Source organism: Buttiauxella agrestis ATCC 33320, from assembly GCF_000735355.1.
Taxonomy (GTDB): Bacteria; Pseudomonadota; Gammaproteobacteria; order Enterobacterales; family Enterobacteriaceae; genus Buttiauxella; species Buttiauxella agrestis.
This window is the reverse complement of record NZ_JMPI01000053.1, coordinates 1-46,562: the sequence shown is the minus strand read 5'-3', so window position 1 is coordinate 46,562 and position 46,562 is coordinate 1. Positions and strand designations below refer to the sequence as shown.

The following is a 46,562-nucleotide window of genomic DNA, read 5'->3' as shown; positions in this document are numbered from 1 at the left end:
AAGGCGACATTTTTTCCGCCAAGGGAGACCTGCGCCGGGAACGCATTGCGGGCGATTAAATCGTAGAGCGTGGAGCGGGACAGCCTGCACTGATGAATGACTTCGGGGAGGCGTAAAAAACGCTCCTGATTCGGGGCAGAAACTGGCGGCAGATGCGCGGCTGGCGCGGAAGATGGTGCGGAAAAAGCGGTGTGCATAAAGCTACCTCATAACAGTCCATAGAGATCCGGTCGTGTCCGTCCGGCTTCGGGTAGCTCTCTATTTTGTGAATATTTTCCCTCAATGCAACAAGGTGAATTTGTATGAGGCACAGAACAAGGAGTCTGTTTTTTAAGCGAAATTACTTTTTTAGGTACTGTAGGCAACAGGAAGCAACTGGAAGAGCAATAACTTAGATTTGCAATTATTATCAGCAATTAATAAAAGAAAATTAATAGCTTAAAACATCCAATAAAAGCACAAAGTGATTTTGGTCGGGTGAACAGTGGTGAACAGACGGTGAACAGTCAGACCTCGATTGTTCACCCTCTAATTTACTGTATTACTTATCTTTTTTTTAAAGGTGAACAGAGTGAATAGTTAATAGTAAAAAATAATAAAAGAGGGGGGTATTCCTGAGACCTTTCCTCTGGCAAGCCGGTTTTCAGCTCTTCTTGTGCCATATCTGATACATCCGGTGTGGCTCACTGATGTTGTGCCATCACAGGCAGAATGACGTCAGGTTGAAAAAACGGAGAACTCAATGATGAAAACTGACTCACTCAACACAGCAACCAAAGCCACCACTAGCGCGCAGGATGGAAAAACGCAGAACGGCGTCAAAAATGCGCTGAATACGCTGAACGGACAGGAAAGCCAGGTTCTCACTGCCGCACTGACCCGCGACCTGAAATCCTTCGGCGAGGCGAAATCCCGACATACCGCAAACATGCTTGAGCTTAATGAGATTGGCACCGCCATCAGCCGCAGCGAGAAGGAGCGACAGGTCGCACTGGAAGAAAGTGAGGAAGCAGAACACAGCTGGCGCAGCCGGTTCCGTGCCCTCAAAGGTGCCATTACACCGGAAATGAAAAACGAGCACAGCCAGCGGATTGCTAATCGCGAGCTGGCGGAGGAGTTCACCGCGCTGATTGGCGAACTGGAAACAGATAAAACCCGCGCCATGCTCAGTGCCTGCGCATCAGGCAAGGCCTATGTCGAGGCACACCGTACCGCTTTTAGCACCTATGCCAACAATGAATGGAATGCGGCAATTAAAGACCTGAGTCCAGCCCTGATCCGGGCATTCTGCCTGCGCCTGCGCGAGCTGGAAATTCAGGGGAATGAGGCACCGAAAAGAACGCTGGTACAGGAGCTGGGCGATCGCATTCTCAGCCAGAGCCAGCTCCACAGTTTCAGCATGGAAAATGAACCCGTGCTTTCTCAGCTTGGCCTGTACCGTCCTGCGCTGACCGGCGTCGATATGAATCTTTACGACAGCCCCATCAAACGGTCGATGATAGCCAGAGAGCTGGCAGAGAAAGCAGACAAAAAACAGGAGGGCTGATCATGATGCACTGCCCGTTTTGTAGAAATTCGGCGCATTCACGCACAAGCCGTTATCTGTCTGACAGCGTCAAACATCGCTACTACCAGTGCCAGAATGTGCTTTGTTCAGCAACGTTCCGCTCAATGGAGTCCGTTGAGTCGATTATCCGCCAGCCAGTAGCCGGTGATGAACCGGCTGATGAATTTATCCAGGGTGAAATGGATAAAGCACCGAAACAGCGACCGTCAGCAACACAATGACCAGCCGGGGATGAATCCATGAGCGACACACCATTACAGCAGGCCTTTGCCGTGTGTCAGGCGAATAAAACCGCCTGGCAGAATAAAAAAGATGAACTGAAAGCGGCAGAGACTGCGCTGGATGAACAGCTTGCACCGGGACATCCCCGGAACGCAGAGCGGATTACTTATCTGAGTGAATATATCGACGTTAAACAGTGGGAAATCACCTGTGCGGCGGGGCGTTATATTCGCTCGCATGAAGCGGTACAGCACACCAGTATTTGTCATTCACTCAATGCATTTATGAAGCAAAACGGGGCAGCACTGGTCAGTACGCTGGCACCGGAATTAATGGGGATTAATCAGCTTCCGGCGGCAATCCGCGAGCTGGCCATACGGCGAGCGACGCATTACGTCGGGGAAGCCCTGCGGGATTATCTGGCGACCGGCCCGGAAATTCATTACACAGCGGAAAACAGCGACATTTTGACAGCCATCGGATTCAGGCCTGATAAGGCTTCGCGGGCTGATACTCAGCAGAAATATACACCGGCACAAAACCATGTTTACGCGCACCGGCAGACAGAACTGAGCCAGCAACCACCCGCATAAAATCGACTTGAAAACACCGCCATTTAATTCAATTAAACCATGCATTACGGTGCATGGTTTTGCATGTAAAACCCCGTATTTTTCACACCTTATCACCCCAGAGCTGGCGCGGCTCCGGGGTGTTCATGCACCTGCATTAAAACCCACCCATGAAGCGGGCAGGCGTGGCGGGGATAGCATTGCGCGCTGAGGAATTTATTTATTGCATCTGAGCATTTTGTAACGATGCGTATGACCTCTTTGTAATTGCCTATGAAATGATGGTTATTGGTTTCCTATAAGAACTGGACCTTTATAAAATTCACCTGTTCTATTTTCCACTTTAAAGTATTCGTATATTCTCTGTGGTTTCTCTGAAAATAATTCATCTTTCGTGATAATAAATACGGGTATGTTTATTTCTATGTTTTTTAAATAATCTACAGTCTCTTTAATCATTATGTCATCCTTACTAAGGAGGCAGGATAGAATAATAAAGTTACATTTTATTATTTTAGCAGTGTTCAGTAACTCATCTATTTGTTTGTTACTAAAAGGACTATGAGATTTGCATTCACATAACCCAAGTTTTTTACCAATCTTAACAAAAACATCTATGTCTGATATTAACCGACCACTTTCAAATATTTCATAATTTGTTTCATAGTTGAAATGACTATAACCTTGCTTATTGATGTAATTTATTAAAAGAAGTGTGGATAATTGCCCCTGGTCTACAGCTCTAGAGACTAATTGGTTTAATTTGTAATGATCGTTTTGAATTTTGCCATCAATAAATATAGGTATGTGAATGGAGTTACCGCATTCAACACAGTAATTTGTTCTTTGGAATGATTCAAGAGGAAACCAAAGCATTGCAGAGCAATGATTGCATTTGAAGTGTTTTCCTCTTAATAGTATTTTGGAGTTATTAAGAATTTGTAGTTTTTCATGATAAAGGTTATGCGGATCTGATTTCCCTGTTAATTTTGAAGATATATTTTCCATTGTTAATACTGTTGATGGAAGTGATATCTCACCTCGATCTTTCAGAGTGCCAATATATGATATTAATTCATCCTGTGATGAATGGTTTTCAATTTCAGGAAAAGCCTTTTTAACAAGTCTTTCTGTCCGCGTATGAGGTGTTAATGATATTAATAATTCGAATATTCTCTCATCGCTAAGTAAGTAAGTGTTATTAATTCCTCCGATAAGTTGGATTAGTTGCTCAAGGATGAATGTTTTAGGTGTTTGTTCGATTGTTAGGTTATAATGCAAAAAATGCGACTTTAGCAGGTCTTTAAATAATGGCAACTTAAAAGACTCTGTAATACCCGAGGTTTTGTAGGGGTTAAAATGTTTGAAGTATTTTGATAATCCCTTATTAGATAAACGGGTGAAATATTGTGGGAAAGTTGCTTGGTCAATTAAATTGTCGGTGAAAAGTGTACCTAGAAAATGCTGTTTTGGATATGATAATTCGGATGGCCCCCTAATTTCAAATATAAACCCACCGCCAAAACCGATGTCTGAGAATGTTTTCTCATTTGGATGAGTTAAGGCTTGAACTTGCGAGGTGCCTGTAAGGTATTGATCATGCTCAAAACTAATCCAACGTTCTTTTTCACCAGGAAAATAGTATCTATCTGCAATGATGCATTCGTTATCAGGAAATTTAGCGACCACATCGGATTTATCTTTTTCATCATTAAAGACCAGTATTGTATTTTCATTGATAATGTCATTATTATCATCTAAAAAATCAATAGGAATCCATGCTAAACGTTCGAGGTTATAACTGTTTCTAGTATTCCAAAAATAAATGATGAAATTTAAGTTTGTAGGCTGGGATATGAATAAATATTGCTTCCCTTTCTCATTGAAGTATCTTTTGTTATTATAACTCTGCTCATATATTGTTGAGGATGTGTATGCGGAACCAATGTTGTTTGTCAGGTTAAGATATTTTAAATTACCATCAAAAAGAATCGATTTGATAATATTTGCATTTTCAATGCAGGAAAAAGATACATCTTGAAAAATAGACGTAATTCTTTTGAGTCGAACATAATTTTTTCTATCCAATACACCAAAATTCATTGCGTATAAAAGAGATTTAGAACTGAATTCTATTTTTGAAGATGCATACACTTTTTTGGGGATTAGAGATGGATCTTTAGTAGCTAGATAAGGAGTGCCAGTAAATGTAAATAATGGGGAGCAAAAATCATGTAAATTATAGTTCTTTGATGAGGAGTTGTACGTGATTGTATTAAAATGCTCTGAAAGTTTATTATCATCCAAGGTGGAGTAGTTAAGAATCACATCAGGATCATAACGATTGACAAATTCTTTATTTATTTCTGAGAATAATTTCTCATCTACTTGCAGTATTATATTTAAAATCCCATCAATATCGTGCATTAAGGAATTGAATATTGTTATAAAAGTTGTCTTATCATCACTATTGATAATAAATAGTTTCCGAATGGGACGTACTTTAGTTGTAACGAATGAATCATACATTGAAATGTACCTTGTGGATTATTCTGTATTATTTATTCAATAAAGTGCGGACGTTTTTTCCCCACCAATCCATTAACTCTATTCTTTGCACTAAATAAGTTGAGCGATTATATGCTCTTCTAACTTCATTTTTATCTGAATGTGCCAGAGCTGCTTCAATCACATCAGCGTTAAAACCCGCTTCGTTCATGGCTGTACTTGCAATTGAGCGCAGCCCATGTGCGACTAACTTTCCACCATATCCGATGCGTTTTATAGCAGCATTAGCCGTTTGGCTATTCATTGCTTGCTTTGGATCATTCCTGCTCGGGAAAACATGTTCTCGGTGAGAGCTAATAGGCTTCATTACCTCCAGAATCTCTAATGCCTGAGGAGATAAAGGAACAACGTGCTCGCGTTTGCCCTTCATTCGTTCTGCTGGAATAGTCCACAGCTTGGTATCGAGATCGATTTCTTCCCATCTAGTACCGGAAGCCTCCGCAGGGCGCACAAGTGTCAGGAGCTGCCATTCAATCAAACAACGAGTCGAAACCGAAAGGTTAGACATCACTAGTGAGCGCATGAGGTTTGGAAGTTCTTCCGGTCGTAAGGTTGGCATGTTTTGCTTTTTAGGCCGCTCAAAAGCCATACCAACACCGGATGCCGGGTTTGAATCAATCAAACCGGTGTTAACCGCATATATCATTATTTCATTGACGCGCTGTACCAAACGGCGAACTGTCTCAAGTGCTCCACGCGCTTTGATGGGTTCAAGTGCTTCAACTAACGTTCTGGCTTTGATTTCCTGAACAGGGATCTCACCAATGGCTGGGAACACGTCTTTATCCAGAGAACGCCAAATATCCTTCGCGTAATCTGCTGTGACGCTTTTGCTTTTGAGCTGGAACCAGTTAGCGGCCACGGTGGAGAAAATACTGTCGAGGGCAATTTGCTGCTGTTCCTCTGTGACCTCTGCTTGAACCTGTGGGTCGATGCCTTTGGCTAACAATGAAAGATATTCAGCTCGTAATGCTCGGGCATCCGCAAGTGAAAGGGCAGGGAAGGAACCTAAACCAACCATCGTTCTTTTTTTGGTGGTCGGTCTTTGATACCGAAAACGCCATAGCTTTTTTCCGGTCGTCTTAACGATAAGGAATAAACCTTCGCCGTCATGAAGCGTCAGCTCTTTCTCGCCTGCTTTTGCTCGTAGAACTTCGGTGTTAGTGAGGGGGCGCGTTGTCCGTGCCATATGGCCGCTCCTTCGTGAATTGGTATACGTTTTTAGGCCTACATCTTACCGTATACCTAAACGTATACCAATTATCACTGGATTCAGGCGGATCTTCTCGGATGGTTGCGGACATATAACAGATACAAAAAAGCCCGCAAGGCTTACGCTGTGCGGGCTTTCAGGACTTCCTCGGACGACTCTGGTAATCGTTGAGGGAGAATTTTGGTGGAGCTGGGGGGAGTTGAACCCCCGTCCGAAATTACTACGCCGTCGGTACTACATGCTTAGTCTATCTTTACATTCGCCGGGCAACTGCGGGTAGACACGCCATTACCAAACTATCCTGATTAGTTTTAATGCTTCAACCACAGGCAAGGTATCCACACGATCTCTTTTGGGTTTGACTTCTCTTTGATCCCCGTCTTAAGAGCGGAAGCTAGGGAGAGAAGGCTCTTAGCAGGTTATTAAGCTGCTAGGGCGTAGTTTTCGTCGTTTGCGACTATTTTTTTGCGGCTTTTTACGAGGCAAACCGCCCCTCGGCATGCACCTTGGGTTTCGCGAATCCCGTCGAATCCAGAATCAGCCCCACAAGTGTTTTTTAAGTATAACAGAGTTGTAGCGCCACTTACCACCCCTCATCTGCGCTAACGTTCACGCAGCGCTTCGCGGGCGCGGTTAAACGGTTTTATCAGGTAATCGACGATGGTTTTTTGCCCGGTTTTAATGTCTACGGTGGCGACCATCCCCGGCGATATCGAAAAATGATGCCCGACTTTATTCACCAGATAGTCCTGATGGGTGCGGATAAATACCCGGTAATAAACGATTTCTGGCTTAACTTTGTCCTGAATGGTGTCCGGCGAAATGGTTTCAACTTCGCCTTCCAGCCCGCCATAAATGGCGTAATCGTAGGCGGTGACTTTCACCAGCGCACGCTGGCCGGGGTGGATAAACGCAATGTCGCGCGGGGATAGACGAGCTTCAATCAGTAAATGGTCATCTACAGGTACGATTTCCATCATTTCCCCGTTGGGTGGGATAACGCCGCCGATGGTGGTCACCTGGATATTTTTCACGATGCCGCGCATTGGCGAGCGTACGGTCATGCGGCTCACGGAGTCTTCACGGCCTTTGATAATGGCCGATAACATATCGACTTCAGCGTTCGCTTTGGAAAGTGCCTCGCGTGCCTGGACGTAATATTGCGAGCGCAGGTCGGTGATTTTGAGTTGCAGATCGCTTTTTTGCCGCTGTAAACGCAGCACTTCGACGTTACTCGCCGCACCGCTTTTCGCCAGCCGTTGCGTTATCGCCAGTTCCTTGTTCACCGAAACCAGCGCATCTTGTATGTCGGATGCGGAGTCGTTGAGCTGTGCACGGCGGCTTTTATACAGGCGCGTTTCGGAGGCGATAAGTTCCGGCCAGGCTTTGAGCGAATCGGGGAAAACCAGCGGCGAATCGTTCACTTCCGCGTTAAGCCGCACGCTGGAGGCCAGGGACGCACGGTAACGCGCAGCACTTTCGCCCACGTTTGATTCCGAACGGGTTGGGTCGAGGCGCGCCACGATTTGCCCGGCTTCAACTTTGTCGCCTTCGTGGACCAACACTTCGGTGACGATGCCGCCATCCATCGACTGAAGCACCTGTTCGCGAGAACTCGGCACCACTTTCCCGGTGCCGGTCGAGACTTCATCGAGTGTGCCAAACCACGCCCACACGCCGAGCAAAATAAACAGCAGCACGCTGATGATGATGATACGGCTGGCACCGGAAAACTCGCGCTCGCGCTGAATATCCGGGTCGTCCATGGCGACGTCACGCTGATTGGTTTTCATTTTTCCACTCCCGCCCATTTGGCTGTACGGTGGCGCGGCTGTTGTTACTGTTACTGAGCGCCTGAGCTTTTGGTGCATCCATCACCAGTTGGCCTTCCTTGAGAACCAGCACGCGCTCGACCAGTTCAAGCATCGGTACGCGGTGAGTGGCGACAATCAATGTGCGATGCCCAAGCCAAAGACCCAGGCGCTGAATGAACTCGCGTTCGGTGTGGTCGTCGAGCGAGGCCGTCGGTTCATCGAGCAGCACAATATTGGGCGAGCGTAACAGCATTCTGGCGAGCAAAATCGACTGGCGTTGCCCACCGGATAAACCGGTTCCGCCTTCCATAATGGCGTGGTCGAGTCCTTTTGGCAGACTCTTAACAAAGTTGCCCGCACCGCTGATTTCCAGCACCTCGAAGATATTTTCGTCGCTGGCATTCGGTGCGCCAAGCGTGAGGTTTTCGCGCAGCGTGCCGTAAAACAGACGGGCGTTCTGGCTCATAAAGCCGATATTGCGGCGCAAATCCGCCATATCAATTTGCGTCATGCTCAGGTTGTCGAGCCGCGCATCACCGCTGATTAAATCGACGCCGCCCGCTAACGCCTGCAATAGCGTGGATTTCCCCGCGCCGTTGCGCCCTAAAACTGCCACGCGCTCGCCTTGCTGGATCTCGAGGCGAGTAATGCGTAAAGGGATGCGCTGGTCTTCGTTGTGGTAACGAAACTGCGCGTTTTCAAACAGATAATGGCCGTGAAAAATATCCTGATGCACCAGGCTTTCGTCGCGCTGGGTTTCCACCGGCAACTGCATAATGCTGTCCAGTCCCTGTTTCGCGGCTTTGACCTGCTGCCAGCGAGCCAGCACGCCGCACAGGTTTGCCATCGGGGCAATCATTCTTGAGGCTAACATTGAGGCGGCAACCATTGCACCGGTGGTCATATCGCCTTCGATGACCAGCGGTGCGCCGAAGAGAATCACCGCCGCATACACCAGGCTTTGCACCGTCATTCCCCAGCTAATCAGCCCTTGCGAAAGCTGGCGGGTGCGCAGGCCAGATTCCGCCGTAATGCGAATGTAGCTGTTCCATTGTTGCAGGAAACGGTTCTCCGCCTGCATCAGTTTGATGTCTTCCAGCCCTTGAACACTCTCCACTAATACCGCATTACGCAGCGTCGCTTCGTGAGCTGACTGGTTGGCGAGCATCGCCAGTTTTTTCTGTAGCAGGATGCCCGGCAGCACCATCAGTACGGCGGCGACCGGCGCAATCCACGCCAGTTGCGGGGCAATAATCGCCAGTACGATGATGAACATAAAGAAGAACGGCAAATCGACGATCGTCGAGATCGTTGATGAGGTGATCATTTCTCGGATCTGTTCGAGTTCGCGAAGCTGGGAAATAAAGCTGCCGGTGGAGCGGGGGATGGCGCTGTTGCGCAGGCGCAGCGCGTGACTGAATACGCGATCGGAAACACGCATATCCGCCCGTTTGCCGAGCACATCCATAATATGACCACGCGCCACGCGCAGCACAAAACCAAATATCACCGCCAGCAACACGCCGGAAGCCAGCACATACAGCGTGGGGTACGACTGTGCGGGGATCACGCGGTCATAAACCTGCATCGAGAAAAGGATGCCGGAAAGCGACAGCACATTGATGAGGAAAGCCGCCAGCATCACCGGGCCGTAAGGGCGCAGATCCTGCATCACCAGCTCTTTTAGCCAGTCTGGGCTAAAGCGTGAGATATACGCATCCACGCGGCTGTCTTTAAGCGCCGACAGCGGGCGAAGTGCGGCTACAAAACGGATTTCCGGCAGCAGCGTTGCGAGCGATACCCGGTTGGTCTGGCGTTCGCCGTCAATAACGCAAATTTCAACCGTATCCTCGCCGTCGAAATGTTCGATGACCGCCAGTTGCCCGTTGTTCAGGCTCGCCGCAAGAGGCAACCGCCATTTGCCAATCGCCAGTTCCGGGGCGCTCATCATATGAAATGAAAGCCCCGCCTGGCGCGATAACTGTGTGAGTGCCGAGAGCATGTTTTTGTCTTTAAACCACGGGGCGTTTGCCTGGATGGTGCCGGGAGAGCAGGCGACGCGATAATGCGCGGCGACGTGGCTAATCAACTGCGCCCAGTGGCTTAGCGCATGTTCAGTCAGGTGTTCATCAACAGGAGGCGGTGTTTGGCTCATGGCTGGATCTCCAGTGACTGGATGGTGCGGTGCTCCAGGCCAAATGCGTTGCGTAAGCGGCCAGAGTTATACAAACAGTTGAGCTGCAATTGATGAAGTTGGCTGAGGATTTGTAGCTGCGCGAAACGGGCCTGAAAAACTTCCTGTTCCGCGTTGAGTACGTCGAGCAACGGGCGTGAACCTAAATCCAGATATTGCTGTTGATAGAGTTCGCGGGTGCGTTCGCTCAATTGTTCCTGGCGTTGCAGCACCTGAACCGCGCCCATCAGCCCGAGTGCCTGGCTGCGCGATTCCATCAGTTTCTGGCGAATGTCGAGGCGGGTGCGTTGTACTCCAGATTGTGCCGCTTCCACCGCGTGGCTGGCCGCATTGCGACGCGCCGTTAAGCCGCCGCCCTGGTAAAGCGGCATTTCGACTTTGATAAACGCGGAATATTGGGTGCGATCCAGCACTTCGTGGCTGGCGTATTTGTCATTCAGATAGTGCTGAACCTGCGGCTCCAGCGAGATGGTTGGCGTCATCTGCGCGTTGGCGTAATCAAGATTGGCCTGGGCGACACTGGCCTGCGCCCACGAGGCGAGAACCGCAGGGACTAAGCGGTCATCCGGTTTGGCGATGTCACAGCTTTTTGCTAGCTTATCAGGGAACTCGTTGCTGATACCGTTGAGGTTGTTCCAGCCCAGCCAGCTCGTTAATGTGGCCTGGGCGCTGTCGAGATTGGACTGATATTGAATGAGTTGTGAACGAGCAGATTCAATACGCGCATTGGTTTGCACCACGTCCGACATTGACGTGGCCCCTTCATCGTTGCGCTTCTCGGTTAATTTCCCAATCGCGCTCAGGGCATCTAATTGATCTTTGGCGATATCAACCATTTGTTGCCACATCTGCACCTGAATCATGGCATTAGCGGTGTCGTGGCCGACATTGTCGATGCTCACCAGCACGTTTGCTTGCTCTTGTGCCACGCCTGCGCTTTCGGCTCGTACCTGGCTTGAGACTTTGCCGAAGTCATAAAGCATCTGCGAAACGGACAACACCAGCGAGGGGCTAAAACCGCTGTCGGTGTAACCGTTGCTGTAGCCGTTATTCATGCCCGCCGTGACTTGCGGATAGTATTTTGATTTTGCGACGTTGACCTGTTCAGATTGCCCGGCCAGTTTGCCGATGGCTTCGTGAATGCTCGGATGCCAGGTAACGGCGCGGTTGACCGCATCATTGAGAGTCAGCGTTCCCGGCGCGGGGGCGTCCAACGGTAAGCTGGTGGAGCCATCAAGTGCCGGTAGTTGTTGCTCAGAGAGTTCCTGAGTACTGATAAATTGTGGTGTGTCATCGGCATGCGCCTGGGCTATACACAGGCTGCATGCCAGCCACAGTGCAAACGGCTGTAATTTTCCCATAGTCAGTCCCTTTTAAAAGTCACTACGTTCTAATTGGTATGGCTTGCCTGCTTTTGTCGGATGACGCTGCGCTTATCCGACCTACATTTTGATTTTGTCGGATGACGCTGCGCTTATCCGACCTACATTTTGGTTTTGTCGGGTGAAGCTGCGCTTATCCGACCTACATTTTTGATTTTGTAGGGGGGATAAGCGTTAGCGTCATCCACCATTTACGCCATTCAGGTAATAATATGGTGTTGCTGTACCAGCTCATCGAGCGTGGTCTGAACATTCTCCAGAGTGACGAGTGGGGTTACGTTGTGAGTCGTGCCGGTGCCGTCGCGGTCGATGGAAATCACCGTGTTATTGCCGCTGGTGGTGACGTTCAGGTAGTTGGCGATGTTGGAGCTTGCCGGGTTCCAGCCCACTAACAAATCGTGGATGTCTATTTTATCGCCCTGAGCCAGCGAGAAGTTTTTCCAGGTATCTGCGCCATTGCCGCCCGTGGCGTTGGCGTTATTGAGCAGGTCATAAACCAGCGTGTCGCCATAAGCCGAGCCGGTTATCACATCGCTTAACGCGGTGCTGACGAATTGCGGGTTCATATTGATGGTTAATGTCGCGCTGTCGGAATGACCGTTCTGGTCGTTCAGCGTGTAGGTGAATGTCTCCCTGGTTGTGATCGACGCCGGGTTAATCCCGTTATTGAGCGTGTAGGTATACGCCCCGTCGATGCCAATTTGCAGCGTGCCGTAATGCCCCTGAATAGTGGCGGAGGCGCTGCTGTTAGTGAGCGGATCAAGCGTTGCGGTGCTGCCGTTAAAGCCGGTAATGCTCAGTAGCGTGTGCACGGTGCCTAACTGATCAATCGCGCCTGAGGAGTCCGTTCCATCGTACAAGTTGCCGTGAACGGTGCTGCCGCCTTGCGTTAAATAATTATCCAGATCAATGGTGGTGCCGGTGACGGTTGGGGTGATGCTGATTTGGCCCAGCCCCAGCGGCCCCATACTTCCGGTGTAGTTCAGGGTGTAGGTACCGGCCGCAAGATCCAATCCCGTCAAATCAATATTCGCTACGCCACCGAGCAGCAGGCCGCCGCTGAATGAGTCGCTTTTGATTACCGTTCCTGCCTGATTGGTGATATTCCAGCTTACGTTTAATCCACCGAGTGAAAGCAGTGAATTCACGGTGAAATGCAGAACCGGATTGTGCAAAACGTCATTCGCACCGACGACAAATGTCCCACTGCCGCTTTTGCTGGTTGACGAAAGCAATGCGGCGTTCCAGACCGCCGAACCCACCGTGGTATCGGAGTAATTCGCGGTGGTTTGCGCGGTGCTAACCGCCATTGCCGTGCTGACGTCGTCAATGGCATTCACCGGGGTCGGTGTGGCAGTGACATTTAACGACGCGGTATCGGTGTCGCCATTTGGCGCGGTCACGGTATAGATGAAACTATCCGGCGTTTTGATGCTGTCAGCACCCACACCCACATTCAGTTTGTAGGTGTAGTTGCCGTTGGCATCAATCGTCAGCGTGCCGTATTCGCCAACAATGGTGGTGGTTCCGCTGGCTGCGACAGCAACGCCGTTGACCTGCGTGATGTGGCTATTCACCGGAGCCACATCGTCTGCCAGCACATTACCCGTCGTCGAAGCGGTAACGCTTTCCACCGCATAAGTATGATCCTGCAAAATGTTCAGCGTGTAGCCCGTTAGCACGGTGACGCCGCTTGCATTATTGAGCAGGAACAGGTACTCGCCGCCCGGCAGCGTTAACGTTAATTGCCCTGAAGTCCCGCCCAGCAACGGCGCGGTCAGCCAGGTATTCACCACTTTATATTGCTCAAACTGCTGGGTGACATCGTTGAATTTGTAGATGTACAGATCGAAGGTTGACAGCAATGCCACACCGCCTACGCTTGCCTGCAACGTCATGGTGCGCGTCGAACCGTCATCAACATCAAAGATTATCGGGTTCGACATGTTCGCCAGCACATCGAGATTCAACACATTCCCAAGCCCTACGCCGACTACCGAGAAGCCATTTTGCGATGACGCCCCGTGGTTGACCGCTTCAACGTCGGTGTTGTAGGTCAGCGACGCGGTGTTATCCGTTGCGGTAACGGTGTTCGCCGGAGCGCCATTACCCAGCGTCACGACCAGTTGCGCCGAATTGCTCACGCCGTTGAAGGTGATGGTGTAGGTGAAGTTTTCTGTATGCCCAAGAACCGTGGCGGACGTGTTGGTCAGAGTGTAGGTATAACTGCCGTCCTGGTTGATATGCAGCACGCCATACTGGCCCTGAATATCAGCCCCGCCCGCACCAATCTGGGTGGTAACGCCCTGCGCATTGGTGACGGAACTCACCACCGTTCCTGCCGGAGCGGTATCTGAACTGCCAGTCGGGCCTGCGTCGGTAATCACGTTACCCGGATGCGTGGTGCCGCTGGTGATCGTTCCCGCACTGGTTTGCACCACGGAAACGTCGAGGTTGGTCAGCGAACCTGTCGCCAGCAGGCTGGTGTTGTAACTCAGAACACGGTACGAACCCTCCGGCAGCCCGGTGATATTCATCGTCACGCCGCTGGCACCCAACGTTAGCAGGTTGGCAAACTGCGGCATCGACGAGTCGATAATGGTGCTCCATGTTCCGGTATTTGCATCGTATTTCTGAACCGCCACTTCCAGCGTATTGAGCAAGGAGATCACCACTCCCGTGGCGGAGGCATCAATGGTGATATTGCCGCTGCCACCCGCGGCGATATTAAAGCCAACCTGCGCGGTGTCATTGCCGAGAACTGACGCCACATTACCCAGTGCGCCGACCAGCAATACGCCGTAGTCGCTGGCATGCGAAGTTGTCACTTGCGCGTCGGTGGTTAACGCCAGGTTCACCACGTTGTCGTCTGCCGCCAGTGGCAGAACCGGCGCAGTCGCCGTAATGGACGGCGAGGTGTTCCCCGCCGCATCGGTGGCTTTGACGGAAAGCACTTCCCCGCTAATTTCACGTGTCGGTAGCGTCAGGCTGTAACTGCCCCCGGCGTTGGCGGTGGTGGTGACGGTTGCGCCGCCAGGCAATGTAATGGTCACAGTGCTGTTGGCTTCGGCGGTGCCGCTGATGGTTGTGCCATCGGCGCTGATGGAGGCTGTTGGTGCCAGCGGTGCGATGGTATCCACAACGACCGTTGCCGGAGTGGAGAAGCCGCCGGTGCCGTTGACGTTGGTGGCCGTCGCGGTAAAGGCATGGGAGCCTTCACTCAACGCGCCCGTTGGCGTATAGCTCCAGACCCCGCCGACTCCCGCAACAGTGGTGCCCATCAGCACGCCATTGTTGTAGACGTTGACAGTCGCTCCGACATCCGCGATGCCGTTGATGGTTGGCGTGGCATCGTTAGTGCTTTGCCCGTTGGCGACATTCCCGGTGACTGCGGCGAAGTCATCCACCACGCTGGTGATGACCGGCACGCCAGGCAGCGCCGTTGAAGGTGCGGTCACGCTGGCGGCGTTACCTGTGTTGCCCGCCGCATCCTGAGCATAGGCTTGTAAGACTTGCGAGTTGGTTTGTGCCGGAGAAATGGCGACGGTGAACGCGCCTGTGCCGTCCGCCGTTGCGGTGCCGAGCACCGTTCCGCCGCTGGTAATCGTCACGGTGCTGCCCGCTTCGGCAGTTCCCGTGACGCTCGTCCCGGTTGCGTTAACCGCCAGTCCGGTCGGCAACGCAGGCGGTGTGACATCGACGACAATCGCCGCTGGCTGCGAAAGGGCGCTGATGTTACCCGCTAAATCGGTAGCGGTGACGGTGAAGGAGTGCGGCCCTTCAGAAAGCAGTTGTCCCGCAGGCGGCGTATACGTCCAGGTGCCGTCTGGTAATGCGGTGACTGTGGCGATTGGCGTCGTTCCACCGTTGTCATAAATGTTCACGGTGGCATTGGCTTCCGCCGTGCCGTTAAGCGTTGGCAATCTGTCGTTGGTCGCCTGGTTATTGGCGAGTGAACCGTTGGACACGCCACCCGCAACATCATCGACAATCGAAGTGATAATCGGGACAGTCGGCGCGGTGGTATCAACCACAATGGCAAAGCCCGCGCTGGTGGGGCTGACGTTACCCGCCGCATCCGTTGAGGTGAGCGTAAAGGTATGCAGACCTGTCGCCAGCGGCGTGGTCGGGGTGAATGTCCAGTTGCCGCCAACAGGAACCGTCACGGTGCCAATTTGTGTTGCGCCGTCAAAGATGGCAAGCGTGCTGCCTGCTTCTGCCGTGCCGTTAAGCGTAGGCCGCGCATCGTTGGTGACTTGCCCGTTGCCCAGCGAACCTACTGCGCCGCCAGCCACATCGTCCACTACCGTGGTGAGCGTTGGCGTGGCCGGTGCAAAGCTGTCGATATTCAGCGTAAAGGTGCCTGATACTGCCCCCAGGTTGCCTGCCGCATCGGTAGAGGTGGCGGTGAACACATGCGTCCCTTCGCCCAAATCGCCAGAAGGAGTGAAGCTCCAGGTGCCGTTCGGCAAGGCGGTGACGGTGCCGATAGGTGTGGTGCCGCCGTTGTCGTAAATATTCACCGTGGAGTTGGCTTCAGCCGTACCACTGAGCAACGGCTGTTTGTCGTTGGTGGTTTGCCCGCTGACTAACGGCCCCGTAACCGGGCCGACATCATCGAATGCCTGAATCACGATTGGGGACGTTGGGGCGGCAGTGTCCACCACAATATTGAAGGCTGGCGACAACGCGCTGATATTGCCCGCCGCATCGGTGGCGGTGACGGTAAACGCGTGATTACCGTTACCCAACGGTGCGCCTGCTGGTGGCGTAAAGTTCCACACGCCGCCCGTTGCAGTCACGGTGCCAATCAATGCGCCGTTATCGTAAATATTGACGCTTGAACCGGCTTCGGCGGTGCCGCTTAGCGCCGGGCGAGTGTCGTCCGTCACCTGGTTATTAGCCAAATCACCGGTGGCTGAACCCGCATCGTCAGAAACCGTGGTGATGGCTGGTGCAGTTGGTGCAGCTAAATCGATCACCACGTTAAAGCCTGCTGATGGCGCACTGACGTTTCCGGTGGCATCCGTGGCGGTAACGGTCAAATTATGCGACCCGCTGGTGAGCGGTGTGCCTGGCGTAAAGCTCCACGTTCCGCCAGCACCCACGGTGGTCGTGCCCAGCACCTGGTTGCCGTCAGAAACCGTAATGGTCGCGCCCACTTCCCCTGAGCCGGTAATCACCGGACGCGTTTCGTTGGTTGGCACGCCGCTGGTGATTGGCCCAATGTTTGGCACGGTGTTGTCGGTGACGGTCACAATCAACGGGGCGATTGGTGCCACCGAGTCGATGACGACCGTAAAGACACCGGATGGATTGCTGACGTTTCCGGCGGCGTCTGTGGCGGTTACGGTCAGGTTGTGGCTGCCCTGGCCAAGAGCGGTAGTCGGATCCAATGACCACTCACCTGCACCGTTCGCCGTCGTGGTGCCAATAATCGTATTGCCATCTTTGAGCGTGATAATGGCGTTGGCTTCGCTGGTGCCGCTCAATGTTGGCAACGTATCCTTGGTCGCTTGCCCGCTGGTTAACGTTAGATCGGTTCCCGTTTGTGTCTGGTCATCAACCACCAACGTGATCGCCGGAAGTATCGGCGCGCTGGTATCGACCACCGCAGTAAAGGTAGTCGCCGGGCTCACGTTCCCCGCCGCGTCGGTGGTGGTGAGTGTGAGCGGGTGGCTGCCTTCGGTCAGCGCTGGATTTGGTGTCCATGTCCAGTTACCGGATATACCGACAGGAATCGTCGCAACCACCGTACCGTTATCGCTAATAATCAGCGTGGTATTGGGTTCAACGGTTCCGCTAAAGGTTGGCGTGTTGTCGTTGGTTGGTTGACCAGAAACCACCGCTCCTGGCGTGGTGGTGTCATCCGTCACGCTGCTAATCACTGGTGCAAGTGGCGCGGTGGTATCCACGTTTAATGAAAAACCTGCAGACGGTACGCTGACGTTCCCGGCGGCATCGGTTGAGGTGACGGTTATCGGATGTGAGCCATTGCCCAAATCCACCGTCGGCGTAAAGGTCCAGGTGCCCCCAGCGCCTACTACGGCGGTGCCGATTGACGAGCCGTTATCAAGGATGGTGATTGTCGAGCCTGCTTCCCCGCTGCCGGTAAGGGTTGGGCGCGGATCGTTGGTGGCTTGCCCGCTACTGACATTGCCTGTTATCGGTGCCACATCGTCAGTAACAGATGTGATAACTGGAATCGTCGGTGCGGCTGTATCTACGATGACAGTAAAGGCCGGCGACTGGCCGCTGGTCTCAAGGAGTGTGCTCTGGCTGACGGCAAAGGTATGCGAGCCTTGGGCCAGCGCTGCTGGGATCTGGTAGCTCCATGTGCCTGAAAGAGTGGCAGTCACAGTGGCAACTTCTGCACCATCCACAAAGATATGAACGGTTGCGAGAGATGCAGCGTTTGAGCCATTCAGTGTCGGCGTGGTGTCGTTGGTTGTTTTTCCATTGGCGATATCTCCGGTAATTGTTCCCGCGTCATCCACAACATGGTCAATGGTTGGAGGTTGAAGGGTGAGTGAGAGAGTTGTATCAAAGCCTGCTGATGGGCTTTGGTTTCCTGCAATATCCTGCGCTATCGCTATCAGCGATGTGCCAGGTAACTGGGCAGGCGACAGAGTGATAGCCCATTTCCCATCGGCATCAGCGATGCCACGGCCCAGCTCCGTTGTACTGTTTCTGATGATGACAGTACTGCCAACTTCGGCAGTGCCGCTGACAACTGTGCCATCAGGGACTAAAACAGTCGGCGCGGCTGGCGGAGCTGTATCCACCGTAATCAAAATTGGCGCAGATGGCCCAACCGAGTTACCCGCCGGATCGGTTGCGCCAATCGTAAGCGAATGCCCGTTTTCTGCCAGCTCAGGCAACGTCACGCTCCAGGTACCATTCGCGCCAACGGTTGTTGTCGCAATGGGCGTGGCTCCGCCGTTGTCATAAATATTAATCGTGCTGCCAACGGTGCCAGTGCCGTTGAAGGTCGGGGTTTTGTCGTCGGTAACGCTGCCACTCGTTAGCGGAGTTTGAATGACGCCTTCGTTATCAACAATTTCTGTCACCACCGGAGCGGTGAGCGGCGTGTTATCAACGGTCAACGTAAAGTTTGCCGACGGGCTGCCGACGTTCCCCGCCGGATCGGTTGCGGTGGCGGTCAGATTCAGCGTGCCGTTCGGCAACGCGGTAGCAGGCGTAATCGTCCACACACCACCTGTGACGAGAGCGGTGCCAAGCACGGTGCTGCCGTTGTACAGCGTGATGGTATCGCCATTGATTCCAGTGCCGTGGAAGGTCGGCGTATTGTCATCGGTGACGCCATTGGTCAGCAATGTTTGTTGCAGCGCACCGACGTTATCGTCCGCGGAATCAATGGTTGGCGCAGCAGGCGGCTCGGTATCGAGGGTGAAGTTAATGGTGCCTGAGGCCGGGCTTTTGTTACCCGCTGCATCGCTTTCGGTCACGCTTACCGAATGGTCTGGCGTGGTGAATGGCGTACCCGGCGTAAAGCTCCAGGTGCCATCTGCCAGGACGGTCGTGGTGCCAATAGGATCGCCATTATCGAGGATCGTGATGGTATCGCCCGCCGTTCCCGTGCCGGAGAAGGTCGGTGTGGTGTCGTTGGTGCTGCCGTTATTGGCGATGGTTCCAAGCCCTGGGGACACATCGTCAGTCACGGTTGGAATGCCCGGTGTGGCTGGGATCGAGGAGTCCACGGTTAACGTAAAGCCAGCCGATGGAAGGCCGACGTTACCTACCGGATCGGTTGCCACGGCGGTGAGCGTATGAGCGCCTTCAGTCAACGCCGTCGTTGGGGTAAATGTCCAGTTTCCGCCAGCCGGAACGGTAATCGTGCCAATAGGCGTGGTGCCGCCATTATCGTAAATCCTGATGGTGGCCCCCACTTCCCCGGTTCCTGAAAGCGTTGGAGTCCCGTTTTGTATGCTGCCGCCGCTGACCAGTGTGGCGTTGGCACCGCCGACTTCACCCACGGCGTTCACAATCAACGGTGCAGCCGGAGGCGTGGTGTCTATCGTCAGATTAAAGTTGGCCGCAGGGCTGGCGTTGCCCGCCGCATCGGTAGCCACCGCGGTAAGTGCGTGCGCTCCCTCCGTCAGAGGTTGCGCTGGCGTGATACTCCATTGGCCATCTATTCCGATGGTGAATGAGCCGATGGCTGTTGCGCCATCGTAAAGCGTGATGGTTGAGCCTGGCGCCCCGGTGCCGTTGAATTGCGGACGGGTATCATCGGTGGAAGAATTGTTGCCAAGCGGGGCGGTTACGCTGCCGATATCATCCACCGCGCCAGTAATGACCGGGGTTGCTGGCGGCGTGGTGTCTACCGTAATCACAAACTCGGTAGACGGAGCAATGACGTTACCCGCAGAGTCTGAAGCCGTGACCGTAAAGCGATGCTCGCTTTCGCTAAGTGCGGTGGTCAGCGTGTAACTCCAGGTGCCGGAGGCATCGACAGTAAACGTCGTCAGCGTCGTTGTGCCGTCGAGCGTCAGAGTCACCGTCGAGCCCGGTTCACCGGTGCCCTGGAGGGTTGGGGTCGTGTCGTTAGTGACGCCATTATTCGGCACGGAACCGGTAATTGTTCCAACATCATCACTCACTAAAGTGATTGCCGGAGCGAGCGGGGCGACGGAGTCGACACTCAGGCTAAACGATGCGGCTGGGCTTATGTTGTTATCGGCATCGGTCGCGGTGACCGTCAGGTTATGCAGCCCTTGCCCCAGCGCAGTCGTCGGCGTGAAACTCCAGATGCCGCCAGGGTCAGCGGTAACAGTGCCGATTGGCGTGGTCCCGCCGTTGTCATAGATGTTGATTGTTGCACCTGGTTCGGCGGTGCCTTGCAGCGTCGGTTTATTGTCGTTGGTAGTATCGCCGTTGTTCAGATTGCCTGTGATATTGGCAGCATCGTCAACCACAGCGCCGATCATCGGAACCGCTGGTGGCGTGGAGTCGGGGGCATCAACCGGCGCTTCTGGCCCGGTGTTCCCGGCTTTATCCGTGGCGGTGACTTCCAGCGTTTCGCCGTTGGTTTGTGCAGGCGTTATGGTGACGCTAAAGCTGCCGTCATCCCCGGCTTTTCCATCACCCAGCGGGTTGCCGCTACTGTCGCTAACCGTCACGGTACTGCCGGGTTCGGCGTTACCGGTGACCACAGTTCCTTCGTCGTTAACCGCCAGATTGGTCGGGGCGCCAGGGTCGGTGGTGTCCTGGGCCAGTACGCCGGTATTCGGGCCTTCGTTACCTGCCGCATCTGTGGCGCTGACCAACAGCGCTTCGCCGTTAGTTTGTGCGGTTGTTAGCGGAGTGACGTCAAATGCGCCATTGATATCCGCCGTGCCCGTTCCCAACACCACGCCATTCCCGTCGGTGACGGTAATAATGCTGCCGGCTTCCGCCGTGCCGGTGACATGCAGACCATCGGTGGACACTTGTAATCCGGTTGGGGCGGCGGGGGGAGTGGTGTCAATCGTAAAGGCGAAACCTGCGGAAGGTTGGCTGACGTTGCCCGCTTCATCCGTTGCGGTTAGGGTTAAATTATGGCTGCCATTTCCCAGCGGCGCAGTTGGGGTATAACTCCAGTTGCCACTTCCATCTACGGCGATAGTTCCAATCTCAATGCCATTATCTTTAAGAGTCAGCGTGGTGTTGGGTTCCGCTAACCCTTTGAGAGAAGGAAGGTCTTGGTTCGTTTCGCGGTTGGCCAGGATAGGAGTCTGCTGTGTACCGTTATCGCTAAAGACGCTTGTGATGGACGGAAGTGCAGGTGCCGTGGCGTCTATCTGAATTTCAAAACTTGCCGACGGTGACACACTGGAATTACCCGCCGCATCAGTGGCGATGACGGTGAAAATATGGTTTCCATCGCTCAGATTTGAACCCGGTGTGAAACTCCATTCCCCGTTGTTATTGACAAGCGCCGTGCCAATCGAAACGCCATTATCGAAAATGGTTACCGTATTGCCGATTTCAGCGCTGCCGTTCAGCGTTGGGCGAGGATCGTTGCTAAGCTGACCATTCGTCAGGTTGCCGGTTGTTGGTGCGGCGTCGTCTACGACGCTAGAAATCAGGGGAGTGGAGGGCGGGGGGGAGTCAAAATAGGTGAACTCGGCCTCGTCACCCATATTCCCCAGTGGGTCGATGGCAACCGCGACCAGCGTTTCACCCGCGGTTTGTGCCGGAGAAATGTTGACGGAGAATGCTCCAGTGATGGCATCCGCGGTCCCTTCGCCAATTTCGTTACCGTCGGCGTCCCTGATAATCACCGTGCAGCCCGCTTCGGCGATGCCTGTGACTCTTGCTCCATCATCAGACACATCGAGATTTTCGGGGGCGGCTGGCCCCTGGCTATCAATAGTGACGGTATAGCTGCCGGATGGGTCACTTTCACCTTTTTCATTGGTGGCGGTGGCGGTGAAATTATGCGCTCCATCATCGAGGGGAGTGTCTGGTGTAAAGCTCCAGTTGCCGCTGGCATCAGCGACTACGGTGCCAATTTGCTGACCGTTGTCGAAAATACGCACAGTGGAGTTTGCAAGGGCGACGCCTTCTATTGTCGGAGTATTATCGTTCGTCGATTGTCCGTCCAAAACCAGGCCGGTTGTCGGGTCAGCGTCATCATTTACAGCGGTTACAATGGGTTCGACAGGATCGGGAATTAGCGGGGCGGTGACTGTGGCATCAGGGCCAGTGTTTCCTGCGGGATCGGTGGCGTGAGCCGTGAGATCTTCGCCGTTAATTTGCGGATTGGTCAGTGGAATGGTGAAACTTCCATCGCTGCCCGCTATGCCGGTTCCGATAATCTGGCCTGCGCTATCGGTAATGGTCACGGTACTGCCAGGTTCTGCGCTGCCGGTAATAGTTTTACCGTCAGCCGAGACGTTCAGATTTGTCGGTGCTGCGGGTGGGGTGGTGTCAGCCGCTGGCGGTGGAGGGTTTGGTGAACCAGGGCCACCGTTGCCGTTAGAGTTGTCGCTCCCGCCACCACCTCCGCCACCACCTCCGCCGCCTCCGCCAGCAGCAAGGGCAATCCCCCCAGCAACCGCGACTCCGCCCAGCACCCAGGGCCAAATCGCTCCGCCGCCATGGGATTCGGCACCCGTGGCGGCCATCAGCTCATCAATATTGGCGATGTGTTCGAAGTGAAAAGCTGAGTCGGTATCCTGCACCCACCACAGCGCGCCTTTGCTGTCTTCAAGAACTAATTGGTTGCCGCCTTGATCGGCAAACGCATAGAAATTTTTAACGGTAATCACTTCACCATCTCGCAGAGTGATAACCATATCCTGATTAGTGCGAGCAATACTGGCGATATCAGCACGCTCGGCCCTGAGTTCTACAATTGAGGGAGCATTCAGCGTGATTTCTGAGCTTTCAACATTATTCGTTACGCCAGTCAGTTTTGAGATGATTGATATTGAACGCATTATTATCACTCCATTCAATGTGAACGTAGGGGCTTTGACACAGCTGATGCACGCAAATAACTTCCCCTGAACAAAGTGTTAAAATGATTCCATTGATCTATAAATTTGAAGCGAGCGAATCCGGACATCAGAATGATGACGACTAGCATTATTGATAAATTAGGTTTTCTACCGGGTCACATATTTATATAAATGGAAACTTCATACTTTCTTATCATTTTATTTCAGGGTTATTGAAGATATAGACAGGAAAGTATGAAAGCGCAAATTAAGGATTGCTAAAGAAAATCTTTAGTATCTATGAACTATCATTTTGCCAAAACATGAGTTATCGGGACTAGATTTTCGGGATTTACCTGAAGGGTGGCTATACAGTTAGCGGTGGTTAAATTTGTATTCATTCAATGTGTTACAGGGTTTTTTTTGGGCTGGGGATATGATGACTAGAACAACTGAAGGCGCTTTTTTTATAAGGTTATTTCCCGATGGGAAAGTTGTTCATTTATCTGTTTGAGTTGAAATAGAGGTGAAAAATTTTGCTTTTATTAAGCAGGGTTTATCCAACGAAGCGGGTTGTTGCGGATAACACTGAATGTGTTTATGAGGGGTAGCACACAACTAATAAACGTGTGGAATATATTTTCCATAAATAACTTACCGAAACTAATTGTTCAGAATGATAATTTTATATTTAACTTATTTATAAAACATGAATATAAAATACATTACCGGTTCTTAGTAATAAGAACCGGTAATGATATCTGGAGGTTATAGAATAAGGGTTATCGACCGGCGTGTTTCATGATGCGAGCTTTATCCACCGCCCACTCTTTGTCTTTCAAATCTGTACGCTTGTCGTGCTGTTTCTTACCTTTTGCAACGCCGATTTTGACTTTACACCAGGCATTTTTCCAGTACATCGACAGAGCCACGACGGTATAACCATCACGGTTGATACGGCCGTAAAGATTGTCCAGTTCGCGCTGATTAAGCAGGAGTTTACGCGTGCGTGTAGGGTCGCAGACCACATGGCTTGAAGCCACATTTAGTGGGGTAAAGTTGGCACCGAACAAGTATGCTTCGCCGTCTTTCAAAATGACGTAGCTATCACCTATGTTGGCCTTCCCGGCACGTAGAGATTTTACTTCCCAGCCTTGTAGCACTAGCCCCGCTTCATACTCATCTTCGATAAAGTATTCATGGCGGGCGCGTTTGTTTTGCGCAATGGTGGCTGAACCTGGTTTGAATGCTTTTTTCTTTGTCATAGTGCTGCTCAGTATATGTAATCCAGGAGTTCAAATACACCCCGCTTCGCTGCGAGGATGAAGGCATATCTTAGCACGGCTCCAGGCTAAGAGTTTTTCTTTGCGTGATGATAAATGTTATTATTTGCCCGTTTTGTGACTCTCAGGAAATGCTATGCCTCAGATTACCCGTACTGCGCTAGTGCCTTACAGCGCGGAGCAGATGTATCAATTAGTGAACGACGTGAAATCCTATCCAGATTTTTTACCGGGTTGCACTGGCAGCCGGGTGCTTAACGCGTCGGCCGAACAGATGACGGCGGCTGTCGATGTTTCCAAAGCTGGGATCAGCAAAACTTTCACGACGCGTAACACCTTGACCAGCAATCAAAGTATTTTGATGCATCTTGTCGATGGGCCGTTTAAGTCATTAATGGGGGGCTGGAAGTTCACGCCATTAAGCGCTGAAGCATGCCGTATTGAGTTCCAACTTGATTTTGAATTTACCAACAAACTTATTGAGTTGGCGTTTGGGCGTATCTTCAAAGAGCTTGCGGGTAACATGGTTCAGGCGTTTACCGTGCGTGCGAAAGAGGTCTACAGTGTCGCCTGAAATTAAGGTCGAAGTGGTTTATGCGCTGCCTGAAAAGCAGTACTTGCTTAAAGTTCGGCTGGCGTACGGGAGTACCGTTGAGCAGGCGATTGCCGCATCGGGCATCCTTGAATTGCGTACCGATATTGATTTGACGAAGAATAAGGTTGGGATTTTTAGCCGACCGGTAAAACTGACCGACACGCTTAACGACGGAGATCGGGTGGAGATTTATCGGCCGCTCATTGCTGACCCGAAAGAGTTAAGACGCCAGCGCGCTGAAAAGGCTGCTCAGAAGTAGACAAATAAGTAGTCAAAACAGTAGCCAAAAAAAGGTGCCCATCGGCACCTTTTTTGTTGGTTATTCTTTTTCCAGCTTCGGTTTGTTGTCGATGTTGGTCAACACACCGCTGCTGTTGAAACTCAGAGTCAGTGTTTGCTGAGTTACGCCTTCATGCCCTGGTTGCTGGCGGAAGACATAGAACCAGGTACTTGTACCGAATGGATCGGTCATCATTGGCGTACCCAGAGCATACGCAACTTGTTGTTGAGTCATGCCAGTACGAATCTTTGACACATCGTTCTGTGTCAGGTAGTTCCCCTGGTTAATGTCGGGGCGGTAAACCACTCGCTCCAGAGTGGAACAGCCTGCGGTCAGCATAAGAAGAACCGCTGCGGCAGCAGTCAGCGTTTTACAGCGCATAGTGATTTGATTCCTTTTCGGGCCCGAGCAGCACATGGCTCATTCATAATATGCCGATGATAATAAACCTTTACGCAGTTTAAAACATTAAGGCGCTTAACTCTGACCCTGGTACGGCAAAAAAGTTGGCTTAAAACCTGCTCAATTAACAATATGCTAGCTGATTGGTGCTTTTTTGAACGATGAGGTTATGCCGCCAACAACTCTTTTGCGTTAGCCAGTGTATTACGGGTGACTTCGCTGCCACCAAGTAAACGAGCCAATTCTTGCAAGCGTGAGCGCTTATCAAGCGGCTGCATGTGAGTTTCTGTCATTTCACCGTCGGTTTCTTTACTGACAAAGAAGTGATGATGGCCACAGCCTGCAACTTGCGGCAGATGCGTGACGCACATAACCTGGGTTGATTCGCCGAGCTGGCGCAATAATTTACCCACCACTGCCGCTGTTGGGCCGCTGATACCGACATCCACTTCATCGAAAATCAGCGCTGGTGTTTCCATTTTACGTGCGGTGATCACTTGAATTGCCAGCGCAATACGTGAAAGCTCGCCACCCGAGGCCACTTTCGCCAGCGGTTGCAACGGCTGACCAGGGTTGGTGCTGACGCGGAAATCAATGCGGTCCGCACCTTCTGCTGTCAGGTGGTTTTCATTGAATTCAACGTCAATGGCGAGTTTGCCGTGAGGCATAGACAAAGAATGCATGCTTTCGGTGATCAGCTCACAAAGTTCAGCCGCGTAGTGCGCGCGACGCTGGTGTAACTCGCGTGCGGTGCTAAGCGCTTGCTGATGATGGATGGCTACCGCCTGCATCAGTTCATCCTGAGAGCTGGCCTGATCGTCTAACTGTTGAAGTTCTTCGAGCAATTGCTGATGAAAAGCGGGCAGCTCTTCCGGAGAAATATGGTGTTTGCGTGCCAGCGAGATTTGCCGCGAGATGCGCTGTTCCAGTTCGTACAAACGGTTCGGATCAAGATCGAGGCGGTCACAGTAGTGGCGTAGCTCGTCACTGGCTTCCGAAATCTGAATGTTAGCTTCTTCGAGCATATTTAATACGCCGGAGAGTTTGCTATCCATTCCCGCCAGTTCTTCCATCAAATGACGAACGGTATACAGCTGGCTTTGCAGGTTATTGTCTTCGCCATCAGCAAGGATCGCCAGCGCTTGCTGGCTGACGGAGATCAATTGCCCGCTGTTGGCCAGACGTTTGTACTCTTCGTCGATTTGCTCAAATTCACCTGCAATCGGTGAGAACTCATTGAGTTCTTTCAATTGATAATTCAGTAATTCGCTGCGGGATGCGCGTTCCTGAGCAAGTTGTTGGTGTTGTGCCAGAGTGCGGCAGCTTTGATGCCAGTCGCGATAGTTCTCTGCCATTTTCAAAAGCAGTGCGGATTCACCCGCATATCCATCCAGCAGATTTTTTTGATGCTCTGGTTTTAACAAAAGCTGGTGCGCATGTTGACCATGAATTTGAATCAGCATCTGGCCGAGGTCGCGCAATTGAGAAAGAGGAACCGCCGTGCCGTTAATAAAGCCACGTGAGCGGCCATCGCTGCTGATAACGCGGCGCAGCAAGCATTCACGACCATCATCAAGTTGATTTTCTTCTAGCCAACGCAGGGCGGCAGGGGTGTCTTTCAAAGAGAAGCGGGCGCAAAGATCAGCGCGGCTGGCACCCTGACGAACCATATCAGCTTCAGCGCGGCCGCCAAGACACAATCCTAAGGCATCAATAGCAATAGATTTACCGGCACCTGTTTCACCGGTAATGGCGGTCATGCCGTGATGAAAATCGATTTCCAGTTCACGAACGATTGCGAAGTTACTGATGGTGAGTTGTGCCAGCATAATAGCTTTCCTGTATGAAAAGACATGACTGTGTTTTCATACAGTATAAACTGGTTTTATATACAGTAAAGAACTAGTAGCACTTTTTAGAATAATTTTTTCGACCAGCCGAGTTTTGAGCTTAATGTATTGAAATAGCTGTAATCTTTAGGGTGAATGAGATTGAGGTGATAATCGCAGCGGCGAATTAAAACATCTTCCCCTTCCTGAATTGGCAGGGCAATCTGACTATCGCAACTGATTTCAAGGTCACTGCGCATATGCGAGAAACGCAGACGGATGGTACTGCTGCTGTTAATGACCAACGGGCGAGCAGAAAGCGTGTGCGGGAACATCGGCACCAGTGTGATGGCGTCCAGCGACGGGGTAAGAATAGGCCCGCCTGCCGAGAGTGAGTAGGCCGTTGAGCCAGTGGGGGTCGAAATTATTAGCCCATCGGAACGTTGTGAGAATGCGAAGACTTCATCGATATAGACTTCGAATTCAATCATATGGGCGACTTTGCCAGGGTGCAGAACCACTTCGTTGATAGCGGTGCTCAGGCGCGTCGGCGTGTCCTGCTGGCACACCTGTGCTTCGAGTAAGAAGCGGCGCTCGGCGATGTAATGCCCTTCGAGCACATCGGCCAGTTGTTGTTGCGCGTTGTCTGGGTCAAGGTCGGTCAGAAAACCGAGATTGCCACGGTTGATGCCGATGACTTTGATATCGTAACGGGCAAGTACACGCGCGGCACCTAGCATATTGCCGTCGCCACCGACCACGACCGCAAGATCAGCTTGTTGCCCGATTTCCGCCAGCGTGCCAGTTTTCACATTCTGGAGGTTAAGTTCCTGGGCGATTTGCTGCTCGACAATCACGTCGTAGCCTTTTTTGCATAGCCAGCGATACAGCATTTCATGCGTGGTGAGGGCTGTAGGGTGACGTGGATGCCCGACAATACCAATGCAGTTGAAATGTTTGTTCATTATGCTGAAGGTCCTTATGCGCAGATATGCCGTCTTATTATGACAATATGTCACGTTCCCTTGAATCCCGGAAACTGATCCCCATAATAAGCGAACCAGCGAGATGAATGCTAAAAACGCGGAGAAATTCATGAGTAGTAAAGATCAGAAAACACCAGACGAGCAAGTCTCGGACGAAATTGCAATGGAAAGCCACGAAGAAGTCGAGGCCGTAGAGGGTGCCGAAGTGGTTGATCCGCGCGATGAACAAATTGCCGATTTAACAGCGCAACTGGAAGAAGTTCAGCAGCGCGAGCGTGACAGCGTGTTACGCAATAAAGCGGAAATGGAAAACCTCCGTCGCCGTACCGAACTCGATATTGAGAAGGCGCACAAGTTCGCTCTGGACAAATTTGTCAACGAGCTGCTGCCGGTTATCGACAGCCTGGATCGCGCTCTGGAAGTGGCAGACAAATCCAACACCGATTTAGCCGCTATGATTGAAGGCATTGAATTAACTCAGAAATCAATGCTGGATGTGGTGCGTAAATTTGGTGTGGAAGTGGTTGGCGAGACCAATGTTCCGTTCAACCCGGATGTCCATCAGGCGATTGCAATGGTTGAGTCCGAAGATGTTGCACCAAACCATGTGCTGATGGTGATGCAAAAGGGTTACACCCTTAATGGCCGCACACTGCGCGCAGCAATGGTTTCTGTGGCTAAAGCCAAAGCGTAATTCGCACTATTGCTTTAAATAAAAAGCCAGCCTTCGCGGCTGGCTTTTTTGTGTCTGCTACAAAAGCGATTTACTCTTGAACACTCTCGCGAAGCGGCGTAACTGGGGTCACGCGGACTTGCTTAATCATGTTGTCCTGCACATCGAGAATATCAATATCGTAGTGGCTTAAGCGCACGCGCGTTTCAACAGCCGGAATCTCTTGCAGCTCTTCGAGCAACATACCGTTGATGGTGCGTGCTTCATCTTCCGGTAACGTCCAGTTGAACGCTTTGTTGATTTCACGCACGTTCGCACTGCCTTCGATAATCACGGAGCCATCGTTTTGCGGCATCACTTCTTCGGCGAGTGTTGGGGACATTGACGTGGTGAAGTCGCCGACAATCTCTTCAAGAATATCTTCGACCGTGACTAATCCCTGAATGTCGCCGTATTCATCAACAACCAGGCCGACCTTCTTCTTATTGCGCTGGAATTTTACCAGTTGCACGCTGAGCGGCGTGCCTTCCGGGACAAAGTAAATTTCATCGGATGCACGCAGCAAGGTTTCCTTGGTGAACTCCTGCTTTTCCGTCATTAAACGGTAGGCTTCACGCACTCGCAGCATGCTGATGGCGTCATCCAGCGTGTCGCGATACAGCACAATGCGCCCGTGAGGGGAGTGCGTCAGTTGGCGAACGATAGATTTCCAGTCGTCGTTGATATTGATACCGACGATTTCATTTCGCGGCACCATGATGTCGTCGACGCTCATTTTCTCAAGATCCAGAACCGAGAGCAGCATATCCTGGTTGCGACGGGAGATTTTTGTGTGTGACTCATGCACCAGGGTACGTAATTCGTCTTTGTTTAGCGCGCTACTGACGGTGCTGACGTTTTTGATACCCATCAGGCGCATCAACATACGCGTGATGATGTTTAGCAACCATACCAGGGGCATCATCAGGATTTGCAGCGGGCCGAGCAGGAAGCTGCTCGGGAAGGCGACTTTTTCTGGGTACAGCGCGGCGATAGTTTTTGGCAGCACCTCAGCAAAGACCAGAACCACGAAGGTGAGGATACCGGTTGCGATAGCAACGCCAGCATCACCGTATAAACGCATGCCGACGATTGTGCCAATGGCTGAGGCCAGAATGTTGACCAGGTTATTACCGATGAGCACCAGGCTAATCAGGCGGTCTGGCTTGCGAAGCAGTTTTTCGACCCGTTTAGCGGCGCGGTTGCCCTGTTTGGCTAGGTGGCGCAGCTTGTAACGGTTAAGCGTCATCATGCCGGTTTCAGAGCCGGAGAAGTACGCTGAAACGACTACCATGATGATCAGTGTGACAATCAACGTAGTCGTTGAGATCTGTTCCAAAAGGATTTCCTTTATAAAGACAACATTAGCCGACGAATTGTTGCAGGACGCGGCTACCAAAATAGGCGAGAGTCAGAATCGCTGCACCCGCGACGTTAAACCACACCACACGGCGGCCACGCCAACCTTCATGATAGTGTCCCCAAAGTAAAACGATGTAGACAAACCATGCGAGAATCGACAACACCGCTTTATCGACGTTTTCGAGACTGAAAAGATTTTTCAGATAAAACAGGCCGGTGCAGAGAGTTAGCGTCAGCAGGACCACGCCGACTTGGGTGATATGAAACATTTTGCGCTCAATGCTCATCAACGGCGGCATTTCAGCACGGAAGGCTAGTTTTTTATTTTTGAGCTGGTAGTCAATCCATGCCAGCTGTAGCGCGTAAAGTGCCGCAATAATCAGCGTGGCGTAGGCAAAGAGTGACAGACCAATATGCACCATCATACCCGGCGTTGTTTCCAGATGGGTGATGAATTCATTGGGCATAAAGGTGGCAAGCGCCAGATTGATGAGCGCAAATGCGTAAACAATTGGCAACAGTAGCCAACCGCGATTACGTGACGCAACGATGGTCATCACCGTGCAAATCATCAAACTGACGAGTGAGCCGACGTTAAGCAAGCTGAGGTTCTGCCCCCCGTCAGCGTTAAAAATACGTGCTTCAAGCGCCAGGCCGTGACTTACCAGCGCGATAACAGCAGAGATGATAGCGAAACGCCGCCATCCGCTGTTTTTTGTCAGCAGACTTGGGATAATCAGCGCGAGGCTGCTGGAATAGGCTACAAGCGCAAGGATTGCGAAAACAGGCATATAAAGTGTCGGTCAATTAGCCAGAGAAGAAAAAAAACCAGTATAACGTTACCTGCCGCCTGCTCCAACTCTAACCGTTGCATCACACCAAAGGCGGCTTCATGTTATAATCCGCCAAATTCTGTTTTGTGTCGCAAGCTGCGGCCCTAAGTTACCACGTTAGGCAAAAGACAATGTTTGATAATTTAACTGACCGTCTGTCGCGCACACTGCGCAATATCAGCGGCCGCGGGCGGCTGACTGAAGAGAATGTAAAAGAAACACTGCGCGAAGTGCGCATGGCATTGCTGGAAGCGGACGTTGCGCTGCCGGTGGTGCGTGACTTTATCAGCCGCGTAAAAGAAAAAGCGGTTGGCCATGAAGTTAACAAAAGCCTGACTCCGGGTCAGGAGTTCGTCAAAATCGTGCGCGCCGAACTGGTTGCGGCGATGGGCGACGAGAATGCCAGCCTGAATCTTGCAGCACAGCCGCCAGCCGTTGTGCTGATGGCGGGTCTGCAAGGTGCAGGTAAAACCACAAGCGTAGGTAAGTTAGGTAAATTCCTGCGTGAGAAGCACAAGAAAAAAGTGCTGGTGGTGTCTGCTGACGTTTATCGCCCCGCGGCGATCAAACAGTTGGAAACGCTGGCTGAACAAGTCGGTGTCGATTTCTTCCCGTCTGATGTTGGTCAAAAACCGGTCGATATCGTTAATGCTGCGCTGAAAGAAGCGAAGCTGAAATTCTTTGACGTGCTGCTGGTGGATACCGCCGGTCGTTTGCACGTTGATGAAGCGATGATGGACGAAATCAAACAGGTTCACGCTGCGATTAACCCAGTTGAAACTCTGTTTGTTGTCGACGCCATGACCGGCCAGGATGCGGCAAATACCGCAAAAGCTTTCAACGAAGCGTTGCCATTGACGGGGGTCGTACTGACCAAAGTCGACGGTGATGCACGCGGTGGTGCGGCTCTTTCCATTCGTCATATCACCGGCAAGCCGATTAAATTCCTCGGTGTGGGCGAAAAGACCGAAGCGCTGGAGCCTTTCCACCCGGATCGTATCGCTTCTCGTATTCTGGGGATGGGCGATGTTCTGTCGCTTATCGAAGATATTGAGAGCAAAGTTGACCGTGCTCAGGCGGAAAAACTTGCCACCAAACTCAAGAAGGGCGATGGGTTTGATCTCAACGACTTCCTTGACCAGCTCAAGCAAATGAAAAACATGGGCGGCATGGCGAGTATGATGAGCAAACTGCCAGGTATGGGGCAGTTGCCGGATAACGTTAAGTCGCAAATGGATGACAAAGTTCTGGTGCGTATGGAAGCGATTATTAATTCCATGACGCTCAAAGAGCGTGCGCAGCCAGAGATTATCAAAGGTTCACGTAAACGTCGTATCGCGATGGGTGCGGGTATGCAGGTGCAAGACGTCAACCGTCTGCTTAAGCAGTTCGACGACATGCAACGCATGATGAAAAAGATGAAGAAAGGCGGAATGGCGAAAATGATGCGCGGCATGAAAGGTATGATGCCGCCAGGTTTCCCAGGCCGTTAATTTCTGTAATTTTTGTTTTGCTTGTAAAACAAAAATTGATTTCCGCTCAGGAATGAGTACAATTTTCGGGCTTTTAATATGACACCAGGCTCCATCCCTCGATGGGGCCTGGTGTTTTATTCACTAAAGAGGATGTTATGGTAACTATTCGTTTAGCACGTCACGGCGCTAAAAAGCGTCCGTTCTACCAGGTTGTTGTTACTGACAGCCGTAATGCACGTAACGGTCGCTTCATTGAGCGCGTTGGTTTCTTCAACCCTATCGCTGGCGAAAAAGACGAGGCAACTCGCCTGGATCTGGATCGCATCGAGCATTGGGTTGGCCAAGGCGCAACCGTTTCTGATCGCGTATCTGCGCTGATCAAAGCAGCAAAAAAAGCAGCTTAATCTGTCACGGTGGTCATGATGAGCAATCAAATCTCCGCAAAGGCACCTGTTAACCCAATCGTATTGGGTAAGATGGGATCCTGCTACGGTATTCGAGGTTGGCTCAGAGTGTTTTCCTCCACCGAAGACGCCGATAGCATTTTTGACTATCAGCCCTGGTTTATCCAGAAGGCGGGTCAGTGGCAGCAAGTACAGCTGGAAAGCTGGAAGCACCACAATCAGGATCTGATCATCAAGCTGAAAGGCGTTGACGATCGGGATGCGGCGAATCTACTCACTAATTGCGAAATTGTGATTGATTCAGCGCAATTGCCAGGTCTCGAAGAGGGCGATTACTACTGGAAAGACCTTATGGGTTGCCAGGTGGTAACGACTCAGGGATATCAGCTCGGTAAAGTCATCGACATGATGGAAACCGGCTCAAATGACGTTCTCGTCATTAAGGCAAACCTGAAAGATGCGTTCGGTATCAAGGAGCGGCTGGTTCCGTTCCTCGATGGGCAGGTTATCAAGAAAGTCGATCTCGCTACTCAAACCATTGAAGTAGATTGGGATCCTGGTTTTTAAAACCTCCGGATAAACGGTAAAAGACGGCGTTATGGGGATTGGCTTGTGTTTATTGGTGTAGTTAGCCTGTTTCCAGAGATGTTTCGTGCAATTACCGATTTCGGGGTAACTGGCCGGGCAGTAAAAAATGGCCTGCTGAGCATCCAGAGCTGGAGTCCACGTGACTTCACTTATGACCGACACCGTACCGTGGACGATCGTCCTTACGGCGGCGGACCGGGTATGCTCATGATGGTAAATCCTTTGCGGGAAGCTATCCACGCAGCGAAAGCAGCGGCGGGGGAAGGTGCTAAGGTTATCTATCTGTCACCTCAGGGACGCAAGCTTGATCAAGAAGGCGTCTGTGAACTGGCAACAAATGAGAAGTTAATTCTGGTTTGTGGCCGTTACGAAGGGATAGATGAGCGTGTAATCCAAACCGAAATTGATGAAGAATGGTCAATCGGCGATTACGTTCTCAGTGGTGGTGAGTTACCAGCAATGGTATTGATTGACTCAGTTTCACGGTTTATTCCGGGAGTTTTGGGTCATCAGGCATCAGCAATCGAAGATTCGTTTGCCGATGGATTGCTGGACTGCCCACACTATACTCGTCCTGAAGTGTTAGAAGGCATGGAGGTTCCGCCAGTTTTGCTGTCGGGAAACCATGCAGATATTCGCCGTTGGCGCCTGAAACAGTCGCTGGGCCGTACCTGGCTTAGAAGACCTGAACTTCTGGAAAACCTGGCTCTGACTGAAGAGCAAGCAAGGTTGCTGGCGGAGTTCCAACGTGAACACGCAAATACAGCAACATAAACATGATGGGATGGCGTAAGCCCCCGATTATCAGTTTACCCAGGATAAGAGACAAAATTATGAGCAACATTATTAAGCAAATTGAACAAGAACAGATGAAACAGGATGTACCTTCATTCCGTCCGGGTGATTCCGTGGAAGTGAAAGTATGGGTCGTTGAAGGTTCTAAAAAACGTCTGCAGGCATTTGAGGGCGTGGTTATTGCAATCCGTAACCGCGGTCTGCACTCTGCATTCACTGTTCGTAAGATTTCCAACGGCGAAGGTGTTGAGCGTGTATTCCAGACTCACTCCCCAGTAATCGATAGCATTACTGTTAAACGTCGTGGTGCCGTTCGTAAAGCTAAACTGTACTACCTGCGTGAGCGCACTGGTAAGTCTGCTCGTATTAAAGAGCGTCTGACTAAGTAAGATTCGCTAACGCGACATCCATATAAAGGGCTGCCATTTGGCAGCCCTTTTTTTTGCTTAATGCATGAAAGAGTCCTGAAAGCCTTTACGACTCGCTTTTTCCCATTGCGCTTGCCGCTCGGCTACATCCGGAAGTGTTTCGCAGCTGGCTGGGAACGACTTTCCGCTTTCTCCCAGGATCTCTAAAAATTTAGGATCACAAATCCGCTCCTGGCCACCGGCATAACCTTTTAACCATTCCTCACGGTCAACATTTTCATCGTTATGCAAATGCGCAATGACAGGGTTGCTTCTTATGGGTTGTCCCGACATCGCATCATCCCAGCCAGCCTGATACCAGTCGGTGGGGGAGGGGGTTGGGGCATGGGTATAGGGGTCGACATAACAGCCAGTCAATAACAAGGCAGGAATCAGAGCTAAGTAACGCATTCGGGGATATCCATTTCAAAGGGTATTCTCTGAGCATAGAGTGGTTATGGTTCCCCATGACGTTATTTTTTAAAGAATGCTTGAATGCGCAGGAAACGGGCTTGTTTATGCAGGGTGTATATTTTTATTTACGATTATAATGTTTAAATGTGCCTTAAACGGCAATTATTTTGTTTGTGTAACGTATTGTTTACGTAAAATGGATTGCAATCTTTACTAAAGATGATAAGGTAGCTCCATCCTCACTGAGGAAACGACTATCGCAAACGAGCTAACAGGATCGCCATCATGCAAAAAGACGCGCTGAACAACGTTCATATTTCTGACGAACAGGTACTTATCACTCCGGACCAATTGAAAGCGGAATTCCCGCTGACTGCCGCTCAGGAAGCGCAGATTGAACAGTCCCGTCAGACGATTTCCAACATTATCGCTGGCCGCGATCCTCGTCTGTTGGTGGTGTGTGGACCTTGCTCAATCCACGATCCTGAAACCGCGATTGAATATGCTCGTCGTTTTAAAACACTGTCTGAACAAGTCAGCGATAGTCTGTACCTCGTGATGCGCGTCTATTTTGAAAAGCCACGTACTACTGTGGGCTGGAAAGGATTGATTAACGATCCTCATATGGACGGTTCGTTTGATGTTGAAGGTGGTTTGAAAATCGCACGTAACTTGCTGGTAGAGCTGGTCAGCATGGGCCTGCCGTTGGCGACCGAAGCGCTTGATCCAAACAGCCCGCAATACTTAGGCGATCTGTTCAGTTGGTCTGCAATCGGTGCGCGTACTACTGAATCTCAGACTCACCGTGAAATGGCGTCCGGCCTTTCTATGCCAGTTGGTTTCAAAAATGGTACTGATGGCAGCCTCGGTACTGCGATCAATGCGATGCGTGCCGCATCTATGCCGCACCGTTTCGTCGGCATCAACCAGGCGGGCCAGGTTTGCTTACTGCAAACTCAGGGAAATCCTGATGGCCACGTGATTTTACGCGGCGGCAAAGCGCCAAACTACAGCCCGGCAGATGTGGCGCAGTGTGAAAAAGAGATGGAGCAGGCGGGACTCCGCCCGGCCTTGATGATAGATTGCAGCCATGGCAACTCAAACAAAGACTACCGCCGCCAGCCGGGCGTCGCTGAATCAGCTGTCGCTCAAATCAAAGATGGCAATCGTTCTATTATTGGCCTGATGATTGAAAGTAACATCCACGAGGGAAATCAATCTTCAGAGCAACCTCGCAGTGAAATGAAATACGGTGTTTCTGTAACAGATGCATGCATCGATTGGGAAACGACAGAGACTTTACTGCGTGAGATTCATAAAGATCTGAACGGTACGCTTGCGGCGCGTCAGGCATAAGAGGTTTTACTATGGTGGCTGAATTGACCGCGCTACGCGATCAAATTGACGAAGTGGATAAGGCGTTGCTGGGGCTACTGGCACGCCGCCTGGAACTGGTAGCAGAAGTTGGCGAAGTCAAAAGCCAGTATGGTTTACCGATTTATGTCCCGGAACGTGAAGCTGCAATGTTGGCTTCACGCCGCAAAGAAGCTGAAGCTTTGGGAGTTCCACCTGATCTGATTGAAGATGTTCTGCGCCGCGTGATGCGAGAGTCTTACTCAAGCGAGAACGACAAAGGTTTCAAAACACTGTTTCCTGCGTTACGCCCGGTGGTTATCGTCGGTGGTGGCGGTCAGATGGGGCGCATGTTTGAAAAGATGCTCACTTTGTCAGGCTATCAGGTTCGTATTCTTGAAAAAGAAGACTGGGCTAAAGCGCCAGAGTTAATGGCTGATGCTGGTATGGTGATTGTGAGTGTTCCGATTCACATCACAGAACAGGTTATCGCTCAATTACCCCGGCTGCCTGATGACTGTATTCTGGTCGATCTCGCATCCGTGAAGAATGGCCCATTGCAAGCTATGTTGGCTGCACATCAGGGACCTGTGCTCGGTCTGCATCCTATGTTTGGCCCTGATAGCGGAAGCCTTGCGAAGCAAGTCGTGGTTTATTGTGATGGTCGCCAGCCGGAAGCGTACCAGTGGTTCCTGGAGCAGATTCAGGTTTGGGGGGCACGTTTACATCGCTCCACCGCAGTTGAACACGATCAGAATATGGCGTTTATTCAGGCGCTGCGCCACTTCGCAACCTTTGCCTATGGTTTTCATCTGGCTGAAGAGAATGTTCAGTTAGAGCAGTTGCTTGCGCTTTCATCGCCGATTTATCGTCTGGAACTGGCAATGGTAGGGCGCTTGTTCGCACAAGATCCGCAGCTTTACGCAGACATTATTATGTCTTCAGAAAGCAATCTGGATCTGATTAAGCGCTATTACAAACGTTTTGGTGAGGCCATAGGCTTACTAGAGCATGGCGATAAACAAGCATTTATCGACAGCTTCCGTAAGGTTGAACACTGGTTTGGTGATTACGCACAGCGCTTCCAGAGTGAAAGCCGCACTTTATTACGCCAGGCTAATGATAGCCGCCCGTAATTGTGAAATAGTTTTATAATTGAAAGCCATCGGGGCAACTCGTTGGCTTTTTTTATTGGCAAAAGGATAGAGAAATGGCACAGCCGCAGGTTCTGTTCGATTACACCGGTCACTTACCTGAATGCCCGACATGGAGTGCAGAAGAAAATTGCCTCTACTGGACAGACATTCTCGAAAATGAAATTCATCGCTATAACGTCGAAAGCAAAAAACACGATGTAATCCAATTTTCAGAGGAAGTCGGCTGTTTTGCTTTATGCGAAACGGGCGGTTTTATTGTTGCGCTGCGAAGTGGAATTTATCTCACGAATCGCACTGGGCTTATCACTCGTAAAGTTTGTGATAATCCCAATAATCCGGCTTTGGCTCGTTTTAATGATGGTGGAACTGACAGAGAAGGGCGTTTTTACGCCGGAACATTTTGGGGACCGGGCGATTACAACGGTGCGTTACTGTGCCGCGTGGACAACGATCTGACGCCGCATGTCATCCAACATGATATTCACGGGGCTAATGGTTTAGCGTTTAGTGAAGATAAAAAATGGATGTTTACCTCCGATACGCCAAATCGAGTGATTTACCGAACCCCTTTAAATGAGCAAGGTGAACCGGGAAAACGCGAAGTGTTTAAGCGTTTCGAGCCAGGGCAAGGCATTCCTGACGGCGCCGCAATTGACGTGGAAGGCTGCTACTGGACAGCATTGTTTGATGGTTATCGGATTGCCCGTATATCGCCGACCGGTGAAATACTTGAAGAATACCGGTTACCGGTGCGATGCCCGACAATGGTGTGCTTTGGCGGCGATGATATGAAAACGTTGTTTATCACAACGACGCGAGAAAATATGGATGATGCAGAAGTTGCTGCGAAGCCATTATCTGGGGCGATTTTTATGCTCGGCGTCGCGGTTGCGGGAATGCCCAAACTGAAGTTTAAACAGACGCAGTAAGCCAGCATGGCGCTGGCTTACTACCAGTGTTATGCCGGATCGACAGGCACTACGTTTTCGCTTGGATAGCAGCCGAGCACTTTCATGGAGCGAGTGATTTCACCCAGTTCGCGCAGAGCTTTACGCATCGTTTCATCGTTCAGGTTTGCCTGAACATCCAGATAAAACATCTCTTCCCACGGATTGCCGTTAATCGGGCGAGATTCCAGTTTCGTCATAATCAGATTGTGATTACGCAGAACCAGCAGCGCTTCTACAAGAGCACCAGCTTGTTGACCGGTAGCGATCAGCAAGGTCGTTTTGGCAGGGACCTGGTCGGTCACTTCTACCGCTTTGCGTGCCAACACAATGAAACGGGTAATGTTCTGTGTCTGGTTTGCCAGGTTGCGTTCAAGAACTTGTAAACCATAAAGCGCACCGCCGGCTTCGTTGCCCAGAGCTGCAACAAGTGGAGAATTTGCCTGAGCCACTTTTTCCATCGCCGCAGAGGTGCTTTCGCAATATTCAATTTTCCAGTGCGGGTAGCGATTAATGAACTGGCTGCATTGCTGGAACGGTTGCGGATGACTGTACACCGTCTGGATAGTGTTCAGATCGGTTGTGCCATTAACTAACACACAGTGGTCGATTGGCACGGTCATTTCAGCAACGATAGACAAGCTGGTGTGTTGTAATAAATCGTACACATCATTGATGGCACCTGAGCTGGTGTTTTCTAGCGGTACGACGGCGTAATCGGCCTGGCCCGTTTCAACCTGGTTGAAGATGTCATGGAACTTAGCGCAGCCACTTTCAATAAACTGTTCAAAGTGACGAGCGGCGTACTGACGAGCGGCAAGGTGCGAGTAAGAACCTTTTGGGCCGAGGAACGCGATTCGAGCTGATTGCGGATTAGTTTGATTAAGATGCTGCTGCAATAGCGTTTGCTGTGTCAGGACTGAGTCTTCAATGATGAGTTGAAACAGACGAGTGATGTAATGGGCGTCCAGATTATGCGTTTTACCCAGAGTAATCAGGCGCTCCAGCAAATCTCGCTCACGATCGATATCACGCACTGGGCGATGAGTCGCAAGTTTCGCCTTTCCGACTTCTACAGCCAACAAGCGACGTTCTGCCAGCAAAGCCAGCAGTTTTACATCCAGTGCACTGATTTTATCGCGTAGTGCCAGCAATGGGTTTGTCTCACTCATAACGCTACCTTTTTAAATTCCATAAAAAAGGCCTCCCCGCTGGGGGAGGCCTGTTTGTTCGTCTTCGCATTCTTTATCACACGACGAATTGCCTCCCATTCAGGGGAAGGTAAAAAAGAATGCGAAGAAAAACGGAAATAATTTCATGGGCGGTTCCTGATAAGTCGTACAAGTAAGGTACCCGGTCTGTTTTCGCTCTGTCAATAAAAAACGCGCCCGGAGGCGCGTTGGTATGATTGATAAAGCTAAAATTTACTCTTCTTCAATTTCCGCGATAGCAACGTCTTTCACTGAGCCTGCTGTGCGACGCGCTTCACCTTTGTGTTGCACTTTATTCAACTGCCGCTCCAGTTTGTTAATCAAATCGTTGATAGCCGTATACATATCATCGTGTTTAGCGCTCGCTACGAGCTGGCCGTTTGGCGTATTAATGGTGGCATCAGCCACAAATCCTTTCGGTTCTTTGGACAAAACAATGTGTGGATTAATTAGATGAGTTTGCCACTTGTCCAGTTTAGTGAGACGGTCTGCGACGTGCTGACGAATAGCTGGGGTGATTTCCATTTGCTTGCTGGTAATGTTCATTGTCATAAAGTTACCTCTTGTCTTTCCCGTCTTGGTAACTCCAGCATACCTTTCTGAATGTCAAAATGTGTGATGTGAATCACACTATTTTGTCACTTTTTGTCAGCAAACCCTTTTTGTGAGGCAGGACAGGATCTCTGTTTTTAAAGCTTGTGGAACGAAGAAATAGCGTCCATATTTGATGGGATGACCTGAAGCTAAACCGTTTCAGTTTGGTGTTTCAGGCAATAAAAATGGCAGCCACCAGGGCTGCCATTTTGTTTTTATAAATCAGCGAATCAGGCTTTGCTGCTATTAGCCGCGATAATTTTAGCAACTTTATCGGCCTGAGCCGGCATTTGCATTTCGCGGTAAGCATTTTCCATCAACTTCAGACCATCACGAGTGGCCTGAGTATCAGGGAAATCGCGCAACATTCCTTCGACACGGTTAACTACTGCAACCCACGCGCCGCGTTTAGTGTAGTATTGCGCCACCGAAAGCTCATATTTCGCTAAACGATCTTTCAGGAACACCAGACGCTTGGTGGCATCGGTGACATACTGGCTGTTCGGATAACCACGAACCAGTTTAGAGAAATCGTTGAAAGCATCACGAGCATGAGCAGGATCTCGGTCTGAACGATCTACACCGAAGAAACCTTGTAATGCGCTATCATCCAACGCCATATCCGTCAGACCACGCATGTAAAGTACGTAGTCGATGTTTGGATGGGTAGGATTCAGACGCATAAAGCGATCGATCGCAGCCTGAGCCAGCGGCAAATCAGCGTTCTTATAGTAAGCGTAAATAAGATCTAACTGCACTTGCTGTGAGTAAGGCCCGAACGGATAACGGTTATCCAGCGCTTCCAGTTGCGTTATCGCCGCTTTAAAGTTACCGTCCTGCAACTTTTGCTGGGCAGTCGCATAGATCTCAGAAGGTGGATTATCAGGAACCTCATCCTTGGAACTGGAGCAACCAGCCAAAGCCAGGCTCAACGTGGCTGCTGCCACCAGATATTTCATACGCGTCATGACGTTTTGACTTTCCTCAGAATGTTATCCGGGAGGCTCACAGTACCAGCTCCCGATAAAGACCAGCTACAATAGCACACTATATTAAACGGCATTGCCGTAAAACCCAACGTTAACGAAGAAGCTGTCTATGGCACAACTAGTACAACTCACCGCAACAGTGTCCGAATCTCAACTCGGTCAACGCTTAGATCAAGCTTTGGCCGAATTGTTCCCTGATTATTCACGATCGCGCATAAAAGAATGGATTCTTGAACAACGCGTGCTGGTTAACGGCACGATCAGCGACAAGCCAAAAGAAAAAGTATTGGGTGGCGAGAGCGTCACAATCAATGCAGAAATCGAAGAGGATGTGCGCTGGGAACCACAAGATATCCCGCTTAATATTGTCTATGAAGATGACGATATTCTGGTGATTAACAAGCCGCGTGATTTCGTTGTGCATCCTGGTGCGGGTAATCCTGACGGAACCGTACTAAATGCACTGCTGCATTATTATCCACCGATTGCCGATGTGCCGCGTGCGGGCATTGTGCATCGTCTGGATAAAGACACCACCGGTTTGATGGTGGTGGCGAAAACAGTACCGGCGCAAACTCACCTGGTTGAGGCTTTGCAATTACGCGAAATTACGCGTGAGTATGAAGCAGTCGCAATTGGTCATATGACGGCAGGTGGCACAGTAGATGAGCCAATCAGTCGCCATTCGACCAAACGTACACATATGGCTGTGCATCCAATGGGTAAACCTGCGGTTACACACTATCGAATCATGGAACATTTCCGTGTGCATACGCGTCTGCGTCTGCGTCTGGAAACCGGCCGTACTCACCAGATTCGTGTACACATGTCGCATATTACTCATCCGTTGGTTGGCGATCAGCTTTATGGTGGTCGTCCACGCCCACCAAAAGGTGCGTCGGAAGAGTTTGTCAGCGTGCTGCGTAAGTTTGACAGGCAGGCTTTACACGCAACTATGCTGCGCCTCCATCACCCGATCAGCGGTATGTTGATGGAATGGCATGCGCCAATTCCTCAGGATATGGTCGAGTTAATTGAAGCGTTGCGCGTTGATACAGAGCTTCACAAGGACCAACTGGACTGGCTATGAGTAAATTGATCGTCCCGCATTGGCCGCTTCCTCAAGGAGTGGCTGCGTGCAGTTCGACACGTATTGGCGGCGTGAGTCAGCCGCCTTACGACTCGCTTAATCTGGGTGCTCACTGCGGTGATAATCTGGATGATGTCGAAGAAAACCGTCGCCTTTTCTTTGCCGCAGCAATGTTGCCCTCTAAGCCTGTTTGGTTAGAGCAGGTTCACGGCAAAGAAGTCTTAAAACTGACTGGCGAACCTTATCTGTCCAAACGTGCTGATGCTTCATATAGCTCAACGCCAGGTACTGTTTGTGCGGTAATGACTGCTGATTGCCTGCCGGTGCTATTCTGTAATAAGGCCGGAACGGAAGTTGCGGCTGCTCATGCTGGATGGCGCGGCCTGTGCGAAGGCGTTCTTGAAGAAACCGCAGCTTGTTTTAAAGACGCGCCAGAAAATATTATGGCGTGGCTTGGCCCGGCTATCGGACCTGAAGCATTTGAAGTTGGCCCTGAAGTGCGTGAAGCGTTTATGGCCAAAGATATTCAGGCCGACAGCGCATTTCGCCCGTATGGGGATAAATACATCGCAGACATCTACACGTTGGCCCGCCAGCGTTTGTCAGCTGTAGGCATTACCCAAATTTTTGGTGGCGACCGTTGTACCTACAGCGAAGCGGGTGATTTTTTCTCGTATCGACGCGACAGAACCACAGGCCGTATGGCAAGTTTCATTTGGCTGATATAACTTATTGAATCAAGACGATCCAACGCAGGTAACAAACGCTTCAAATATTTCAGGTCATTAACCTTGAATAATTGAGGGATGACCTCATTTAATCTCCAGTAGCAAATTTGACCTGTTTATGGGAGGAGTTATGCGTCTGGATCGTCTTACTAATAAATTCCAGCTTGCTCTCGCCGATGCCCAATCTCTGGCTCTCGGGCACGACAACCAATTTATCGAACCCCTTCACTTGATGAGCGCGTTGCTCAATCAGGAAGGCGGATCTGTACGCCCATTACTGACATCTGCTGGTGTAAATGCCGGAAAGCTGCGTACTGAGATCGAGCAAGCATTAAGCCGTTTGCCACAAGTTGAAGGGACGGGCGGTGACGTTCAGCCTTCGCAGGATTTAGTCCGTGCATTAAACCTGTGTGACAAACTGGCGCAAAAACGAAATGACAACTTCATTTCGTCAGAGTTATTTGTTCTGGCAGCACTTGAATCACGCGGAACATTAACTGATTTACTGAAATCAGCGGGTGCTACCACGGCAAATGTGACAGCAGCAATTGAGCAAATGCGTGGAGGCGAGAACGTGAATGATCAAGGTGCCGAAGACCAACGTCAGGCATTGAAAAAATATACCGTCGATCTGACCGAGCGTGCAGAACAAGGCAAGCTCGATCCGGTGATTGGCCGTGATGAAGAAATTCGTCGTACTATTCAGGTATTGCAACGTCGTACCAAAAACAACCCGGTATTAATCGGTGAACCAGGTGTGGGTAAAACCGCCATCGTTGAAGGCCTGGCGCAGCGCATTATTAATGGTGAAGTGCCGGAAGGTTTGAAAGGGCGACGTGTATTGGCTCTGGATATGGGCTCGCTGGTGGCTGGTGCGAAATATCGTGGCGAATTTGAAGAACGTCTTAAAGGTGTGTTGAACGACCTTTCTAAACAGGAAGGTAATGTCATCCTGTTTATTGACGAATTGCACACTATGGTTGGTGCAGGCAAAGCTGACGGTGCAATGGATGCGGGCAACATGCTAAAACCAGCACTGGCTCGCGGTGAACTTCATTGCGTCGGTGCGACCACACTTGATGAATATCGTCAGTATATAGAGAAGGATGCAGCACTTGAGCGTCGCTTCCAGAAAGTATTTGTTGCCGAGCCTACTGTAGAAGACACCATCGCGATTTTGCGTGGGCTGAAAGAACGCTACGAATTGCACCACCACGTGCAAATTACGGACCCGGCGATTGTTGCGGCTGCGACGCTATCGCACCGTTACATCGCTGACCGTCAGTTGCCGGATAAAGCCATCGACCTGATTGATGAAGCGGCTTCCAGCATTCGTATGCAGATTGACTCGAAGCCAGAAGAGCTTGACCGTCTGGATCGTCGAATTATCCAGCTCAAACTGGAACAGCAGGCACTGAAGAAAGAGTCTGACGAAGCCAGCCAGAAACGTTTAAGTATGCTTGAAGAAGAATTAGGGCAAAAAGAACGTGAGTATTCCGTGCTGGAAGAAGAGTGGAAAGCTGAGAAAGCATCCCTTTCTGGTGAACAGACGATTAAAGCGGAGCTGGAGCAGGCGAAAATTGCCATTGAACAGGCTCGCCGTGTCGGCGACCTGGCCAGAATGTCTGAATTGCAATACGGGAAAATTCCTGAGCTTGAGAAACAGCTTGCAGCTGCCACTCAGAATGAAGGGAAAACCATGCGTCTTTTGCGTAATAAAGTCACTGATGCAGAAATTGCGGAAGTGCTGGCACGCTGGACGGGGATCCCTGTGGCGCGAATGCTTGAAGGTGAGCGCGAGAAACTGCTGCGTATGGAACAACAACTTCATACTCGTGTTATTGGGCAGAATGAAGCGGTTGAAGCCGTATCGAATGCAATTCGCCGTAGCCGTGCGGGCTTGTCTGACCCGAACCGCCCAATAGGCTCGTTCCTGTTCCTTGGGCCAACGGGTGTAGGTAAAACCGAACTGTGCAAAGCGCTGGCGAACTTTATGTTTGATAGCGATGACGCAATGGTGCGTATCGATATGTCCGAGTTTATGGAAAAACACTCGGTCTCTCGTTTGGTCGGTGCGCCTCCGGGGTATGTTGGTTACGAAGAGGGCGGTTATCTGACAGAAGCGGTTCGTCGTCGTCCTTACTCTGTCATTCTGTTGGATGAAGTTGAGAAGGCGCACCCGGATGTGTTCAACATCCTATTACAGGTGCTGGACGACGGACGCCTGACTGATGGGCAGGGGAGAACGGTCGACTTCCGTAATACGGTTGTAATTATGACCTCTAACCTCGGTTCCGATTTGATTCAGGAACGTTTCGGCGAGTTGGATTATGGTCATATGAAGGACATTGTACTTGGCGTTGTTAGCCAGAACTTCCGTCCTGAATTCGTTAACCGTATAGATGAAGTCGTGGTGTTCCATCCTCTGGGTGAAAAACACATCGCTTCTATCGCGCAGATTCAGTTGCAGCGTTTGTATAAACGTCTCGAAGACCGTGGCTATGAAGTCACTATCTCTGAAGAGGCGCTGAAGCTGCTTAGCGAGAATGGTTATGACCCGGTGTATGGTGCAAGACCGTTGAAACGCGCTATCCAGCAGCAAATTGAGAACCCACTTGCTCAGCAAATCCTTTCTGGAGAGCTGATTCCTGGGAAAGCTGTACACCTGGAAGTAAAAGACAATCATATTGTGGCAGTGCAGTAAGTCACATAAAAGACAAAAACGAGCCCTTCCGGGCTCGTTTTTGTTTAAAAAGCAGGCGAGATGAGAGTTTTTAAAGGTGTATTGCCTGGAAAGTGAGCGGTCGGTAAGTATTTTGTATTTTAGTACTTGTCAGCCTCCAGAAAATCCCTATACTGCGCCTCCACTGACACGGCACAACGGCTTACAAACCGGCCCGTCAGCCAGATGAAAAGCGAAAATAAACGCTTGACTCTGAAAGAGGAAAGCGTAATATACGCCACCTCGAGTTAGCAAGCGAAAGCGCCTAGCTCACTGCTCTTTAACAATTTATCAGACAATCTGTGTGGGCACTCGCAGGATTGATATCTCAGATACCTTCGGGTATCAAAAAAATATCAAGTCTTGAAGAGTGACCAAGCAGTAATTCATTTAGTTGAATTATTACGAAAGTTAATTTTTGAGCATC

At 50.8% G+C, this 46,562-nt stretch carries 34 protein-coding genes, 1 other RNA gene, 1 pseudogene and 1 other annotated feature; of the genes and pseudogenes, 17 read left to right on the top strand and 19 right to left on the bottom strand.

What is annotated here, in order from left to right; genetic code table 11:
* Positions 1-197, bottom strand: a 197-nt coding sequence (locus GBAG_RS22285; protein WP_072011196.1) for a helix-turn-helix transcriptional regulator, incomplete at its 3' end; no start/stop codon positions are given.
* 545 nt (positions 198-742) lie between these two features.
* Between GBAG_RS22285 and GBAG_RS15550 the strand changes: the two genes are divergently transcribed.
* Genes GBAG_RS15550 through GBAG_RS15540 form a run of 3 tightly spaced genes read left to right on the top strand, consistent with a single transcriptional unit; the run spans position 743 to position 2,382 of the window.
* Positions 743-1,546 (top strand): capsid protein, encoded by an 804-nt coding sequence (locus GBAG_RS15550; RefSeq protein WP_246864885.1) that lies wholly within the window; start codon positions 743-745, stop codon positions 1,544-1,546.
* A gap of 2 nt (positions 1,547-1,548) precedes the next feature.
* Positions 1,549-1,788 (top strand): ogr/Delta-like zinc finger family protein, encoded by a 240-nt coding sequence (locus tag GBAG_RS15545; RefSeq protein ID WP_034497822.1) that lies wholly within the window; start codon positions 1,549-1,551, stop codon positions 1,786-1,788.
* 18 nt (positions 1,789-1,806) lie between these two features.
* Positions 1,807-2,382 carry a phage polarity suppression protein gene (locus GBAG_RS15540; protein ID WP_034497820.1) on the top strand — a complete coding sequence of 192 codons (576 nt, stop codon included), beginning with the start codon at positions 1,807-1,809 and terminating at the stop codon, positions 2,380-2,382.
* A gap of 264 nt (positions 2,383-2,646) precedes the next feature.
* Here the strand turns inward: GBAG_RS15540 and GBAG_RS15535 are convergent, their stop codons facing one another.
* The 8 genes from GBAG_RS15535 to smpB form a co-directional block, all read right to left on the bottom strand.
* Positions 2,647-4,890, bottom strand: coding sequence for a C1 domain-containing protein (locus GBAG_RS15535; protein ID WP_034497818.1), 2,244 nt, complete (start codon positions 4,888-4,890; stop codon positions 2,647-2,649).
* Between the two features lie 28 nt (positions 4,891-4,918).
* Entirely contained in the window at positions 4,919-6,118 is a 1,200-nt protein-coding gene (locus GBAG_RS15530; protein ID WP_034497817.1) for an integrase domain-containing protein, read from the bottom strand.
* Between the two features lie 205 nt (positions 6,119-6,323).
* Positions 6,324-6,687: a transfer-messenger RNA gene (gene ssrA, locus GBAG_RS22275) on the bottom strand.
* Positions 6,688-6,744: 57 nt separating this feature from the next.
* Positions 6,745-7,908 carry an HlyD family type I secretion periplasmic adaptor subunit gene (locus GBAG_RS15525; RefSeq protein ID WP_156104900.1) on the bottom strand — a complete coding sequence of 388 codons (1,164 nt, stop codon included), beginning with the start codon at positions 7,906-7,908 and terminating at the stop codon, positions 6,745-6,747.
* A gap of 7 nt (positions 7,909-7,915) precedes the next feature.
* On the bottom strand, positions 7,916-10,111 hold the full coding sequence (locus GBAG_RS15520) for a type I secretion system permease/ATPase (RefSeq protein ID WP_034497813.1): 2,196 nt from the start codon (positions 10,109-10,111) through the stop codon (positions 7,916-7,918).
* The gene (locus GBAG_RS15515) at positions 10,108-11,511 is read right to left on the bottom strand and encodes a TolC family outer membrane protein (protein ID WP_034497812.1); all 1,404 of its coding nucleotides are present in this window, start codon (positions 11,509-11,511) and stop codon (positions 10,108-10,110) included. Before GBAG_RS15515 ends, GBAG_RS15520 begins: the two co-directional genes overlap by 4 nt.
* 221 nt (positions 11,512-11,732) lie before the next feature.
* Positions 11,733-22,979, bottom strand: a complete 11,247-nt coding sequence (locus tag GBAG_RS15510) for a BapA/Bap/LapF family large adhesin (protein ID WP_034497810.1) — start codon at positions 22,977-22,979, stop codon at positions 11,733-11,735.
* A 782-nt stretch (positions 22,980-23,761) separates the two neighbouring features.
* The gene (smpB, locus tag GBAG_RS15505) at positions 23,762-24,244 is read right to left on the bottom strand and encodes an SsrA-binding protein SmpB (RefSeq protein ID WP_034497808.1); all 483 of its coding nucleotides are present in this window, start codon (positions 24,242-24,244) and stop codon (positions 23,762-23,764) included.
* 154 nt (positions 24,245-24,398) lie between these two features.
* On the opposite strand from smpB, the gene GBAG_RS15500 reads away from it, so the two are divergent.
* Together GBAG_RS15500 and GBAG_RS15495 are read left to right on the top strand one after the other, a co-directional pair.
* Positions 24,399-24,836, top strand: a complete 438-nt coding sequence (locus GBAG_RS15500) for a type II toxin-antitoxin system RatA family toxin (protein WP_034497807.1) — start codon at positions 24,399-24,401, stop codon at positions 24,834-24,836.
* Complete coding sequence (locus GBAG_RS15495; protein ID WP_034497805.1) at positions 24,826-25,116, top strand: RnfH family protein; 291 nt, start codon at positions 24,826-24,828, stop codon at positions 25,114-25,116. Before GBAG_RS15500 ends, GBAG_RS15495 begins: the two co-directional genes overlap by 11 nt.
* A gap of 60 nt (positions 25,117-25,176) precedes the next feature.
* Here GBAG_RS15495 and bamE read toward each other — a convergent pair whose 3' ends face one another.
* The 3 genes from bamE to nadK all read right to left on the bottom strand — a co-directional run bounded on the left by bamE (position 25,177) and on the right by nadK (position 28,333).
* On the bottom strand, positions 25,177-25,518 hold the full coding sequence (gene bamE, locus GBAG_RS15490; RefSeq protein ID WP_034497803.1) for an outer membrane protein assembly factor BamE: 342 nt from the start codon (positions 25,516-25,518) through the stop codon (positions 25,177-25,179).
* 188 nt (positions 25,519-25,706) lie between these two features.
* The gene (recN, locus tag GBAG_RS15485; RefSeq protein ID WP_034497802.1) at positions 25,707-27,368 is read right to left on the bottom strand and encodes a DNA repair protein RecN; all 1,662 of its coding nucleotides are present in this window, start codon (positions 27,366-27,368) and stop codon (positions 25,707-25,709) included.
* Positions 27,369-27,454: 86 nt separating this feature from the next.
* Complete coding sequence (gene nadK, locus GBAG_RS15480; protein ID WP_034497800.1) at positions 27,455-28,333, bottom strand: NAD(+) kinase; 879 nt, start codon at positions 28,331-28,333, stop codon at positions 27,455-27,457.
* 130 nt (positions 28,334-28,463) lie between these two features.
* On the opposite strand from nadK, the gene grpE reads away from it, so the two are divergent.
* Positions 28,464-29,048 (top strand): nucleotide exchange factor GrpE, encoded by a 585-nt coding sequence (gene grpE, locus GBAG_RS15475; protein WP_034497825.1) that lies wholly within the window; start codon positions 28,464-28,466, stop codon positions 29,046-29,048.
* 70 nt (positions 29,049-29,118) lie between these two features.
* Here grpE and GBAG_RS15470 read toward each other — a convergent pair whose 3' ends face one another.
* Both GBAG_RS15470 and GBAG_RS15465 read right to left on the bottom strand, forming a co-directional pair.
* Complete coding sequence (locus GBAG_RS15470; RefSeq protein WP_034497798.1) at positions 29,119-30,405, bottom strand: HlyC/CorC family transporter; 1,287 nt, start codon at positions 30,403-30,405, stop codon at positions 29,119-29,121.
* Between the two features lie 25 nt (positions 30,406-30,430).
* Positions 30,431-31,219 (bottom strand): cytochrome C assembly family protein, encoded by a 789-nt coding sequence (locus tag GBAG_RS15465; RefSeq protein ID WP_034497796.1) that lies wholly within the window; start codon positions 31,217-31,219, stop codon positions 30,431-30,433.
* Positions 31,220-31,392: 173 nt separating this feature from the next.
* On the opposite strand from GBAG_RS15465, the gene ffh reads away from it, so the two are divergent.
* From ffh to rplS, 5 genes and pseudogenes are all read left to right on the top strand, one after another.
* Entirely contained in the window at positions 31,393-32,754 is a 1,362-nt protein-coding gene (gene ffh / locus GBAG_RS15460; protein ID WP_034497794.1) for a signal recognition particle protein, read from the top strand.
* A 137-nt stretch (positions 32,755-32,891) separates the two neighbouring features.
* The gene (rpsP, locus tag GBAG_RS15455; RefSeq protein WP_034457320.1) at positions 32,892-33,140 is read left to right on the top strand and encodes a 30S ribosomal protein S16; all 249 of its coding nucleotides are present in this window, start codon (positions 32,892-32,894) and stop codon (positions 33,138-33,140) included.
* 18 nt (positions 33,141-33,158) lie between these two features.
* Entirely contained in the window at positions 33,159-33,707 is a 549-nt protein-coding gene (gene rimM / locus GBAG_RS15450; RefSeq protein WP_034497792.1) for a ribosome maturation factor RimM, read from the top strand.
* 45 nt (positions 33,708-33,752) lie between these two features.
* Positions 33,753-34,521, top strand: a pseudogene (gene trmD, locus GBAG_RS15445) (tRNA (guanosine(37)-N1)-methyltransferase TrmD).
* A gap of 40 nt (positions 34,522-34,561) precedes the next feature.
* Complete coding sequence (gene rplS, locus GBAG_RS15440; RefSeq protein ID WP_034457314.1) at positions 34,562-34,912, top strand: 50S ribosomal protein L19; 351 nt, start codon at positions 34,562-34,564, stop codon at positions 34,910-34,912.
* 57 nt (positions 34,913-34,969) lie between these two features.
* Here the strand turns inward: rplS and GBAG_RS15435 are convergent, their stop codons facing one another.
* Positions 34,970-35,341 (bottom strand): DUF2799 domain-containing protein, encoded by a 372-nt coding sequence (locus GBAG_RS15435; protein WP_034497788.1) that lies wholly within the window; start codon positions 35,339-35,341, stop codon positions 34,970-34,972.
* A gap of 288 nt (positions 35,342-35,629) precedes the next feature.
* On the opposite strand from GBAG_RS15435, the gene aroF reads away from it, so the two are divergent.
* From aroF to GBAG_RS15420, 3 genes are all read left to right on the top strand, one after another.
* A complete protein-coding gene (aroF, locus tag GBAG_RS15430; RefSeq protein ID WP_034497787.1) occupies positions 35,630-36,700 on the top strand; it encodes a 3-deoxy-7-phosphoheptulonate synthase AroF in 1,071 nt (356 codons plus the stop codon).
* 11 nt (positions 36,701-36,711) lie between these two features.
* Positions 36,712-37,833 (top strand): bifunctional chorismate mutase/prephenate dehydrogenase, encoded by a 1,122-nt coding sequence (tyrA, locus tag GBAG_RS15425; protein ID WP_034497786.1) that lies wholly within the window; start codon positions 36,712-36,714, stop codon positions 37,831-37,833.
* A gap of 74 nt (positions 37,834-37,907) precedes the next feature.
* Positions 37,908-38,783: an SMP-30/gluconolactonase/LRE family protein gene (locus GBAG_RS15420; RefSeq protein ID WP_034497784.1), complete on the top strand. Its 876-nt coding sequence runs from the start codon at positions 37,908-37,910 to the stop codon at positions 38,781-38,783.
* Positions 38,784-38,812: 29 nt separating this feature from the next.
* Here the strand turns inward: GBAG_RS15420 and pheA are convergent, their stop codons facing one another.
* From pheA to bamD, 4 genes are all read right to left on the bottom strand, one after another.
* Positions 38,813-39,973: a bifunctional chorismate mutase/prephenate dehydratase gene (gene pheA / locus GBAG_RS15415; RefSeq protein WP_034497782.1), complete on the bottom strand. Its 1,161-nt coding sequence runs from the start codon at positions 39,971-39,973 to the stop codon at positions 38,813-38,815.
* A 21-nt stretch (positions 39,974-39,994) separates the two neighbouring features.
* Positions 39,995-40,121, bottom strand: a sequence feature (Phe leader region).
* Positions 40,073-40,120, bottom strand: a complete 48-nt coding sequence (gene pheL, locus GBAG_RS23000) for a pheA operon leader peptide PheL (protein ID WP_193216298.1) — start codon at positions 40,118-40,120, stop codon at positions 40,073-40,075. Its footprint overlaps the feature before it by 48 nt.
* 104 nt (positions 40,122-40,225) lie before the next feature.
* Positions 40,226-40,564, bottom strand: coding sequence for a ribosome-associated translation inhibitor RaiA (gene raiA, locus GBAG_RS15410; RefSeq protein WP_034457302.1), 339 nt, complete (start codon positions 40,562-40,564; stop codon positions 40,226-40,228).
* Between the two features lie 272 nt (positions 40,565-40,836).
* Positions 40,837-41,574, bottom strand: coding sequence for an outer membrane protein assembly factor BamD (bamD, locus tag GBAG_RS15405; RefSeq protein WP_034497781.1), 738 nt, complete (start codon positions 41,572-41,574; stop codon positions 40,837-40,839).
* A gap of 130 nt (positions 41,575-41,704) precedes the next feature.
* Between bamD and rluD the strand changes: the two genes are divergently transcribed.
* From rluD to clpB, 3 genes are all read left to right on the top strand, one after another.
* Complete coding sequence (rluD, locus tag GBAG_RS15400; RefSeq protein WP_034497779.1) at positions 41,705-42,685, top strand: 23S rRNA pseudouridine(1911/1915/1917) synthase RluD; 981 nt, start codon at positions 41,705-41,707, stop codon at positions 42,683-42,685.
* The gene (gene yfiH / locus GBAG_RS15395) at positions 42,682-43,413 is read left to right on the top strand and encodes a purine nucleoside phosphorylase YfiH (RefSeq protein WP_034497778.1); all 732 of its coding nucleotides are present in this window, start codon (positions 42,682-42,684) and stop codon (positions 43,411-43,413) included. The genes rluD and yfiH overlap by 4 nt, the downstream gene beginning before the upstream one ends.
* 130 nt (positions 43,414-43,543) lie before the next feature.
* On the top strand, positions 43,544-46,117 hold the full coding sequence (clpB, locus tag GBAG_RS15390) for an ATP-dependent chaperone ClpB (RefSeq protein WP_034497776.1): 2,574 nt from the start codon (positions 43,544-43,546) through the stop codon (positions 46,115-46,117).
* Positions 46,118-46,562: the final 445 nt, after the last annotated feature.

Excerpts from the sequence above, each read along its gene's own strand:
- GBAG_RS15550 (WP_246864885.1), top strand. The coding sequence starts at position 743 with ATGATGAAAACTGACTCACTCAACACAGCAACCAAAGCCACCACTAGC.
- GBAG_RS15545 (WP_034497822.1), top strand. The coding sequence starts at position 1,549 with ATGATGCACTGCCCGTTTTGTAGAAATTCGGCGCATTCACGCACAAGC.
- GBAG_RS15540 (WP_034497820.1), top strand. The coding sequence starts at position 1,807 with ATGAGCGACACACCATTACAGCAGGCCTTTGCCGTGTGTCAGGCGAAT.
- GBAG_RS15535 (WP_034497818.1), bottom strand. The coding sequence starts at position 4,890 with ATGTATGATTCATTCGTTACAACTAAAGTACGTCCCATTCGGAAACTA.
- GBAG_RS15530 (WP_034497817.1), bottom strand. The coding sequence starts at position 6,118 with ATGGCACGGACAACGCGCCCCCTCACTAACACCGAAGTTCTACGAGCA.
- GBAG_RS15525 (WP_156104900.1), bottom strand. The coding sequence starts at position 7,908 with ATGGACGACCCGGATATTCAGCGCGAGCGCGAGTTTTCCGGTGCCAGC.
- GBAG_RS15520 (WP_034497813.1), bottom strand. The coding sequence starts at position 10,111 with ATGAGCCAAACACCGCCTCCTGTTGATGAACACCTGACTGAACATGCG.
- GBAG_RS15515 (WP_034497812.1), bottom strand. The coding sequence starts at position 11,511 with ATGGGAAAATTACAGCCGTTTGCACTGTGGCTGGCATGCAGCCTGTGT.
- GBAG_RS15510 (WP_034497810.1), bottom strand. The coding sequence starts at position 22,979 with ATGCGTTCAATATCAATCATCTCAAAACTGACTGGCGTAACGAATAAT.
- smpB (WP_034497808.1), bottom strand. The coding sequence starts at position 24,244 with ATGACAAAGAAAAAAGCATTCAAACCAGGTTCAGCCACCATTGCGCAA.
- GBAG_RS15500 (WP_034497807.1), top strand. The coding sequence starts at position 24,399 with ATGCCTCAGATTACCCGTACTGCGCTAGTGCCTTACAGCGCGGAGCAG.
- bamE (WP_034497803.1), bottom strand. The coding sequence starts at position 25,518 with ATGCGCTGTAAAACGCTGACTGCTGCCGCAGCGGTTCTTCTTATGCTG.
- recN (WP_034497802.1), bottom strand. The coding sequence starts at position 27,368 with ATGCTGGCACAACTCACCATCAGTAACTTCGCAATCGTTCGTGAACTG.
- nadK (WP_034497800.1), bottom strand. The coding sequence starts at position 28,333 with ATGAACAAACATTTCAACTGCATTGGTATTGTCGGGCATCCACGTCAC.
- grpE (WP_034497825.1), top strand. The coding sequence starts at position 28,464 with ATGAGTAGTAAAGATCAGAAAACACCAGACGAGCAAGTCTCGGACGAA.
- GBAG_RS15465 (WP_034497796.1), bottom strand. The coding sequence starts at position 31,219 with ATGCCTGTTTTCGCAATCCTTGCGCTTGTAGCCTATTCCAGCAGCCTC.
- ffh (WP_034497794.1), top strand. The coding sequence starts at position 31,393 with ATGTTTGATAATTTAACTGACCGTCTGTCGCGCACACTGCGCAATATC.
- rpsP (WP_034457320.1), top strand. The coding sequence starts at position 32,892 with ATGGTAACTATTCGTTTAGCACGTCACGGCGCTAAAAAGCGTCCGTTC.
- rimM (WP_034497792.1), top strand. The coding sequence starts at position 33,159 with ATGAGCAATCAAATCTCCGCAAAGGCACCTGTTAACCCAATCGTATTG.
- rplS (WP_034457314.1), top strand. The coding sequence starts at position 34,562 with ATGAGCAACATTATTAAGCAAATTGAACAAGAACAGATGAAACAGGAT.
- GBAG_RS15435 (WP_034497788.1), bottom strand. The coding sequence starts at position 35,341 with ATGCGTTACTTAGCTCTGATTCCTGCCTTGTTATTGACTGGCTGTTAT.
- aroF (WP_034497787.1), top strand. The coding sequence starts at position 35,630 with ATGCAAAAAGACGCGCTGAACAACGTTCATATTTCTGACGAACAGGTA.
- tyrA (WP_034497786.1), top strand. The coding sequence starts at position 36,712 with ATGGTGGCTGAATTGACCGCGCTACGCGATCAAATTGACGAAGTGGAT.
- GBAG_RS15420 (WP_034497784.1), top strand. The coding sequence starts at position 37,908 with ATGGCACAGCCGCAGGTTCTGTTCGATTACACCGGTCACTTACCTGAA.
- pheA (WP_034497782.1), bottom strand. The coding sequence starts at position 39,973 with ATGAGTGAGACAAACCCATTGCTGGCACTACGCGATAAAATCAGTGCA.
- raiA (WP_034457302.1), bottom strand. The coding sequence starts at position 40,564 with ATGACAATGAACATTACCAGCAAGCAAATGGAAATCACCCCAGCTATT.
- bamD (WP_034497781.1), bottom strand. The coding sequence starts at position 41,574 with ATGACGCGTATGAAATATCTGGTGGCAGCAGCCACGTTGAGCCTGGCT.
- rluD (WP_034497779.1), top strand. The coding sequence starts at position 41,705 with ATGGCACAACTAGTACAACTCACCGCAACAGTGTCCGAATCTCAACTC.
- yfiH (WP_034497778.1), top strand. The coding sequence starts at position 42,682 with ATGAGTAAATTGATCGTCCCGCATTGGCCGCTTCCTCAAGGAGTGGCT.
- clpB (WP_034497776.1), top strand. The coding sequence starts at position 43,544 with ATGCGTCTGGATCGTCTTACTAATAAATTCCAGCTTGCTCTCGCCGAT.